This is a genomic window from Variovorax sp. OAS795, from assembly GCF_040546685.1.
In the GTDB taxonomy this organism is placed as follows: Bacteria; Pseudomonadota; Gammaproteobacteria; order Burkholderiales; family Burkholderiaceae_C; genus Variovorax.
In genome coordinates this window covers 5,198,886-5,253,889 of record NZ_JBEPOH010000001.1, presented here as the reverse complement: position 1 = coordinate 5,253,889, position 55,004 = coordinate 5,198,886, and the positions used below count along the sequence as shown (strand labels likewise).

The following is a 55,004-nucleotide window of genomic DNA, read 5'->3' as shown; positions in this document are numbered from 1 at the left end:
GGCCCTGCCGGTCTAGCTGGCCGCGGGTTGTGAAACCACGCGCCATCGGGCAATGATTCCGCCTATGAAGCCCGAAAGTACCCACACTGGCTTGTTGTTTAAGGGAAAACCCTTATATTTGAGCCATGCTTACCGCCAAGACCCTCCTGAAGGCGTCTCTCGGCCTCGGCTCTTTCCTGAAAGCGCCCATGGTTGAGGCGCAACCGCGAGCGAGCTCCGCGCCCTCGCCCTCTCCCGTCATGGTGCCGATCCGTTCGATCGGCCCGCGCGAGCGCGACCGCATCGCGCAACACCTGCTCGCACTGAGTCCGCACGACCGCTACCTGCGCTTCGGCTACGCCGCGGCCGACGAGCAGGTGCAGCGCTACGTGGACGGGCTCGACTTCGACCGCGACGAGCTGTTCGGCATCTACAACCGCCGGCTCGACCTGATTGCGATGGCCCACCTGGCCTTCGCCCCGGACGACCAGCACAGCGACTGCGCCGAGTTCGGCGTTTCGGTGGCTGCGCACGCGCGCGGCCGTGGCTATGGAGCCCGCCTTTTCGAGCGTGCCGTCGTCGTGGCGCGCAACGAAGGCGTGGGCATGCTGTTCATTCATGCGCTGAGCGAAAACGCCGCCATGCTGAAAATCGCCCGCAACGCCGGCGCCACCGTGGTGCGCAGCGGTTCCGAGTCCGAGGCGCACCTGCGGCTGCCGAGCGCCACCTTCGACAGCCGCATGAGCGAAATCGCGCTCGAGCACTACGCCGCGGTCGATTTCCAGCTCAAGACCCGCGCCAAGCAGTTCTGGGCTTTCCTGGCCAGCGTGCAGGAAGTGCGCAGCGGCATGCGCGACGCGCGCAGCAAATCCGCCCCTTGAGCGCCCCCGGGGCAAGGGCCATGAGGGCGTGCAGTGGAGCATGTCACGCGCATCCGGTATCCTTGCAGCTCTTCAACTACGCCTCCCGCAGTGGCCGAACCTCACTCTGATCGCGCTCCCGTCGAACGGGAGGACAAGCGCGGCTTTCTCCAGAAACTGGCCGAATTCATTCACCCCGGCCCCGACTCGCGCGACGAACTGATCGAAACCCTCGCCGATGCCGAGGACAACGAGGTGATCGGCGCCGAATCGCGCGTGATGCTCGAAGGCGTGCTGCGCATGGCCGACATGACGGCCGGCGATGTGATGGTTGCCGCTCCGCGCATGGACCTGGTAAACATCGACGCGCCGTACGACGCACTGCTGCACCTGGTCATCGACACCGCGCACTCGCGTTTCCCGGTGTACGAGGGCGAAAAAGAAAACATCATCGGCATCCTGCTCGCGAAGGACCTGCTCAAGCTGCAGCGCGCGCCGGGGCTCAACATCCGCGCGCTGCTCCGGCCCGCCACCTTCGTTCCCGAGAGCAAGGGCCTGAACGACCTGCTGCGCGAATTCCGCGGCAACCGCAACCACCTGGCCATCGTGATCGACGAGTTCGGCCGCGTGGCGGGCCTCATCACCATCGAGGACGTGCTCGAGCAGATCGTCGGCGAGATCGAAGACGAGTTCGACATCGCCGAGGACGAAGGCGACATCTTCGGCCTGGCCGACCACACCTATCGCGTCTCGGGCGACACGCCGATCGAACGCGTGGCCGAGGCCTTCGGCATCACCTTCGACGAAGAACAGCTGACCGAAGACTTCGACACCATCGGCGGCCTCATCGCACACGAAATGGGCCACGTGCCCAAGCGCGGCGAGCACCACGCAATCGGCGGCTTCGACTTCGTCGTGCTGCACACCAAGGGCGGCGCCGTGCGCTGGTTCAAGGTGTCCCCGGCCCGCGGCAGCGACGCGGCCGACTGATGCCGCTGCCCGCAGCGGCAACGCTCCGCACTTCCCGCATCTTTTCGGCCGTGGGGCTGCTGCGCCTCCTGGGCTTTGCGCTGGCCGGCCTCGCGCAGGCCGCCGCCATCGCTTGGCCCTCCAATGGACACCCGCTCTGGTGGCTGCAGCTCGCCTCGCTCGCGGTGCTGGTCGGCCTGCTCGACCGGCTGCGCGCCGAAGGGGCGGGATGGCGCCGCGCGGGCCTGCATGGCTGGCTCTTCTCGACTGCCTGGCTCACCGGCAGCTTCTGGTGGCTCTTCATCTCGATGCACACCTATGGCGGGCTGCCAGCGCCACTCGCGGCCCTCGCGGTGTTCTCGCTCGCGGCGGCGCTCGGGCTCTACTACGCCGCGGCCTGCGCCTGGTTTGTCGCACGGGGTCCCAAGGGGCCCGTGGCCAGCGCCTTGCTCTTCGCGGCCCTGTGGACGCTGGCCGAGCTCGTGCGCGGCAGCTGGTTCACCGGCTTCCCCTGGGGTGCCGGCGGCTATGCGCACGTGGAGGGCCCGTTGGCCGCGTGGGCGCCGTGGATCGGCGTGTACGGCATCGGCGCGGTCGCTGCGCTCGCGGCGGCCCTCGTCGCGCTGACGCGGCCCGCCCGCACCTTGGGGTTGGTCCAGGCCGTGGTCCTGGTCGCCGTGGTCTTCGCTGCGCCGCACCTGGCCGACCCGCTGCCCGCCGGTGCGCGCGGCGCCAAGGGATCGAGCGGCCACCTGCCCATGGCCTTGCTCCAGGGCAACATCCCGCAAGACGAAAAATTCATTCCCGGCGGCGGCATCGACCTGGCGCTGCGCTGGTACGGAGAACAGCTGCGCGATGCCGGGGCTTCGCTCGTGGTGACGCCGGAAACCGCGCTGCCGCTGCTGCCGCAGCAATTGCCGGCGGGCTACCTCGAGGCCATCCAGTCGCGCTACAGCCAAGGGACGCAGGCCGCCATCGTCGGCTTGCCGACGGGCGGTCAAGGCACCTACAGCAATGCGGTGCTCGGGTTCAAGCCCGGTGCGGCAGCGCCCTACAGCTACAGCAAGCACCACCTCGTTCCGTTCGGCGAATTCATTCCGCCGGGCTTTCGCTGGTTCATCCGGATGATGAACATTCCCCTGGGCGATTTCGCCCGCGGCGGGCTCGCGCAGGCGCCATTCGCGTGGCAGGGCCAGCGCATCGCGCCCAACATCTGCTACGAAGACCTGTTCGGCGACGAGATCGGCGCGAACTTCAAGGACGAGGCCACGGCACCGACCATCCTGCTCAACGTGAGCAACATCGCGTGGTTCGGCAACTCGGTGGCCATCGACCAGCACCTGGCGATCTCGCGCATGCGCTCGCTCGAATTCGCGCGGCCGATGGTGCGGGCCACCAACACGGGCGCGACCGTGGTCATCGATGCGGCCGGCCGCGTCACGCACCAGCTGCCGCGGCTCACGCGCGGCGTGCTCGAGGCCTCGGTCGAGGGCCGCACCGGCCTCACGCCCTTCGCGCGCTGGGTGGCGCCGTTCGGCCTCTGGCCGCTCTGGATCACGGTCCTTGCGATCGTGGCCATCGCTTTCCTGCTGCGCCGCCGCCAGGGCTGAGGCGCAGCAAATCCTCGTCAGGCCGTTGCCGGCGCGGATTTCACGGGCCAGTCGCGCAGCTTGCCCGGGTTCAGCAGCCCCATCGGATCGAAGCGCTTCTTCACCTCGATGACCTCTGGGGGCAATGCCCCGCCGGCCTTGCCGTCCTCCACGATGTTCACGTGCGGGTTGTTGATGTGCACGCCATGCGCACGATGGATGCCGATGATTTCCGCCAGCCGCTCCTCGGTGCTGAAGCGCACCAGCTGCAGGCCGCTGCAGGTCATGAGGCCCGCCACGTTGCGCAGGAACTCGACGTGCATCAGCACCTCGCCGCCCAGCAGCTTCTCCATCTCGATGACCTGCTCGACGTGGCGACCCGGCACGAAGCCGCTTTGCAGGTAGGTCAGCGTCGGATCGATCTTGAGCGCATGCAGCGTCGTGTGGTTCCAGGTGAATTCCATCAGCGTGCGGTTGCTCTTTTGCACTTCGGCCGCGGTCTTGCGGTAGCTCACGGTGCCGCCATATGCTTCGGCGAACTGCAGCATGGCGGGCTCGCACGATTCGGCGACCAGCGACAGCACGGTGTGGCAACCCTTGGGCAGATGCGCGGCAAGCTGCGCAAGGTGGTCCGATATCGGCGCACCGAAAAATGCGATCTCGCGCTTCACGACGCCCGGCGCATTCGCCAGCTTGTCGGCGAAATGCAGCGCATCTTCAAACTGTTCGAAGGTCACCAGCGTTTCGAGCCAGGGATGTGACGGTGCGAGCGCGACCTCGATCTCCAGCACGAGCCCGTTGGTGCCCCAGAGGTGATGCATGCGCATCGCTTCGGGCCCACGCAGCTCGACGACTTGCGGCTCCGGTTCGATGGTCATCGCGCGGATGCCCAGCACATTGCCCGGCGCACCGAGCGGCCCGTAGTTGATGGAGCCCACGCCGCCGAAGCCGCCGCCGAACAGGCCGCCCAGCGTGGCGCTGCGGTAAGTGGAGGGAAGGCAGCGCATTTCCTGGCCTGAAGGCAGTGTCTGCTTCTCGAGCTGGCCCAGGCGGATGCCGGCCTGCGCGCGCGCGACGCCCGGCTTCACCCACAGGAACGCGTTGTACCCCGTCATGTCGAGCACCACGCCGCCCGCGAGCGGCGTGGTCTGCCCGTAGTTGCCGGTGCCGCTGCCGCGCAGGGTGATCGGCACGCCGCGCCGCGCGCAGGCGCCGACCACGGCGCGAATCTCGTCCTCGGTGCGCGGACGCACGACCACGTCGGCGCGCTTGTCCTTCAGCTGGCGGTTCAGCACCGGGCTGAACCAGGAGAAGTCCTGCGACAACCGTGCCACGCGGCTTTCGTCGGTGATCCAGTCGAGTTCGGGCAGTTCGAGCAGCAGCTGTTCGATGGCGGAAATGGAAGCGTTCATGGTCAAGGTCTTCAATCCTGGGAAAGTTCGCTCGCATGCCACGAGCCCAGCGCCACCTTGGTGAGCCAGGCCATCAGCACGAACAGCGCGACACCGGTCAGCGAAATGAGCAGCAGGGCCGCGAACATGCGCGGGATGTTGAGCTGGAAGCCGGCCTGGAGGATCTGGTAGGCCAGCCCCGCGCCCGACCCACCGGTGCCGGCCACGAACTCGGCCACCACCGCGCCGATCAGCGCCAGCCCGCTCGAGATGCGCAGGCCGCCGAAGAAATACGGCAGCGCGCTTGGAATGCGCAGCCGCACCAGTTGCTGCCAGCGCGTGGCGCGGTTGAGCTTGAAATAGCTCTGCAGGTCCGGGTCGATGCTTCGCAGGCCGAGTGTGGTGTTGCTGATGATCGGGAAAAGCGCCACCAGCGCGGCGCATACCGTCATCGCCGCCACGGGGTTCTTCACCCAGATGATGATGAGCGGCGCCACCGCGACGATCGGCGTGACCTGCAGCAGCACTGCGTACGGGAACAGCGCCGTCTCGATGCGCTTGCTCTGCACGAACAGGAACGAGATCAGCACCCCCGCCACCGTTGCCAGCGCAAACGACAGCACCGTGATCTTGAGCGTCACCAGCAGCGCATTGCCGAGCGGCACCCAGTCGGTGACCAGCGTCTGCACCATGAGGAAGGGCGAGGGCACGAGGTAGGGCGGCAGCTCCATCGCGACCACCATCCACTGCCACAGCGCCACCAGCACCACGCCGATGAGCACCGGGTAGAGCACGCGCTGCACGCGCGGCTGGCCCAGGAGGGGCGGGCTCTTCTTCATCGCGCCATCTCCTCGTCGCCCTGGCTTGCGCGCAGCAGGCTGTCCTGCAGGCGCCGAGCATGGCGCGCGAATTCCGGCGTCACCATGAAATCGGGCGTGCGTGGATAGGGCTCGTCGATGTGGAACTGCTCCACCACGCGGCCCGGCCGCGCGGCCATCATCACCACGCGCGTCGAGAGGAACACCGCCTCATGGATCGAGTGCGTCACGAAGATCACCGTGAGTTTCTTCTTGCGCCACAGGTCGAGCAGGTCGGCGTCGAGCTTGTGGCGCGTGATCTCGTCGAGCGCACCGAAGGGCTCGTCCATCAGCAGCAGGTCGGGCTGCGTCACGAGCCCGCGCGCGATCGACACGCGCATCTGCATGCCGCCGGACAGCGCGCGCGGCAGCGCATCGGAAAATTTCTCCAGCCCCACCAGCGCAAGCGACTCCATCACGCGCGCATCGGCTTCCTTGCGCGGCACGCCGGCCAGGTCGAGCGGCAGCCGCACGTTGGTGCGCACGCTCGCCCAGGGCATCAGCGTGGCCGACTGGAACACGAACGACAGCTTGTGCGGGCAGCTGTGGATTTCGGCGACGGGCTTGCGCCACACCAGCAGGCGACCATCGGTCGGCTCGAGCATGCCCGCCACCATCTTGAGCAGCGTGCTCTTGCCGCAGCCCGAGGGGCCCAGCAGCGTGACGAACTCGCCTTCGGCGATCGACAGGTCCACCGGCAGCAGCGCCTGCGTGCCGTTGGGATAGGTCTTCTCGGCCGAGAGCACTTCCACCGCGGGAACGGCAGGCACCGCGGGCGGCGCGAGGGTGTGGGGTTCGATGCGGTTCATGGCAGAGGGCTCAAGGCAGGACCTTGGCGTCCTTCACGAACTCGGTGGTGTAGGTCTTCGCCAGTTCCACCTTGGCCGGGTCGAGCAGCTTGGCGCTCACCAGGAAGTCGTAGCTCGCCTTGGAGCGTGCATCGGTGATCACGCCGATGCCGAGCTTGGCCGCGTCGCCGCCGGTGACCATGCCCATTTCCTTCAGCTTGGCGACGCTGTAGGCCAGCTGGTCGTCGGTCATGTTGGGGTTGTCCTTCTTGATCAGCGCGTTGGCGGGCGCCGGGTCGGCGAGGTAGCTCTTCCAGCCCTCGGCCGAAGCTTTCACGAAGGCTTCGACCTGCTTGCTGCGGTCCTTCACGGTCTTTTCCATGCACGACACCGTGGTGGCATACGCCGGAAAGCCGTGGTCGCTGAACATGAGCACGGTGCTCTTCACGCCGGCCTTCTGGATGGCGTAGGGCTCCGAGGTCAGGTAGCCCTGCTGCGCGCTGTTCTTGTCGGCCACGAAGGGCTGGATGTTGAAGGTGTACGGACGCGTCTGCTCGTCGGTGAGGCCGAACCTGGCCTTGAGCCACGGCCAGTAGCCGCGGTTGGCCTGCGCGCCGATCAGCAGCGTCTTGCCTTTCAGGTCCTCGAACTTCTTGACGTCGTCGTGCGCGATCAGCACCTGCGGGTCCTTCTGGAAGAAGGCCGCCACATTGACCACCGGCACGCCGCCTTCGCGCACCTGCATCATCTGGATGTCGCTCGAACCCATGATGCAGTCGGCCTGGCCCGCGGCCATCATCTGGGTGATGTTGACCTGCGGGCCGCCCATCTTGATGGTCACGTCGAGCCCGTACTTCTTGTAGATGCCCTGCGCCACCGCCTGGTAGAAGCCGCCGTGCTCGGCCTGCGCATACCAGTTGGTCATGTAGGTGAACTTGTCCTGCGCCTGGGCCGGCGTTGCGGCGGCACACAGTGCGAGCGCGGCGGCGCCGGCCATGGAAAGAGCGGAAGAACGCATGGTGGGAACCTCTCGTGTCGGGTGGAAGAACAGCTTGAAAAAAATAGGGACCGATGCAAGGAGCGCGCCTCAGGCGGGCTGGTACGACTGCTGGATGAAGCCCTGCTGGTGGCCGCGCTCCCAGGTGGCTTCCTCGCGCACCACCCAGCGCAGCGCATGGAGTTCGGTGAGCGCCTGCACCCAGCTGTCGGACAGCGTGTCGAGGATCTCCTGGCCCTGCTCCCGCGTGGCGCTGGTCGGGTCGCCAATGACGCCACTGGGGCCGAAGTCGCGCGCGGTCCATGCGCAGGCCGGCCGGCCGTCGGCCGACAGCAGCTTGATCGGGAACGGCGGCGGAAAGTTGGCGGCCGCACGCTCCATGTGCACCGTGTCGGGCGCCAGCGCGAGCATCAGCGCGGTCTCGGAGTGGCCGGCGTGCATCGACAGGCGCTTTTCCTGCTCGCTGATCTGCTTGCTCGATGCATTCGGCAGCCGCGACACGCCATGCGGCACCACCACGAAGTCGCCATGCCGCAGCCGCAGTTCGCGCGCCGCCATTTCCAGCACCTGCGGCTGCCCGCCATGCCCGTTGGCAAAGAGCAGCTTGCGAAAGCCCGCGCGGTACACCGACTCGCCGATCTCCGTCACGGTCGACAACAGCGTGGTGCCGGTCAGCGTCATGGTGCCCGGAAAGTGCAGGTGCTCTTCGGACTTGCCGTAGGTGATGGTCGGCAGCGCGAAGGCGCGCACCTCGGCCGGCAGTTTTTCGAGCGCCTTGCCCATCACGCCCGAGGCGATCACGCTGTCGACCGAGCACGGCAGGTGCGGTCCGTGCTGCTCGATGGCACCGCAGGGCAGCACGATGACCGTGTTCTCGCGGTCGGGAAGCGCGGCGATCTCGGTCCAGCACAGGTAGGGCAGGAAGCGGTGGGGCGGAATGTAGCCGTGGAGCATGGGGTTCCTTGTTCGTTCGTCAGCGGGGATGAAAGGGCGCGGCGTCGCCGTGGGTCACGCGGCCGTCGCGCAGCACCACGCGGGCGGCGCTGCGCGAGGGCCAGCCGTGGCGGTCGGCCTCGGTGAACAGCACCAGGTCGGCCTTGGCGCCGACCAGCGTCGGCGGCGTGGTGGCGGGCGTGCGCTGCAGCCAGTCGCCGCGGCACAGTGCCTGCGACCAGTCGTCGAAAGGTTCGTCGAGCTGCGCCACCAGCGCGGCCGTGCCCAGCGCATCGACGGGGTCGAAGCTGCCGAGACGGCAGAACGGGTCTTGCACGTTGTCGCTCGCAAACAGCAGCGGAATGCCGCGTTCGCGCGCTTCCTTCACCAGCGTGATGCCGCGCAGGCGCGGTGTGCGGCCCGTCACGGCGTCCTGCAGCAGCAGGTTGGTGGCGGGCAGCGACACCACGGTGATCGGCGCTTGGGCCACCGCGTCGAGCGTGGCGAAGGCCTGGGCTTCGGATTGCGCGGCCAGCGCGCAGATGTGGCCGCAGACCACGCGGCCTTCGAAGCCGATCTCGCGCAGGATGCGGGCGGTGGCCTGCAGCCCGGTCGACGAGGGATTGAGTTCTTCATCGACGTGCAGGTCGACGTCGAGCTCGCAGGCCTGCGCCGACACCAGCAGGTTGCGCAGCGCGTTCTCGCTCCAATTGGTCGAGTGCACGAAGCCGCCCAGCAGCGCATGCGGTCCCGTGGCCTTCACCTGCCGGGCGAGCCGCAGGGCCTGCGCCGCATCCTCGAACAGCGGCAGCTTGATGAGGCTGACCTGCTCCAGCCGTACGCGGCCCGCCCATTCCTCTGCCAGCTCGGCCATCACCGGCCAGGCCAGGGGAATCGCATCCGGCTCCCACCAATCGACGTGCGTGCGCACGTGCGTGGTGCCGCATGCCCAGGCCCACTGCAGGCCGCGCGACGCGCGCTCGTGCACGTCGCGGGCGTTCCAGTGCACACGGTCGGCCAGCATCGCGTCGATCGCGCCCAGCAGTCCCGGCTGCACCGCTTTCATGCGCGGCAGCGTGAATGCCTTGTCCAAGTGCGTGTGGGCATCGACGAAACCGGGCAGCACCAGCGTGCCGGCAAGGTCCCAGCTGTCGGCCGGCAGCGCGGCGTCGTCCTGCGACGCGGGCCGCACCGACTGCACGCGGCCGGCATCCAGCGCGATGCGCGCCAGCACCGGCACACCGTCGTGGCGAGGCCAGCCGGCGGGCAGCAGCCAGCGCGGCAGGCGCGCGTTGCGAAGCAGGGCGGGCGCCTTCATGCGAAGCGCGCCATGGCGGTGCCCACGCGCGCCATGAAGCGCTTCCGCTGGGGCTCGGTCGCCACGTTCATGTGATAGTGGGCGTGGTAGTCCACGCGGGCACGACGGCCGGTGAGCCGCAGCAGGTAGCGCGTGACAATCCTGCGCGGCGGATCGCCCATGTACCAGGCCATCCAGCGCGGCCGGCCGTAGGTGACGACGGCACTGATGCGCTTGATGTGCGTGAGCATCGGCTTCACGTGGGCCGGGTCGCTGATGTCGAAGGCGACGCCCGGCATGAAGAGCCGGTCGAAGTAGCCCTTCAGCATTGCCGGCAGGCCGAAGCACCAGGTCGGAAAGCAGAACACGAGGCCCTCGGCCCACTGAAGCCGCTCCACATAGGGCTGGAGCGGCAGCTGGTTGGCCGGCACGTCGTGGTAGCCCAGCCGCTCCTGGCGCGAGAGCACCGGGTCGAAGCCCTCGGCGTACAAGTCGCAGTCGTCCACTTCATGCCCGGCCGCGCGCAGGTTCCTCAGCACTTCCTGGTGCAGGGCCGAATGGAAGCTGGTTTCGACCGGATGGCAGTAGACGACGAGCACGCGCATGTTTTTGACCGCTTAATCAGAGCAAGTGGTCAGCTTATGCAAGCGACGTGCCAGTCCGGACGCACCGGACTGGGGAATGGGGGGCGCTTTCTGCTTCGCTGCGGGCTGCGGCTAGTTCGCCTGGCGCGGCCAGAGCCGCACCGCCAGCGCCGCAGCGGCCGTGCCGGTCGCGAGACCCGTGACGCCGACCCAGCCCCATTGGGCGAGGGCCAATGCGCCCAGCGCCGAGCCGGCGGCCATGCCGATGAACATGGCGGTGAACAGCACGGCGTTGAGCCGGCTGCGGGCACCGGGCTCGATGCCGTAGACGATGGTCTGGTGCGCGATCAGCGCGGCCTGCATGCCAAGGTCGAAGCCGACGGCGGCCAGCGCCAGCAGCCAGAGCTGGGCGTGCGGCGGCATGAGCGGTGCGAGGCCCATGGCCGCGAAAGACACCACCACCAGCCCGGCGCCGAGGCGCGTCACCAGTTCCGGCCCGCGCCTGTCGGCCAGCCGCCCGGCCAGCGGCGCCGCGAGCGCGCCCGCCGCGCCGGCCAGGCCAAAGGCACCCGCGGCGGCGCTGCCCAGGTGGAAGGGTTCGCCGTGCAGCATCACGGCCAGCGTGGACCAGAAGGCGCTGAAGCCCACCGCCAGCAGGCCCTGCGCGAGGGCGGCGCGGCGCAGCGTGCCATGGCGCGACCACAGCGTGGCGAGCGAGCCGAGCAGCGCGCCATAGGCCAGGTGCGTGGTGGGCCGGAAGCGCGGCAGCCCGCGCCACGCGGCGGCGCCGACCAGCGCGATGCTGGCCGCGGCTGCGATGAACATCGAGCGCCAGCCGAAGTGCTCGGCCACGAAGCCGCTCACCACGCGCGACAGCAGGATGCCCAGCAAGAGCCCCGTCATCACGGTGCCGACCGTCTTGCCGCGCGAGGCTTCGGGCGCCAGGGTGGCGGCTGCCGGCACGATGTCCTGCGCCATCGTGGCCGCGAGGCCGATCGCCAGGCTGGCCGCGAGCAGCACGCCGATCGACGGCGCGGCGCCCGCCACCAGCAGCGCGACGCACAGCACGGCCGCCTTGGCCAGCACGATGCGGCGGCGGTCGAAGCGGTCGCCCAGCGGCGCCAGCAGCAGGATGCCGAGCGCATAGCCCAGCTGGGTGAGCGTGGGAATGAAGCCGACCGCCCGGCCGGACGCGCCGATGTCGGCGCCCAGCACCCCCAGCATCGGCTGGGCGTAGTACAGCGAAGCCACGGACAGGCCGGCGCCCGTCGCCAGCAGCAGCACCAGGGAGGCCGGCAGGTCGCGGGCCGCCGGGGCGGCGCCTTCGGCTGTCGCATGCGCTGGTTGAATGGAAGACATGGTGTTTACCCTTGAATATCTGGCAAGGGTTGAAATGTGCTCCCAAGAGAGAAGACTTGGTAGCCCTGCGGATTGCACAATGTCTATACGCAGAACGTATAAAGAGCTTCCCATGCCCAATCCTCCTTCTCCCGCCGCGGCCGACCGCATCGAGCTGATGCAGACCTTCGTCCACATCGTCGAGGCGGGCAGCCTGTCGGCCGCCGCCCAGCTGACGGGCGCGACGCAGCCCACCGTGAGCCGCCGCCTGCAGGCGCTGGAGCGCATGCTGGGCGTGCGCCTGCTGCGTCGCTCCACCCACGCCATGAAGCTCACCGAGGACGGCGAGCGCTGCTACGAGCGGGCGCGGGAACTCATTGCAGACTGGCACGCCTTCGAGGCCGACCTGCGCGGCGTCGGCGACGAGCCGGAGGGCATGCTGCGCGTGGTGGTGCCGCATGCGCTGGGCCAAACGCTGCTGGTCGGCCCGCTTGCCGATTACCTGCAGGCCTATCCACGGGTGTCCGTCGAATGGCTGCTGAACGACCGCCGGCCGGACTTCATTGCCGAGGGCGTCGACTGCGCGATCCAGGTGGGCGAGATCACCGACCCCATGGCCGTGGCGATCAAGCTCTCGGAAGTGCCGCGCGTGGTGGTCGCCGCACCCTCCGTGCTGGCCGGGAAGGAGCCGCCCGCGCACGCCGCCGAGCTGGCCGGGCTGCCATGGCTCGCGCTGCGCACCTTCTACCGCAACGAGTTGCTGCTCACCCACCGGCCGAGCGGCGAGACCGCACGCGTGGCCATCCGCCCGCGCATGAGCACCGACAGCCTCTATGCGCTCCAGAGCGCGGCGCGCATGGGCGTCGGCGCCTGCCTGGGCTCGGCCTGGCTCATGAAGGAAGACATCGCCACGGGCCGGCTGGTGCGGCTCGTGCCCCAGTGGCAGGTGGCGGCGCTGCCCGTGTACCTGGTGTACCCGCCCGCGCGCTTCCAGCCGGCGCGCCTGCGCCGCTTCGTCGAGACGATGCGGGCGGCCCTGGCAGACCCGGCGGGCCGTGCCTGGGAGGCGGGAAGCTAGGCCTCGATCCCGCAGCCGCCCAGTACGAAGGCCACCAGCTCGCGCGCGATCGGCTCGCGGTCGATGGGCGCGTCGCGCGGCAGGCCGAGCATCACGCGCGTCTGTATCGCGTAGTCGGCGTAGCTCTGGGTCATGGCCCAGATGTGCATCAGCAGCAGGCGCGCGTCCAGCGGTCGCATCTGCCCGCGCGCGATCCAGCCGTTGATCACGTCGACCTTCTTCTGCGTCCAGGCCTGCGCGTTGGGCCAGTAGCGGTCCAGGTTGCGGCCGCCGTCCAGCACCTCGCGCGTGAAGATGCGCGAGATCTCGGGGTTGTCGAACGCATGGTCGAGCTTCTTGCGGATGTAGTCGCCGAGCACCGTGGCCGGGTCGCTCGCGTCCTCGAACGAGAACACCACCTTCCAGGCGTGCAGCACCTGCATCAGCAGCTCTTCGTAGAGCTCCTCCTTGCCGGCGATGTAGTAGTGCAGCTGGGGCTTGGTGAGGCCGGCCCGCGCGGCAATGGCCTGGGTCGAGGTGCCCTTCAGCCCGTGCAGGCTGAACTCGGCCACGGCCGCCGAGCGGATGGCCGCCATGATGCGCTCCCGCCCGGGCCGGGCACGCGACAGCGGCCCTTCGGGTGCGGGCATTTCCTGGGCGGTCGTCGGAGGAAGGGTGGCGGGGTCGGCGTTCATGGGCATGGATTTGCGGCGGTGCGCACGGCGATGGTAATGCGCATCACCGCATGCCATGCAGGCATGAATGCGCAGCGCATGCGGGCATGGTTCCTGTATCTTCTCGCCCGCTTCCAGCCATTCATTTAACGACAAAGGAGCTTCTTCATGTACCTTTCCTCCCGATTCAGGGCCTTTGCGGCCGGTGCCGCACTGCTTGCGGCCAGCGCGCTCGCGCAAGCCCAGCAGGCACTGCCCAATGTGGTGATCCTGGCCACCGGCGGCACCATTGCGGGGGCTGGCGCCTCGGCCGTGAACAGTGCCACCTACGCGGCCGCCAAGGTCGGCGTCGACAAGCTGATCGCCGGCCTGCCCGAGCTTGCCAAGATCGCCAACGTGCGCGGCGAGCAGGTTTTCCAGGTCGCTTCCGAGAGCCTCACCAACGACAACCTGCTGACGCTCGCCAAGCGCGTGTCCGCGCTGTCCAAGCAAGCCGACGTGGACGGCATCGTCATCACCCACGGCACCGACACGCTGGAAGAAACCGCGTACTTCCTGACCCTCACCGTGCACACCAGCAAGCCGATCGTCGTGGTCGGCTCGATGCGCCCGGGCACGGCGCTTTCGGCCGACGGTGCGCTCAACCTGTACGACGCGGTGAGCGTGGCCGGCAGCAAGGATGCGGCGGGCAAGGGCGTGCTCGTGACGATGAACGACAACATCGACAGCGGCCGCGACGTGAGCAAGAACGTCAACGTCAAGACCAGCGCCTTCTCGAGCCAGTGGGGCCCGCTCGGCATGGTGGTCGAGGGCAAGAACTACTGGTTCCGCGCGCCGGTCAAGCGCCACACCATGAACTCCGAGTTCGACATCGACGCCATCAACGCTCTGCCGGCGGTCGAGATCGCCATGGGCTACGAGGGCGTGTCGTCCATCGCCATCGATGCGTTCGCCAAGAGCGGCGTGAAGGCGATCGTCCATGGCGGCACGGGCAATGGTTCCGTCGCCAACCGCATCGTGCCCAACCTGCAGAAGGCGCGCACCGACGGCGCGATCGTCATCCGCAGCTCGCGCGTGGCCGACGGCTTCGTGATCCGCAATGCCGAGCAGCCCGACGACAAGTACGACTGGGTGGTGGCGCACGACCTGCGTCCGCAGAAGGCCCGCATCCTCGCGATGGTGGCGCTCACCAAGACCAGCGACACCAAGGAACTGCAGCGCATCTTCTGGGAGTATTGATCCCGCTCAGCGCGCGGCCCGCCGCCTGCGGTGCCGCGCGTATTCGAGGCTGCCCACGCACACGAGCAGCCAGGCGAGCCCGGTCAGCAGGCCGGCCGCCACGTCGCTGGCGAAATGCACCTGCAGGAAGACGCGGCTGCTCGCAATGGTGACGATGGCCGCCGCGGCCGCCATGGCTGCGGGCACATGCCAGCGCGCCGGCAACAGGCGCAGCGCCAGATACATCAGCATGCCGTAGCTCACGATCGCGCCCGCGCTGTGGCCGCTCGGGAAGCTGAAGCTCGTTTCCAGCGCCAGGCCGTGGTCGTGCACCGGCCGCGCCCGCGCGAAGATGCGCTTGAGCGCCGGATTCAGCAGCACGATGCCTCCGAGCGCCATCATCCAGCCCAGCGCCAAGCCATGGTGCGCCTTGCGCCACAGCAGCACGGCCACGGCCAGGCACACCGGCGCCAGCAACTCGGCATCGCCCAGGTGCGTGAGCCAGCTGAAGGCGACGAGGGCCGCCCATGGCACATGGTCGCCGATGGCATCGGCCAGGGCCTGGTCGGCCAGGCCGAGCAGGCGCCCGTCGCCGAGCTTCGATGCGATGTACGCCACCAGGCTGGCCGCCCCGAGGATCGCCAGGAACCCCATGGCCAGCGCAGCCGCGAGCCGGGGTTCTTCCGGTTCTCCGGTCGGCGACGTCCGGGCGCGGCGTTGCTGCCAGGTCCGGCAGACCAGCCCGGCGCCCAGCACCGAAAGGCCCAGCGCGCATGCGAACCATGCAAGGGAATGTTCGCCGAGGCCGCGGGCGAGAAGAACGAGGGCAGGGGCTTGCGTCGACATGGGGGCGCACCCTAAGCGGGCGACGCGGCGCTGGCAAGCGGGAGCTGCAATACTTTGGCGCACACGAAGGACTCCTCGGCGGCCGAATGGTCCCAGCGTTCCGCCTGGCAGCTGCGGCCGCTTTCCGCTTCGCCGAGCCGCAGCACGTTGACCGAGTTGGGTTGTCCCGCGCGTATGCGCGACGACACCGCCGTGCCCGCCTGCACCGCCCAGGTGGTGCGCGGGCAGCCGGCATAGGCGTCGTGGAGCGAACGCACGAAAGGCAGGTGGATGTGCCCGCCCAGGATCAGGTCGGCGCCGGCCCCGCACCAGCGGGCCACGGCGTTCTCGCGCCCGTGCAGCCGGTTGGGCATGTCTTCCTGCCGCGTCACCATCACCGGCTGGTGCGTGACCACCACGCGCAACTGCTCGGGCGAGGCAACGGCGAGCCGGCTCGCCACCCGGTCGACCTGCGCGCGCGAAACCTCGCCGTCCGCATGCCGCCACCAGCGCGTGGTGTTGACCGCGATCACCAGCCACTCGGCCGATTCGAACACCGGCTCCAGGTCGGCGCCGAAAGCGTCCGCGTACCTTGCATACGGGGCGAACAGCCGCGCCCCCAGCTGGAAAAGCGGAATGTCGTGGTTGCCCGGCACGGCAATCACCGCCGGCGCGGCCAGCCTGTCGACGAAGGCCCGCGCCGCTGCGAACTGCGCGCGCGTGGCACGCTGCGTGATGTCGCCCGAGAGCACCACCACCTGCGGCTGCAAGGCATGCGCCAGCCGCGCGAGCGCGTCCATCACCTCGGGGCGTTCGGTGCCGAAGTGCGTGTCGGAGATCTGCAGCAGGCAGCTCATTCCTTGGCGGCCTCCAGTTCAGGCGCGGTGTCGGGCCGCACCAGCCAGAGCGGCTCGGGCGAGACGCGGAACAGCAGCGGCATCTCGGCCCATGCGATCTCGCCGTCGGTGGCCACCTTCACGCGGCGCGGGCCGTGCGAGCGGCTGGCTTTCACTGTCATCGATTCGAACGGAAAGCTCAATACCTCGTCGGCGCCGCCGAGCCGGCCCAGCGCGCCACGCACCAGCAGGCCGGGCATGGCGAGCACGCCCACCGGCTTCAGCGCCACCGCCGCCAGCTGCCCGTTTTCGGGCGCATCGGCGTGTTCGATGCCGACCTGAAGCAACTGCAACGGGTTGTTGCCGACGAACAGTGTCGGTGTGCGCAGGTCGCGCTCCTGGCCGCGCCAGGCCATGCGCAGGTTCCAGCTTCGGTGCCCCCGCATCACGGTGAGAAGGCCGGCGAAGAATGCGATCAGGCGGCTGCGACCATAGCGCGCCTTGTAGTCTTCGCGGTCTTGCAGCAGCTCGGCATACAGGCCCATGCTGGCGTTCACCAGGAAGATGCGGTCGTTGACCAGCCCGACCTGCGCGGGCCGGGGCTGCTCGGTCAACAGCACCTGCAGGGCCTCGGCCGTGTCGCCCGGGATGCCGTGGGTGCGGCTGAAATAGTTGAAAGTGCCCTGCGGCAGCACGCCGAAGGCCAGCCCGCTGCCGAGCGTGGCCTGCGCCACTGCATTGACGGTGCCGTCGCCGCCGGCGGCCACCACCACCCCGCCCACGGCGCGAGCACGCTCGACCGCCTCGCGCGCGAGCGCCTGCACCGTGGCGCGCTCGTCCACGAGAAAGATGCGCTGCCGGCGCCCCGCGGCTGCGCATCCCTCCTCGACGATCCGGCGTGTCTCGGCGGCATCCGCGTTGCCGGAGCCGGCATTGAGGACGATGAATAGCGGGGAATTCGGACCGATGCTGGGCGCTGGCATGTGTAGTGAAACGGGAAGGAGGCGTGCACCGCCGGCGCATGCGAGCCGGGGAACAAGAAGACCGGAAAGAGCACGGGAACAAGGCTCGGGGAAGCGGCTGCGGTGCGATGGCGGGCAACCCGCCTCGTCGTTATCTCATGCCCGATGGCGGCTTGCCGGCGGCGAGCATCCCGGCCGGCTGTGGGAGAGTTGCCCTCCGACCGTAAAATCGCCTGCTTCGCGGTGCTTGCCGCGCTACCGTCCAAACGCCCGGTCACGCCGGCCCGCTTCATGTTGACCTTCCAGCAAATCATTCTCAAACTGCAGTCGTACTGGGCCGACAAGGGCTGTGCGCTGCTGCAACCGTACGACATGGAAGTGGGAGCGGGCACCTCGCACACCGCCACTTTCCTGCGCGCGCTGGGCCCCGAGCCCTGGAAAGCCGCCTACGTGCAGCCCAGCCGCCGTCCCAAGGACGGCCGCTACGGCGAAAACCCCAACCGCCTGCAGCACTACTACCAGTACCAGGTGGTGCTCAAGCCCGCGCCCAGCAACATCCTGGAGCTTTACCTCGGCAGTCTCGAGGCGCTCGGCTTCGATCTCAAGAAGAACGACATCCGTTTCGTCGAGGACGACTGGGAGAATCCGACGCTCGGCGCCTGGGGCCTGGGCTGGGAGGTCTGGCTCAACGGCATGGAGGTGACGCAGTTCACCTATTTCCAGCAGGTGGGCGGGATCGACTGCAAGCCGATCACCGGCGAGATCACCTACGGCCTGGAGCGCCTGGCCATGTACCTGCAGGGCGTGGACAACGTCTACAACCTCACGTGGACCGATGGGCTCAGCTACGGCGACGTGTACAAGCAGAACGAGGTCGAGCAGTCGACCTACAACTTCGAGCACAGCGACGCCGAGTTCCTGTTCACCGCATTCAACGCGCACGAAAAGCAGGCCAGGCACCTCATGACCGAGCAGCTCGCGCTACCGGCCTACGAACAGGTGCTCAAGGCCGCGCACAGCTTCAACCTGCTCGACGCGCGCGGCGCCATCAGCGTGACCGAGCGCGCGGCCTACATCGGCCGCATCCGCAACCTCGCGCGCAGCGTCGCGCAGAGCTACTACGACAGCCGCGAGCGGCTCGGCTTCCCGATGGCGCCGCGCGAGTGGGTGGCGCAGATGCAGCCCAGGAAGGCGGCCTGAGCCGGCCTGCACCTTCTTCGCGACGCCCCGCCCAATGCCTACCGTCTTCACCCACGTTGCCGTCCCCGTCTGCGCAGCCATTGCGCTGGGCACGCGGCGCCTGCCCGCCTCGGCGGTGCTGGCGGGCATGCTCGCGTCCATCGTGCCGGACTTCGACGGCCTGGCATTCAAGCTCGGCATCGCCTATGGCGGCATGGCAGGACACCGCGGCTTCACGCACACGCTGGTGTTCGCGCTGCTGCTGGGCCTTGCCGGCGGGTGGCTGGCGCCCCGCTGGCGCATGCGCCCGGCGGCCGGATGGGCGTGGATCACGCTGTGCGCCGCGTCGCATCCGCTGCTGGACATGATGACCAACGGCGGCATCGGCATCGCCTTCTTCTGGCCCTTCGACAGCGTGCGCTACTTCAGCCCCTGGCGGCCCATCGAGGTGTCGCCGATCGCGCTCCAGCGCTTCTTCTCGCCGCGCGGCGCGCAGGTGCTGCTCAACGAGATGCTCACCGTGTGGGCGCCGCTGCTGGCAGCTGCCATCGTCGTGGCCCTCGGGCGCCGGAGCATGGAGCGGCGCCACGGCGCCGCCGCCGCATGAATCCGCTCGTTCTTTCTTCTTCTTTGCATTCCACGGCGCCGCTTCGTTGCGTGCCCGTGGCCGGTGCCGTTCGCGGCCCATTTCCTACTCCCTGAGCCATGCCGTCTGCCAACCTTCTCGTCGAACTGTTTGTCGAAGAACTGCCGCCCAAGGCCCTGAAAAAACTGGGCGAGGCCTTCGCCGGCGGCCTGCGCGACCAGCTCGTGGCGCAGGGGCTCGCCGCGCCCGGTGCCGTGCTGACCGCCTACGCCTCGCCGCGCCGGCTCGCCGCGCACCTCACGCACGTGGCCGACCGGGCCGCCGACAAGGCCGTGTCCCAGAAGCTGATGCCCGTGGCCGTGGGGCTCGATGCCTCGGGCCAGCCCACGCCCGCGCTGCTCAAGCGCCTGGCGGCGCTGGGCGCCGACGCCTCGGCCGTGCCGGGACTCAAGCGCGCGGTGGACGGCAAGGCCGAGGCCCTGTTCTATGAAAGCACCGCCAAGGGCGCGACCCTGGCCGAAGGCCTGCAGAAGGCGCTGGCCGAGGCGATCGCCAAGCTGCCGATTCCCAAGGTGATGAGCTACCAGCTCGAAACCGGCTGCGAGCTGCCCGGCTGGAGCAGCGTGAGCTTCGTGCGCCCCGCCCATGGCCTGGTGGCGCTGCATGGCAGCGAGGTGGTGCCGGTCGAGGCGCTCGGTCTCCATGCGGGCCGCGAGACCCACGGCCACCGCTTCGAAGCCGCCATCGATCCCGTGGTGCTGCGCGATGCCAACAGCTATGCGCTGCAGATGCAGGACGACGGTGCCGTGATCGCGAGCTTCGCGGCCCGCCGTACCGAGATCGCGCGCCAGCTCGCTGCCGCGGCCGTGCAGGTCGGCGGCGGCACCGTGCCCATCCACGACGACGCGCTGCTCGACGAAGTGACGGCGCTGGTCGAACGCCCCAACGTGCTGGTCTGCAGCTTCGAGCGCGAGTTTCTCGAAGTGCCGCAGGAGTGCCTCATCCTCACGATGAAGGCCAACCAGAAGTACTTTCCTCTGCTCGACGCATCGAACCGGCTGACCAACAAGTTCCTGGTCGTCAGCAACATCAGCCCCGACGACGCGAGCGCGGTGGTCGGCGGCAACGAGCGCGTGGTGCGCCCGCGCCTGGCCGACGCCAAGTTCTTCTTCGACCAGGACCGCAAGAAGTCGCTCGCGTCGCGCGTCGAATCGCTCGGCAAGGTGGTCTATCACAACAAGCTCGGCACCCAGGGCGAGCGCGTGGAGCGCGTGATGCGCATCGCGCGCGCCATCGCGGCCCACCTCGGAGACGCCACGCTCACCGCGCACGCCGTGCAGGCGGCCCAGCTGGCCAAGGCCGACCTCGTGACCGACATGGTCGGCGAGTTTCCCGAACTGCAGGGCACCATGGGCCGCTACTACGCGCTGCACGATGGCCTGGCCGCCGACGTGGCCGACGCGATCGAGGACCACTACAAGCCGCGCTTCGCCGGCGACGGCCTGCCGCGCCACAAGGTCGGCATCGTGGTCGCGCTGGCCGACAAGCTCGAAACGCTGGTCGGCATGTTCGGCATCGGCAACCTGCCCACCGGCGACCGCGACCCGTTCGCGCTGCGCCGCCACGCGCTCGGCGTGATCCGCATGCTGATCGAGAAAGACCTGCCGCTGAAGCTCGATGCGCTGCTGCAGGACACCGCCGCGCAGTTCAAGGACATCGACGGCTTCGACAGCGGCAAGGCCACGGCCGAGTTGCAGGACTTCATCCTGGACCGCCTGGCCGGCAGCCTGCGCGAGCAGGGCGCCAGCGCGCTGGAGGTCGATGCCGTGCTGGCGCCGCGTCCGCAGCGCCTGGGCGAAGTGCCCAAGCTGCTGGCGGCCGTGCGCGCCTTTGCCGCACTGCCCGCGGCCGCCGCGCTGGCCGCGGCCAACAAACGCATCGGCAACATCCTCAAGAAGGCGCCCGAAGCCGACGCGCACGTCAGCGAGCTGCTGCTGCACGAGCCGGCCGAGAAGGCGCTGCACGCCGCCATGGCCGAGGTGGTGCCCGCGGCCAATGCGCAGTTCGACGCCGGCGACTACACCGCGTCGCTGCAGACACTGGCCGCGCTGCGCGAGCCGGTCGATGCGTTCTTCGACGGCGTGATGGTCAATGCCGAACAGGCCGACCTGCGCCTGAACCGCCTGGGCCTCCTGATGTCGCTGCACGTGGCGATGAACCGCGTGGCGCAGCTCGAACGGCTGGCGGCCTGATTTTGAAACGGGGCTTTTCTGCCGACGCCATGAAACTCGTCATCCTCGACCGCAACGGCACGATCAACGTGCACCGCGAAGATTTCGTCAAGAGCGACATCGAGTGGACGCCGCTGCCCGGCGCGCTCGAGGCCGTGGCCAAGCTCAACCATGCCGGGTGGCACGTGGTGATCGCGTCCAACCAGTCGGGCCTGGGCCGCGGCCTGTTCGACATGGCGTCGCTCAACGCCATGCACGCCAAGATGCACAAGATGCTCGCGGCCGTGGGCGGGCGCGTCGATGCGGTCTTCTATTGCCCGCACAGCCCCGACGAAGGCTGCGAGTGCCGCAAGCCCGCGCCGGGCCTGTTCCGCCAGATCGGCGACCGCTACGGCATCGATCTGAAAGACGTGCCCACCGCGGGCGACAGCCTGCGCGACCTGCAGGCCGGCGCGTCAGCCGGCTGCGAGCCGCACCTGCTGCTCACCGGCATGGGTGCGGCCTGCCGCGGCGTCGATCCGCTGCCGCCCGAATATCCGGCGAACACCATGGTTCACGAGAGCCTGGCCGCCTTTGTCGACTTCTTGCTTGCGCGCGAAGCGCGGGCCGCATTGCAGGTGGCTGTCTGATGGCGTTCCTCCGTTCTGTTCTCCACGCCCTGTGGATGCTCGTCACCGTGGTGCCCTGGGGCATCATCATGTGCGTCAGTTCGCTCTGGAAGCGCGGCATCCCGCTCTACTGGATGGCGGAGCAATGGCTCAGCTGGGCCATCGGCGGCGCACGCGTGCTGCTGGGCATCCGCACCCGGGTGACCGGCATGGAAAACCTGCCGACCGACAAGCTCGCGGGCGCGGTGCTGCTGGTCAAGCACCAGTCCACGCTCGAGACCTTCCTGATGCCCACGCTGATGCCGCACCCGCTGGCATTCGTGTTCAAGAAGGAGCTCATCTACGTGCCTTTCTTCGGCTGGGCCATGGCCCGGCTCGACATGATCCACATCGACCGCAGCCAGCGCGCGCAAGCCTTCAACAAGGTCGTGAACCAGGGCCGCAAGCTCCTGGCGCAGGGCATCTGGATCATCATGTTCCCCGAAGGCACGCGCATTCCGCGCGGCCAGAAGGGCACCTACAAGAGCGGCGGCACGCGGCTCGCGTGCGAAACCGGCGTGCCGGTGATTCCGGTCGCGGTCACCTCGGCCAAGGTCTGGCCGCGCAAGGCGTTCATCAAGCGCCCCGGCGTGGTCGACGTGTCGATCGGCCCGGCCATTCCCAGCATCGGCCGCAAGCCCGACGAGCTGATGCGCGAGGTCGAGGCCTGGATCGAATCCGAGATGCGCCGGCTCGACCCCGAGGCCTACCGCGACGCCCCGCCGCTGCAGGTGCCGCAAGAAGTGCGCTGAAGAACAAGGAACCACCCGACATGCGGGGACTGCTCCAGTTCACGATGGACCTGTTCGAGGGGCTGGGCAACGAGTTTGCGCCGGCCAAGCCAGCCGCGCCGCGGCCCCGCAAGGTCGGCAAGAAGGCCGCGCCGCCCGGGCCTTCGCCTTCGGTCCCCGCGGAGTCGCAGCAAGACAAGTCTCGTGAGGCGGGCACCGCGCTGCCTGCAGTGCCGCTGCGCGACACGCTGGCGCTCGCGAGCTTCGTGCACCCGCAGGCCACGCGCGAGACGGTGCTTGGCTCGGCGCGCGTGGCCTACGAATTCAAGCGCGGCAAGCGCAAGACCATCGGTTTCCTGGTGGGTGCCGAAGGCCTCTCGGTGCGTGCGCCGCGCTGGGTCACGCTGCGCGACGTCGATGCCGCCATCAAGGAAAAGTCCGACTGGATCCTGCGCAAGCTGCTGGAAACACAGCAGCGCCACGCGCGCGTCGAGGCCACGCGCATCGCGTGGAAGGATGGCGCGCAGTTTCCGTTCATGGGCGAAACGGTGATGATCCGGCTTGATCCGAAGCACGGCTTTGCAAGCGTCGGCGGCACGCTCGATGCGAGCGACGACGGCCACGGCCCGCGCATCCTGCGGCTGGCCGTGGCGCAGAACGCCGAAGCCTCGCAGATCCGCGACGCCGCACAGGCTTGGCTCATGCGCCAGGCGAGGCGGCTCTTCATCGAGCGCCTCGACCATTTCGCACCCCGGCTCGGCGTGCGGTGGAAGAAACTCTCGCTGTCGAATGCCGCCACGCGGTGGGGCAGCGCAAGCGCGGATGGATCGATCCGGCTGAACTGGCGCCTGATCCACTTTCGCCTGCCCGTGATCGACTACGTGGTCGCGCACGAACTCGCGCACCTGCGCGTCATGGACCACTCGCACCGTTTCTGGGAGACGGTGGAGAGCGTGGTGCCGGACTACGACCGGCTGCGGCAGCAGCTCAAGGACGAGGCCGTGCCCCGGTGGTCTTGAGACTGCTGGTTCAGAAGCCGGGGCGAGGCCCGGGCCCCGGAAAAGACTAGGACACCGCCCGGATCGGGATGTACATCTCCCCGCCGGCCGCCGCGAACTCCTTCGACTTCTCGGCCATGCCGGCCGCCATGGCTTCCGCCTCGGCCACGCCCTTCTTCGCCGCGTACTCCCGCACCTCCTGCGTGATCTTCATGGAGCAGAACTTCGGCCCGCACATCGAGCAGAAGTGCGCCACCTTGCTCGAATCCTTCGGCAGCGTCTCGTCATGGAATTCACGCGCGGTGTCGGGGTCGAGACCCAGGTTGAACTGGTCCTGCCAACGGAACTCGAAGCGTGCCTTGCTCAGCGCATCGTCGCGCGAGCGCGCGCCCGGGTGGCCCTTGGCCACGTCCGCCGCGTGCGCGGCAATCTTGTAGGCGATGATTCCCTGCTTCACGTCGTCGCGGTCAGGCAGGCCCAGGTGCTCCTTGGGCGTCACGTAGCAGAGCATCGCGGTGCCGGCCCAGCCGATCATCGCGGCGCCGATGGCGCTGGAGATGTGGTCGTAGCCCGGTGCGATGTCGATGGTCAGCGGCCCGAGCGTGTAGAACGGCGCCTCGTGGCAGTGCTTGAGCTGCTCGTCCATGTTGGCCTGGATCATGTGCATCGGCACGTGGCCCGGGCCTTCGATCATGGTCTGCACATCGTGCTTCCACGCGATCTGCGTGAGCTCGCCCAGCGTGCGCAGCTCGGCGAACTGCGCCTCGTCGTTGGCATCGGCGCCGGAGCCCGGACGCAGCCCGTCGCCAAGCGAAAAGCTCACGTCGTAGGCCTTCATGATGTCGCAGATGTCCTCGAAGCGCTCGTACAGGAAGCTCTCCTTGTGGTGCGCGATGCACCACTTGGCCATGATCGAGCCGCCGCGCGAGACGATGCCGGTCATGCGGTCCGCGGTCAGGTGGATGAACGGCAGGCGCACACCCGCGTGGATGGTGAAGTAGTCGATGCCCTGCTCGGCCTGCTCGATCAGCGTGTCGCGGAAGATCTCCCAGGTGAGGTCCTCGGCCACGCCGCCCACCTTCTCCAGCGCCTGGTAGATCGGCACCGTGCCGATGGGCACCGGCGAGTTGCGCACGATCCAGTCGCGCGTGGTGTGGATGTTCTTGCCGGTGGACAGGTCCATCACGTTGTCGGCACCCCAGCGGATCGCCCAGACCAGCTTTTCGACCTCTTCCTCGATGCTCGAGGTGACGGCCGAATTGCCGATGTTGGCGTTGATCTTGACCTTGAAGTTGCGGCCGATGGCCATTGGCTCGACCTCGGGGTGGTTGATGTTGGCCGGGATGATGGCCCGGCCGCGCGCCACTTCGTCGCGCACGAACTCGGGCGTGATGATGCGCGGAATGCTCGCGCCCATCGGGTTGCCGGCCACGCGCTTCGCACGCTCCTCGTTGGCGAGGTATTCGGCCATCCATTCGCGCTTGCCGTTCTCGCGCAGGGCCACGTACTCCATCTCGGGCGTGACGATGCCGCGGCGGGCGTAGTGCATCTGCGTGACGTTGGCGCCCGACTTCGCACGGCGCGGGGTGCGCTGCAGGGCCGAGGCGCCGGCACGCAACTCGGCCAGGCGCTGGGCGTCGTGGTCGTGCGTGTGCTTCAGGCCTTCGTCGAGCGCCTGGTGCGAGCGGCCCTCGTAGCGTTCGGTGTCGTTGCGCTCGGCGATCCAGGCGTCGCGCACGCCGGGAAGGCCGCGGCGCACGTCGATGTCGACCTTGGCGTCGGTGTAGGGGCCCGAGGTGTCGTAGAGCGACACGGTCTCGCCGTTGGTCAGCAGCACGTCGCGCACCGGCACGTTCAGGTCGGGCCGGCTGCCCGGAATCAGGCACTTGTGTGATGCGGGAAACGGCTCGCGCGTGAGCGAAAGCAGGGCGGTGAACTTATCGGGGGCATTCATGCGGGGCACTCCTTGTTGAGGGAAAGGGTGCTCCGCAATCGCTCGGTGGACTTTGGGCCGCCACGAAGGGGTGGGTGGCGGGACCGGAGTCAGGGAGTGCAGCTCTTCTTACGCCGGTATGACCCGGATCAAGTTCGCGGGTCGGCACTTGCCATCTCAGCACGCCACATGCGTGCACCCCGGAGCGGGGCCGATTGTGCGAGCCCTGGCCCGCGGCGTCAACCCGGCGTCTGCAGGTCGCCTTCGAGGTAGAACCAGCGGTCGCCCTCGCGCACGAAGCGGCTGCGCTCGTGCAGGCGCGTGGCGGTGCCGGTGCTGCTGCGCTGGCGGGCGACGAATTCGACCTCGGCATGGTCGGCGTCCAGCACCGAACGCGAGCGGATGTCCAGGCCGAGCCATTTCACGCCGGGCTCGAACTCGATCGAGGCCGGGCGCTTCGACGGATGCCAGGTGGCGAGCAGGTACGCCTCGCGCGCCAGCACGAAGGCCGAATAGCGCGAACGCATCAGCGACTCGGCGTCGGGCGCGGGCGTGCCCTCGAAATCGTCGAGATAGCGGCCGCAGCACAGGGCGTAGCCGATGGGCTTGTCTCGGCGGTCCGTGCGGCCGCAGGGGCAAGGTCCGGTGGTGGGATCGGTGGCACTCATGAAGCCCCTATTGGAACACTTCGAGCGGCTTCCTCCGATGGGGCAAGCCCTGCGGCCCAATCCGTGGAACCACGCTTGGCGCAGCGCTTGCTAGACGCTAGCCTTCTGCGGCATACGAACAGAGCGAGGCGGCGATGTACCTGACGGGCTCCGAACAGCAGGCGCTGCGCGGCGTTTTCACGCTGCTGGCGCAGGACCGCGGCGAAAACGACGTCCGCGAGTGCCTGGGGCGGGCGCTGCTCGACCTGCTGCGCGCGGACCAGTTCGCGTCCTTCGTGTGGAACGCCGAAACCGGCCGTTTCGACGGCCGCGTGGCGCTGAACATGGACCCCGCCAACCTCGACCGCTACGGCGAATGGCACCAGCACCACGACCCGATCACCTTCGTGCTGCAGTCGCGCCGCCGTGCCACGCGGGTGACCGACGTGATGCCGCAGCGCGAACTGATGAAGACCGAGTTCTTCACCGACTTTCTCTCACGCGACGGGCTGCACTGGGGCATGAACCTGCATGCCTTCGAGGGCAGCCGCGCGCTGGGCGACCTGCGCATCTGGCGGCGCAAGGGCCGCGGCGATTTTGGCGACCACGAGAAGGCGCTGCTCGACCTGATCGAGCCGGCGTTCATCGGTGCGCTGCAACGCGCGCAGTGCAAGGCGGCCGCCATGCCGATGCCCGCCGGCACGCAGTGGCGCACATTGAGCACGCGCGAACAGGAGGTCGCGCGGGCCGTGTGCGAAGGCCTCACCGACAAGGAGATCGCGCGCCGCATGGCCGTGGGCGTTCCCACCGTGCGCACCTACCTGCGGCGCATCTTCGACAAGCTCGGCATCGAGCGCCGCTCGGCGCTGGCCGGGCTCGCACAGCGTTGATCGGCCAACCCGACCCTATTTCGCCTTGGGCGCAGGCAGCCGGCCCAGCACGCCTTCCACCGCGAGCCCCACGGCGAGCAGCTTGCGGTCGCTGCCGGCCGGCCCGTCGAGTTCCAGGCCGATCGGCAAGCCGCTGGCGGCCCCCAGGCCCGAGGGCAGCTGCACGCCCGGGATGCCGGCATTGCTGCCGGGGTCGGTGTTCTGGATCAGCGCGCTGAAGTTCTCCGGGCTGCTCGCCTCCGGCGCGGCCACCAGGGCCACGCGAGGCACCGTCGGGAACACGAGCGCATCGAGCCGGTTCTTCGCGAAGGCCTCGCGGTAGAGCTTCTGCAGGGCAGGCCGCGCAACCCGCATCGCATTGTCGTAGGCCGGCCGGGCGTCGACCACGCCATTGGGCGCCGGCAGCTTGCGCGGGATCACGAAGGTGTCGAAGGTGCCCTTGACGTCGGGGCTGGCCATGCCAGCCGCGAGCTGCGCGATGTCAATGCCGGTGCGGTACTTCGCGAGGTAGGCCGCCATGTCGTCGTGCGCCTCGTAGAGCGCCACTGGAAAGCCGATGGCCCCGTTGAGTTCCATGAGCTTCGGCATCTCCACATCCACCAGCGTGACGCCGGCCGCGCGAAGCCTGGCCAGCGCGGCGTCCGTCACGGCGCGCGTGTCCGTGTCGAGGTTGGCGTAGAAGGCAGGGACCACGCCGAGCCGCACCCGCTGGAGGTCGGCAGGCCGCAGCGGCGCGCCGCCCGCGATCACGCGGTCGAGCAGCGCGACGTCGGCCATCGATTGCGCCATCGGCCCTGCTGTGTCGCGCGTGTGCGAAATCGGCGCGATGCCTTGCTGCGAATAGCGCCCCATGGTCGGACGCAGCGATGCGCAGCCATTGAAGGCGCAGGGAATGCGCACCGAGCCGCCCGTGTCGGTGCCCAGCGCGGCCGGGGCCATGCGCGCGCCCAGCGCCGCGCCATTGCCCGACGACGATCCGCCCGCGATGCGGCTCGCGTCGTAGGCATTGCGCACGCCGACCTCGGGGCCGCTCTGGAACGCGGGGTTGTAGCCCGTGACGCCGAAGGCCAGCTCATGCATGTTCGTCTTGCCGAGGATGATGGCGCCAGCCGCCCGCAGCCTGGCCACGACCGGGGCGTCCGCGGCGGGTACGAAGCCCTTGAGCGCAGGCGATCCCGCGGTGGCGGTCAGGCCGCGCACCTGGATGTTGTCCTTGATGGCCACCGGCAGGCCGGCGAGCGGCTTGCAGGCGCCGCCGCGCTTGCGCCGTGCGTCGGCGGCCCGCGCCTCCTTCAGCGCGCCGGCTTCGTCCAGGGTGATGAAGGCATTGAGGTTCTTGCCCGCATGGGCCTGTGCGATGTAGGCCGACACCAGCTGTTCGCTGGTGAGAGTGCCTTCGCAGAGCTGCCTTGCCGCGTCGCTCGCGGTCAGCGTGGCGAGGTCGGGAGCGGTCGTCTGGGCTTGCACGGGCAAGCCTGCCGCGCCGAGGCACAGCAGGGCGAAGGTGAGGGAAGCGGGTTTGAAACTGGGCATGGCAAGGACTCCGGGATAGAGACCGCCATGCTGCGCCGCCCGCGCCTGGTTGTCTGTCATCGAAACCGATGACAGGGCGGCTATCTGACGCGTGCGCTCAGGCCAGCGCGCGCTGGATCAGCAGTTTCTGGATGTCCGACGTGCCTTCGTAGATCTGGCACACGCGCACGTCGCGGTAGATGCGTTCGAGCGGAAAGTCGTTCACGTAGCCGTAGCCGCCCAGCGTCTGGATCGCGGCGCTGCAGACGCGCTCGGCCATCTCGCTCGCGAATAGCTTGGCCATGGCGGCTTCCTTGAGGCAGGGCCGGCCCGCGTCCCGCAGGGTCGCGGCATGCCAGATCAGCTGGCGTGCGGCTTCGAGCTGCGTGGCGCATTCGGCCAGCCTGAACCCGACCGCCTGCTGCTCGAAGATCGAACCGCCGAAGGCCTGGCGCTCCTTGGCATAGGCCAGCGCCACGTCGAACGCGCTGCGCGCCATGCCCACGCTCTGCGCCGCGATGCCGATGCGCCCGCCCTCGAGCGCGCCCAGCGCAATCTTGTAGCCCTCGCCTTCGGCGCCGATGAGGTTTTCCGCCGGGATGCGGCAGCCGTCGAAGTTGATCTGCGCCGTGTCGCTGCTGTGCTGGCCCAGCTTGTCCTCGAGCCGAGCGACGCTGTAGCCGGGCGCATCGGTGGGCACGATGAACGCGCTCATGCCGCGCTTGCCCGCGCCCTTGTCGGTCACCGCGATGACGATTGCCACCTGCCCGTTCTTGCCGCTGGTGATGAACTGCTTCACGCCGTCGATCACATAGCCGTCGCCTGCCTTGCGCGCCGTGGTGCGCAGGCTCGATGCATCGCTGCCGGCCTGCGGCTCGGTGAGGCAGAAGGCGCCGAGCATCTGCCCCTGCGCCAGCGGCTCGAGCCATTGCTTCTTCTGCTGCGCGTTGCCGTAGCGCATGAGGATCGCGTTGACCGGGCAGTTGGTCACGCTGATGGCTGTGCTGGTGCCGCCGTCGCCGGCCGCGATTTCTTCCAGCACCAGCGCGAGCGTGAGGTAGTCGAGGCCCGCGCCGCCGTGTTCTTCCGGCACGCAGATGCCGTAGGCGCCGAGCGCCGCGAGGCCCTGGTGCGCTTCCTTGGGGAAGCTGTGCTCGCGGTCCCACTTCGGGGCGTTGGGCCAGAGTTCGGCTTGCGCAAAATCGCGCACCGCGTCGCGGATGGCTTCCTGGTCGGCACTCAGCAGCATGGCGTGTCTCCTGTCTTTTTCTAGTTCTTGCGCGTTACTTGCCCGCGCCCAGATCCATGATCAGGCGCGCGGCCATGTAGAGGCGCCGCGGAATGGCGCTGATGTCGACGTACTCGGCCTTGTCGCTGTGGTAGCCGAAGCCCGGCAGGCCCAGGCTCTCGATCACCGGCTTGCCCGAAAGCGCCGCGTAGGCCGCGTCGGTGCCGCCGCCGGTGCGCTCTTCCACACCCAGCGTGCCGCCGGCCTCCTTGTAGAAGGCCACGGCCTTGTCGACCAGTTTCTTGCCGCCTTCGCCGGCATTGAAGGCGGGCCGGCCGCGCGTGACCACGACCTTCACGTCGGATTCGGGAATCTTCTTCTGCTGCGCCTTTTCTTCGAGCGTCTTCATCGCCGCATCGAAGTCCTCGTTGCGGGCATAGCGCACGTCGGCGTTCAAGGTAGCGCTCGCGGGGATGATGTTGGAAACGCTGCCTGCCTTGGCGATGGTCCAGTTGAAGCGCAGGTGCTTGGCCTTGTCATCGATGCTCATGGTGCGCAGCACCAGGTCGGAAGCCTCGACCAGCGCGTTGACGCCCAGCTCGGGCGCAGCCCCCGCATGCGAGGCCTTGCCGGTGATGTTGACCTGCACATAGGCGATGCCCGACGTGCCGAGCGAGAGCTTCTCGTCGCCGGCCGAGGTGGGTTCGAAGGACAGCACGTAGTCGGCCTGCTTCGCTTCCTCCTGGATCAGGTCGCGCGAGCCGAAGGAGCCTTTTTCCTCGTCGGTGTTGAACAGCACGGTGATGGTGCCGTAGTCGCGCACGCCGTAGTCCTTGAGCAGCTTCAGCGTGTGCAGGATGACGGCGTTGCCGCCCTTGTCGTCCGCGATGCCCGGGCCGTAGGCCTTGTTGCCTTCGATGCGAAACGGTGCCTTTGCGAGCGTGCCCTTGAGGTACACGGTGTCCATGTGCGACATCAGCAGCAGGTTCTTGCCGCCGCGGCCCTTGAGCTTGCCGACGATGTTGTCGCCCACCACGAGTCCCGCGCTTTTGCTGCGCGTGACGGTGAAGCCCAGGTTCTTGAGCTCGCCTTCGAGGTAGTTGCCGGCGGCCGCGATGCCTTCGGCGTCGCCCGTGCCTGTTTCGATGTTGACCAACTGCTCCAACGTCTTGAGCACCGCGGGCTGTGCATCGGTGGCCGCCTGGAACAGCACGTTGTCGCGCTTTTGCGCCCAGCCGGGGGCGGGCGCCAGGAAAGCGACGGCAGCAAACGCGGCGATAGTGTTGCGGGGAATGGCCGAATACATGAACGAGCTCTCCAAGTGTGCACGAAGCAGGCATTCTAGGCACCGCGCTCGCCACCTACGTTGAACTCAGCCGCTACTCAAGTCGACGCATGCTTGCAAGGAAAACCGCGAGTTCTCGAGTTCATTTGCGACGGCCATCAATCGTTCGGAACTGATGCGCCGCGCGTCGGCACGCAGAAGTCTGAGCATGTGTTGCGGCCCGTCTGTACGGCGCGACTCGGCATCGATCGACAGCCAACAATACAATCTGGTTAGATCTCCGATTTCGGTTGACCATCGTTTTTGAAAATGGGACACCAGTCCGTCTACGTCGTGAGCGTAGCCAGCTCGACGGGCTGCGAGCTCCAGAGACAGACCTCGCTCGGCATCTTTAGTCATTCCACCTGTTCCAAGTAGCAGACGGCGCCCTAATTGCAACTGGCACTCTGCGTGACCGAGCTCAGCACCCCGAAGTAGCCATTTACCTGCCATAGCGGAATGCTTAGCCGCCAAACGCGACCTTTTGACTTGAGTGGCAAGCCCGCTCATCAGGCACATGGCACCAGCGTCGCCATGCTCCGCCAGCGTTAGCAATCGGTTCATAGGTTCGTCGAGGGGGTAGACAAAGCCGCCATCCGGTTGAAGCACCTGCAATGCAATGTGAGCGAGTTCCAGCCCTTGCTCCGCCAACTGTTTCCATCGCTTGTCACGCTGACGGCCGCTGGCCTTGGTTGGATAGCGATGGCTCGGCCGATTCCATTGGGATAGCTCGCTGAACAACTCGCGCTCATAAACGGCGCGCAGTTCGTCGCTTAATGCCGCGGCACGTTCGGAGTCGAACGCCGCTAGGTTGGCTCGAGGAAAGTATCCACGTACCGACTCGTACAACAGCATGGCGGATGCGGAGAAAAATACGGCCCCCGCGAGCAGCGCAGGCCATGGCAGTGATTGCGACATGCGCGTTGACATTCAATGAATCGCCACGGCGATTTCAATGTCCGCTGGGCACAACTGGCTCGGTTCACGCCACCCTATGACGGAATTCTCCTTGGAATCGCGCGTCAGTTCATACCCGTGATCGTAGAAGCCGGTCTCATCAGGCACGGGCATTTGAGTTTGGACACGGCGGCCAATCAAACGCTGCGTCCGGGCGGAATCGGTGTCACAGAAACGATGGCCGACTATCTGCAGCCGAAGCTTGCAGATGGTGCCTGTGCTCGTCGGATGCTTCCAATAGCTGCCGACAATCGATTGATTTGTCGCGTTCACTCCCATAGGGGAGTTGCCCGCATTTTTATTCAAGTATCTCTTGTCGATACGAACAGAGAGATATCTCTCAATGCGGTCTGGATCGCAGAGCACGGCCGAACCTTCTCGACCAAGCGTTGCCAGTCTTAAGAGAAGCTCATCGGCGTTGGCGTCGGCGAGTTCTTCAATGCGGAAGCTCGGCAATGCAATCAGCAGCGCGAGAGCTGCTGCGATAACCAATAGAAGAAGCGTCAAGGCGCCGGAAATTCGACCCCAGAATTTTCTCTTCAAATGTCCGCGGCGCAGCGCGGCCTTTGCCCATCTCTCTTTGTCCATCGTACTCCCTGAGCCCATCCGTCTTCGCTATGCTGCGGCGATCGGTGGTTCGGCGGATGGTATCAGGGAGTAGGTGTGAAAATATTAAGTCGGTTTTTTTCCAATTAACAACTGCTACCAGTTTATTAATTCAATGACAATAAAGACTAAAGCGCATAGTTCGATCTAGATTAGCTCGAGTGCCACGGCCGTGCCTTCGCCGCCGCCGATGCACAGCGTGGCCACGCCGCGCTTCTTGCCGCGCGCCTTCAGCGCATGGATGAGCGTGACCATGATGCGCGCGCCACTGGCGCCGATCGGGTGGCCCAGTGCGCAGGCGCCGCCGTTCACGTTGACGATGTCGTGCGACACGTCGAGTTCGTGCATCAGCGCCATCGGCACCACCGCGAAAGCCTCGTTCACTTCCCACAGGTCGACGTCCTTGACGGTCCAGCCGGTCTTCTTGAACAGCTTGGCGACCGCGCCCACCGGGGCGGTGGAGAACCACTCGGGCTGCTGTGCGTGCGTGGCATGGCCGACGATGCGCGCAATGGGCCTGGCCCCGATCTTCTTCGCGTGCGATTCGGTCATCATCACCAGCGCCGCGGCGCCGTCGTTGATCGACGAGCTCGATGCGGCGGTGATGGTGCCGTTCTCCTTCTTGAACGCGGGCTTGAGCGTGGCGATCTTGTCGAGCTTGACCTTGCCCGGGCCTTCGTCGATGGAGATGACGGTGTCGCCGCCGCGGCCCTTCACGGTGACGGGCGTGATCTCGTCCTTGAACGCGCCCGATTCGGTCGCGGCCTTGGCGCGCTCGACGCTGGCAATGGCGAACGCGTCCTGCTGCTCGCGCGTGAACTTGTACTTGGCCGCGCAGTCCTCGCCGAAGGTGCCCATCGAGCGGCCCGGCTGGTAGGCGTCTTCCAGGCCGTCGAGCATCATGTGGTCGAAGATGCGGTCATGGCCCATGCGGTAGCCGCCGCGGCCCTTGAGCATGAGGTAGGGCGCGTTGGTCATGCTTTCCATGCCGCCAGCCACCATCACGTCGTGCGTGCCGGCCAGGAGCAGGTCGTGCGAGAGCATGGCGGCCTTCATGGCCGAGCCGCACATCTTGCTGAGCGTGACCGCGCCCGCGCTGTCGGGCAGGCCGCCCTTGTAGGCCGCCTGGCGCGCCGGGGCCTGGCCCTGTCCGGCCATGAGGCAGTTGCCGAACAGCACTTCGCCCACGCTGTCGGGCGCGATGCCCGCGCGCTCCACGGCGGCCTTGATGGCAGCGCCGCCGAGGTCGTGCGCAGAGAGGGAAGAGAAGTCGCCCTGGAAGCTCCCCATGGGGGTGCGGGCGGCGCCGACGATGACGATGGATTCGGACATGGGGATCTCCTTCGGAAGTTGAAAGTGAAAGCGGCCGTTCGGACCGCGGCTCAATCAGAAATGGGTGGCATGGCCTTCATGCTGGAAGCGCTGCGCTTCCTCGTACGGGAACACGTCGAGCATCTGCCCGGCCTCGATGCGTTCCTTGTGGTGCTGCCAGAAGGCGGCGTCGAGCAGGTCGGCATGGTGCGCCATGAAGGCTTCGCGCACCGCGTCGTTGCCAAGCAGGAAGGGGCCGAAGGTCTCGGGAAACACGTCCTTCGGGCCGACCGAATACCAGACCTCGCCACTCATCTCGTCTTCCTCGTTGCGCGCCGCGGGCACCTTGCGGAAGCGGCAATCGGTGATGTATTCGATCTCGTCGTAGTCGTAGAACACCACCTTGCCGCCGCGCGTGACGCCGAAGTTCTTCCACAGCATGTCGCCCGGGAAGATGTTGGCCGCCACCATGTCCTTGATTGCGTTGCCGTACTCGACCACCGCGTGCTCCAGTTGCTCCCTGGCGCGCTTGGCATGGGCCGGGCTTTCAGGATGGGCCAGCGTGTCGAATGCTTCCTGCAGGTAGATGTTGAGCGGGATCATGCGGCGCTCGATGTAGACATGCTTGAGCACCAGTTCCATCTCCCCGTTGCCGTCTCGGTCGGCGATCTCCAGCTGGCTGGGGGCGAACTTGCGGATCTCCTCGATCAGCTCGGGCTCGAAGCGGTCGAGCGGGAAACCCACGTCGCTGTACTCCAGCGTGTCGGCCATGCGGCCCACCCGGTCGTGCTGCTTCACGAGCAGGTACTTGCCCTTGATCTGCTCGCGCGTGGTGTCCTTCTGCGGCGGATAGAAATCCTTGATGACCTTGAAGACGAAAGGAAACGACGGCAAGTCGAACACCAGCATCACCATGCCCTTGATGCCGGGCGCGATGCGGAAACGGTCGCTCGAATAATTGAGGTGCGAGAGAAAGTCGCGGTAGAACAGCGTCTTGCCCTGCTTGGCGAGGCCCAGCGCGTTGTAGATTTCAGCGCGCGGCTTGCGCGGCATGAGCGAGCGCAGGAACTGCACGCAGGCCGAAGGCACTTCCATGTCGACCATGAAATACGCGCGCGCAAAGCTGAACAGCATCTGCAGGTCGTCTTCGCCGAACAGCGCGGCGTCGACGTAGAACTTGCCATGGCTGTCGTGCAGGATCGGCAGCGAGAACGGGAGCTCGACGAAGCCGTTCATGATCTTGCCGACCACGTAGGCGCCCTTGTTGCGATAGAAGAGGCCCGAGAGCACCTGGATCTGGAAATTGGCCCGCAGCTTGACCTGGTGGAATCGCCCCATGATCGCGTGCGCCACGCGCTCGGCATCGCGCCGCTTGTGGGCGAAACCGCCTTGCAGCGCGAAGTCGTCGATCATCTGCTCGACGGTGTCGGCCAGCGTGTCGTGCGTGGGGTAGTAGGGCCGGTACGTCGGCGCGCCGCGGGGCTCGATGTATTCGGTGCTGATGGCCGGCCGCACGAAGATGAAATCGTTCTGGAAGTACGCCCGGTGCAGGATCTTCGTGGTCACCGAGTTGAAGAAGCTCTCGGCCAGCTCGGGCTGGTGGTGGTCCACCAGGAGGCCGATGAAGTGCAGCTTGACCTGGTGCCACACCTCCATCGGCTGGTCGCCGGCCTTGAACTCTTTCTCGAGCCGGGCCACGGCCTCGTTCACGCGCAGGTCGTAGAACTCGATGCGCTCGCGCTGCGCACGCTGCTGGCCATGCCAGTCGGCCGTCTCGAAGCGGTGCTTGGCGCGCGCCGATTCAGCGCGGAACAGGCTGTAGTGGCGATTGAATCCATCGATCATCGCCTTGGCGATGTCGTAGGCCAGCGGTGAATCGAGACGCTGCGGGAACATGGGTTCAGCCGGTCTTCGCTTCGGTGCTCTGGCCGACGGGGACGTCGGCCTCGCCGGCCGGGATGACTTCGATCACCTCGGTGCCATCGGAGCCGGCCTGGGCCGAAGGCGAGATGCCCAGGGGCTTGCTCCACTTGTAGCGGATGCGCTGCACCGCGGCCTTGTACACCGCGTCCAGCGGCTTGTTGCCGTCCACGTTCAGCCCCAGGTCCTGCAACAGGCCGTCGTGCACGCCAAAGGTCCAGCCGTGGATCTTGACCTTCTGGCCACGGCCCCAGGCATCCACCATGACGGTGCTGACGGCCACGTTCACCACCTGCTCGGCCACGTTGAGCTCGCACAGCGCATCCACGCGCACGTCCTCGGGCAGGCTCTCGAGCATCACGGCGTGGCGGTCGCGCACGTCCTGGATGTGGCGGATCCAGTTATCGGCCAGGCCGATGCGCTTGCCGCTGAGCGCCGCCTTGACGCCGGCGCAGCCGTAATGGCCGACCACCATGATGTGCTCGACCTTCAGGTGCTCGACCGCGAACTGGATCGCCGAGAGAGCGTTGAGGTCGGAGTGCACCACGATGTTGGCGACGTTGCGGTGCACGAAGACCTCGCCAGGCTCCAGGCCGGTGATCTGGTTGGCGGGCACGCGGCTGTCGGAGCAGCCGATCCACATGTAGCGCGGCGTTTGCTGCTTCACCAGGCTGGTGAAGAAGCCGGGCCGGTCGCGTTCCATCTGTGCGGACCAGGCACGGTTGTGGGCGAACAGGTCATCTAGAGTGTCGGACATGGGCGTGATTGTCGATGAGACATGGTGGGATGCGGTGAATCAGGCCGTGCGGGCGGCTTTCTGCGCCTTGGCAAGGGTTGCGCGGCCCTTTTTCTCGTGCTCGCGCACTTCCGCCAGGTTGGCCTGCAGCTCGGCCAGTTGGGCTTCGAGCTGGGCGCGGTGCGTGCCCAGCACGCCCAGAAACTTCTCGAGTTGCGGCACGGTGTCGCGCGGGCTGTCGTACATGTCGAGGATTTCCTTGGCCTCTGTCAGGCTCAGGCCCAGGCGCTTGGCGCGCAGCGTGAGCGTGAGCCGCGCCCGGTCGCGTGCGGTGTAGACGCGCTGCATGCCGGAGCGCTCCGGCGTCAGCAGCCCCATGTCTTCATAGAAGCGGATGGCGCGCGTCGTGAGGTCGAACTCCTTCGCGAGCTGGCTGATGGTGAAGGTCTGCGCGGACATGTGGGTGCGGGATGCCTGGAAGCCGTCGGTGGGGGGCGTTGCGGGCGCGACAGCAGGGTTGCCCTGCGTTCCCTACAATGTTGCCACCAACCCATGACGTTTACGTAAACGTCAATCTTACATGAACCTCCTCGAACGCGAACTCCACTACCCCCTGGGCGACACCCTGCCCGAGCCCGGCGAAGCACTGGAAGTCGCGCCGGGCGTGCGCTGGATCCGCATGCGGCTGCCGTTTGCGCTCGACCACATCAATCTCTGGCTGCTGCGCGACAGCATCGACGGCGTCGAGGGCTGGACGGTGGTCGACTGCTGCATTGCCCACGACGAAGCCCGCGCGCAATGGGAGCAGGTCTTCGAGACCCAGCTGCAGGGCCTGCCGATCCTGCGCGTGATCGTCACCCACATGCACCCCGACCACATCGGCCTGGCCGAGTGGCTGTGCACGCGCTGGAACGTGCCGCTGTGGATCAGCTCGACCGACTACCACGTGGCACGCGTGCTGAGCACCGCCGGCGACACGCTGGCGGGCGGCGATGCGGCCGCGAGCTTCTTCGCCTCGCACGGGCTGGCCGATCCGGAGGCGGTGGCCAAGATCCGTGCGCGCACCAACTACTACGCCAACATGGTGCCGTCGGTGCCCGACCGCTTCACCCGCATGATGGACGGCGACACCGTGGCCATCAACGGGCACGACTGGCGCTGCATCAGCGGCTATGGCCACGCGCCCGAGCACATCGCGCTGTACTGCGACGAACTGAAGCTGCTGCTGGGCGGCGACATGATGCTGCCGCGCATATCGACCAACGTGAGCGTGCATGCGGGCGAGCCCGAGGCCAATTCGCTGCGGCTCTTCCTGGACAGCATCGACAAGTTCAAGGCCCTGCCGGCCGACACGCTGGGCCTGCCTTCGCATGGCAAGCCTTTCACCGGCATCCACCGCCGCGTCGACCAGCTGCAGGAGCACCACCGCGACCGCCTGGCCGAACTGCTCGAAGCCTGCACGGCGCGCCCGCTGACCGCGGCCGAGGGCCTGCCCATCCTGTTCAAGCGCGAGCTCGACCTGCACCAGATGACCTTCGCGATGGGCGAGACGGTGGCGCACCTGCACCTGCTGTGGTTCGCGGGGCAGGTGAGACGCGAACGCGGCGCCGACGGCGTCTACCGCTTCGGCGCCGGAGCCGCCGCCGGGGCGCTTTAGACTCTCGGGGATGGACACGCTTGCTGAGCTGCGCGCGGGCCGGCTGGCAGGCGCAAAACGACTCGATCTCTCGTGCGGACTCACCGAGTTTCCGCGCGAAATCTTTGGCCTGGCCGATTCGCTCGAAACCCTGAACCTCTCGGGCAATGCGCTCGATTCACTGCCCGACGACATGGGCCGGCTGCACCGCCTGCGCGTGCTGTTCTGCTCCGACAACCGCTTCACCCGTCTGCCCGAATCGATCGGCGACTGCCAGGCCCTGGAAATGGTCGGCTTTAAGGCCAACCGCATCGGTACCGTGCCGGACGCGGCGCTGCGGCTGCCGGTGTTGCGCTGGCTGATCCTCACGGACAACAAGATCGAGACCTTGCCCGAGACGCTGGGCCACTGCACCGCAATGCAGAAGCTCATGCTGGCCGGCAACCGGCTGCGCGCGCTGCCGGCATCGCTGGCGGCCTGCGGCCAGCTCGAACTGCTGCGCATTTCCGCCAACCGCTTCGAGGCGCTGCCTCCTTGGCTGCTCTCGCTGCCGCGCCTCTCGTGGCTCGCGGGCGCGGGCAATCCTTTCGATGCACAGGCCGAGGATGCGGCGATGGCGGCGCAGTCGGTGCCGCGGGTCGACTGGCGCGAGCTGACGCTGGGTGTCCAGCTCGGCGAGGGGGCCTCGGGCGTGATTCATCAGGCAACGCTGGGCCCGGCCGGGCAGCCCGTGGCCGTCAAGCTCTTCAAGGGCGCGGTGACCAGCGACGGCTGGCCGCACAGCGAGATGGCCGCCAGCATCGCAGCCGGCGCGCACCCCACGCTGGTTGCCGCGCAAGGCAGGATCGAAGGCCACCCCGGCGGCACCGAAGGCCTGGTCATGGCGCTGGTCGATCCATCGTTCCGCGCGCTGGCCGGCCCGCCGAGCCTTGCATCGTGCACGCGCGATGTCTATGCGGCCGACGCGCAATGGACCTCCGGCGTCGCGCTGCGCATCGCGCGCGACATCGCTTCGGCCATGCGGCACCTGCATGCGCGCGGCATCCTGCACGGCGACCTGTATGCGCACAACATCCTCTGGAACGCGCAGGGCGGCGGATTGCTCGGCGACTTCGGCGCGGCCTGGATGACGGGCGCGCTCGATCCGGCGCAGGCCGGCGCATTGCAGCGGCTGGAGATGCGCGCCTTCGGCTGCCTGCTCGAGGAACTGCTCGCGCGTTGCAGCGATACCCCGCCACTGGCCATGGCCGCGCTGAAAGACCGCTGCATGCAGCCGGACGTGGCCGCGCGGCCGGTGTTCGACGACGCACTGTCGCTGCTGCAGGACGCGCTCGGGCAATGACCGGCCCGCGCCTGCCGCTGCCCACGCGCGACGGCGTCGGCCCGAGCTGCGTCGGGCTGCCTCAGGGCCCGTGGCCCACGATCGTCGAGTTCCTGGTGGCGCGCTTTCCCGGGATCACGCGCGACGCCTGGATGGCCCGCATCGAGGCCAACGACGTGGTCGACGAACACGGCGTGCCCGTGACCGCGCAGCGCCGCTACCAGGCGCCATTGCGCGTGTACTACTACCGCACGCTCGACGCGGAGGTGCGCATTCCCTTCGACGAGCAGGTGCTGTTCCGGGACGACCAGCTGGTGGTGGTCGACAAGCCGCCGTTCCTGCCCGTCACGCCAACCGGCAAGTACCTGCAGGAAAGCCTCCTGGTGCGCCTCAAGCGCAAGCTGGCGCTGGACGACCTGGTGCCGCTGCATCGCATCGACCGCAGCACGGCGGGGCTGGTGCTGTTCTCGGTGCGGCCCGAGACGCGGGGCGCCTACCAGGCCATGTTTCCGGAGCGCCGCATCGCCAAGCACTACGAAGCCGTGGTGCCGTGGCAGCCTGGCGTCTCGTCGGTGCCAGGCACCTATCGCAGCCGGCTGGTGGACGACGAACATTTCATGCGCGTGAAGGAAGAGGCCGGTGCGCCCAATTCCGAAACCCGCATCGTGGTGAAAGAGGCGGCGAACGGCCACGCCCTGCTCGATCTTTCGCCGGTCACCGGCCGCAAGCACCAGCTGCGGGTGCACTGCATGGCCTTGGGCATGCCGATCGTCAACGATCCGATCTACCCCACGCTGCTGCCGCCGGACAGCGACGACTTCGACAAGCCGCTGCAGCTGCTGGCCAAGTCGGTCGCGTTCCAGGACCCGGTGAGCGGCGAACTGCGCAGCTTCACGAGCCCGCGGAGCCTGTCGCTGCCGCCAAGGTGACGCCCCGCCGGCGCGCAGCGCACTAAGCTCGTTTCCTGGACCTTTCGTCATTCATTCAGGAGACACCTGCACCATGGACACCACCCAACTCTTCTCGCTGAAGGGCCGCAGCGCCTTGATCACCGGCGGCTCGCGCGGCATCGGCCGCATGATCGCGGAGGGCTTCCTGGCGCAGGGCGCGCGCGTCTACATCTCGGCGCGCAAGGCCGCAGCCTGCGACCAGACCGCCAAGGAGCTGTCGGCCTTCGGCCACTGCGTGTCGCTGCCGGCCGATGTGTCGACGCTGGAGGGCGCACAGGCGCTGGTCGACGCCTATTCCAAGCACGAAGGCTCCCTCGACATCCTGGTCAACAACGCCGGCGCGGCCTGGGGCGCGCCGTACGACGAGTTTCCCGAGAGCGGCTGGGACAAGGTGGTGGACCTGAACCTCAAGACGCCATTCTTCCTGACCCAGGCGCTGACGCCGATGCTCAAGAAGGCGGCGACCGACCATCTGTCGAAGGTGATCAACATTGCCTCCATCGACGGCATCTCGGTGAACCCGCAGGAGACATATTCGTACGCGGCAAGCAAGGCCGGGTTGATCCAGCTCACGCGGCGCATGGCGCTTCGCCTTGCGCAAGACCGCATCGTGGTGAGCGCGATTGCGCCGGGGGCATTTGCCTCGGACATGAACAAGCTGGCGCGCGACCATGGCGACGAGGTGAAGGAGCGGATTCCTGCGGGGCGCATCGGGACGCCTGAGGATATGGCGGGGGCGGCTATTTATTTGGCTTCGAGGGCGGGGGACTATGTGATGGGGTCTACGTTGGTGGTGGATGGGGGGGTTACGCACGCGCGTTGAATCGCTTTTTGTTGGCTTTGTTTGCTTCCCGAGGCCGGGATATCCGCCCGGCGGCGGACTCACTTTCTTTTGCTTCGCCAAAAGAAAGTAAGCAAAGAAAAGGCGACCCTACTGTCTGCGTCCCTTCGCTGCGCTGCGGGCAACCTGCGGTGCTCGACTCCGGCGGGGGTCCGCAGAACTCGCTTCGCTCAAACAGCTGCGGCCCTGATCCCGCCTCCATCTGCGCTCCTCGGCGAATACAGAAGGGGTGGGAGCCGACAGGCCATCGCTTCGCTCGGCCGAGTCCAAATCCAACAGCCAATACCAACCACCGCAGGCGCGCAGCGCCTGCGGTGGCCTGGTGGCCGAGCGAAGAGAAGGCCTGATCGGTCTCCAAGCCCCTCTGTATGCGCCGAGGAGCGCAGGGTTTCGCGGATCAGGGCTCGCAGCTGTTTGAGCGAAGCGAGTTCTGCGAGACCCCGCGAAACCCGAGCACCGCAGGTTGCCCGCAGCGAAGCGGAGGGACGCAGACAGTGGGGTCGCCTTTCTTTTGCCTACGTTTCTTTGGCGAAGCAAAGAAAAGTAGGTCGCCCGCCGGGGCGAGTCCCGGCCTCGGGAAACAAACAAGCCCAATTGCTACCATCGTCCCCAAATCCGAACAAAGCCGAACAAAGATGCCCTCATACCCCTTCGACGCCATCCTCTTCGACTGCGACGGCGTCCTCGTAGATTCCGAACCCATCACCAACCGCGTCCTCGCCGAAATGCTCGGCGAACTCGGCTGGCAGCTCACCACCGAAGAGTCGATGAACACCTTCACCGGCAAGGCCGTGAAGGACGAAACCGCGCTCATCGAATCGAAGACCGGCGTCCGGATCACCGAAGACTGGCTCAAGGCGTTCAGGGCCCGCCGCAACGAAGCACTCGAACGCGCTCTGGAGGCGATTCCGCATGCCCCGGCGGCCATCCGCGAAATTCACGCGGCGCTCCAGGGCCGCATCGCCTGCGCCTCGGGCGCCGACCGCCACAAGGTCGAGCTTCAACTGGCAAAGGTGGGCCTGCTCGATTGCTTCGAAGGCCGCATCTTCAGCGGGCACGAGATGCCGCGCTCCAAGCCGCATCCCGACGTGTACCTCGCCGCGGCCGCCGCGCTCGGCGTTGATCCGAAGCGCTGCGCGGTGGTCGAGGACACGGTTACCGGCGCGATGGCCGGCGTGGCCGCGGGTGCGACGGTGTTCGGCTACAGCACCGGCGAATCGGGCCACAGCGGCCCCGAGGCCCTGCGCAGCGTCGGTGCGCTGCAGGTCTTCAGTGACATGAGGCAACTGCCTGCGCTGCTGGCGGCGCATGGCCTGCAGCCGGCCTGAGAAACCAGCCGTCAAAACCAAGCCCCTGCCGCCAGCAAGCCCGCCGGGTTTCTGCTGCAATGGCGGCAGGGCAAGTCCACAAGGAGCCAGATTCGATGACTTCCGAATACAAGACCGAGCAGCCCGAGCGCGCCGAGATCGATGCGCTCGCGGGCCCCGCCGTGGTCGAGTTCGGCACCAACTGGTGCGGCATCTGCAAGGCCGCGCAGCCGAACATCGACGAGGCCTTTGCCAAGTACCCCCACATCAGGCGCATCAAGGTCGAGGACGGCAGCGGGCGTCCGCTGGGCCGCTCGTTCAACGTGCGGCTGTGGCCCACGCTGGTGTTCATGCGCGACGGCCAGCAGGTCGCCAAGCTGGTGCGGCCGGAAGACAGCCAGTCCATCGCCGACGCGCTGGCGCTCATCGACGCGCCCGCGGCCTGACCGCGGCTACTTTCCCTGCTGCCGGAAGTCGCGCGGTGCGAAACCGGTCCATTGCAGGAAGGCGCGCGAAAAGCTCTTCTCGTTCCTGAAGCCGACAGACAGGGCCACCTGCTTGATCGGCCGGGTGGTGCGGCGCAGTTGCTCCACCGCCATTTCATGGCGCACTTCGTTCTTCAGCATCTGCATCGACGTGCCTTCCTCGTGCAGCTGGCGGTGCAGCGTGCGGCTCGACACGTTCAGCAGCGTGGCCAGCGCCTCGGCGGTGGTGGCTTCGCTCGCGCGCGTGCGCAGCAGTTCGCGCACGCGCTGGCCCAGCAGCCGGTCGCGCCGGTACTGCAGCACGGTGAGCGGCAGCGCACGCTTGAGCATGGTGCGCAGCGCGCGCTCGTCGCGCTGAAGCGGCAGCGCAAGGTAGCGCTCGTCGAAGCTGATGCTGGCCGCGGGCGCATCGAAGCGCACGTCGGGCGTGAACATCAGCGGATAGGCGTCGCGGTGCGGCGGCGCCGCGAACGGAAAGGTGGCATCGCGCAGCGAGATGCGCGAGTCGATGGCCCAGCAGACATACCCGTGCAGGAAGCGCAGGCTGGTCACCAGGCAGAACTCGCGGAACGCATCGTCGAGCGCGCGGTTCTCGGTGATGCGCAGCGTGGCCACGCCGCCCGAGACGTCGAGCGCCAAGGTGATGTCGTCGGTCAAGAGGCGGTGATGGCGGCACCAGCGCCCGACGGCCACGCCCAGGTCGGGCGAACTCAGCGAGGCGCGGCACAGCATGCCGTAGCTGCCCCAGGGCAGCCGCCGCGAGAACCACCCCAGCGCCTCGTCGTCGAGCTCCTGCATCGCATGGCCGGACAGCGTCTCGAACTGTGCGGCCGTCACCCGGGCGTCGGCCCGGGCGAGTTCACGCGGCGTGATCTGTGCCGCTTGCAAGGCCGCGGATGGATCGGCGCCGTAGTGCGCGTAGCCTTGCACGATGGCTCGTACGAAGGCCATCGGCGTGACGGCGCGGGCGGGCCGGAGGAACGATGGAGAAGACATGGCGGGTCGGGGCAGGGCGTGGCGCAATTTGCAACCATTGTGGCGCCAATTGCGGCGCCGCGAAGCGTAAGCTGTGTTTCTGCCAAGCGCCACCCGCGTGGAAAGCCTGCGCGCCGACCCCCCTCAGAGGAGACAAGACACATGCACGATCCCGGCCTGAACTTCGACCTGGGCGACACCATCGATTCGCTGCGCAGCGCGATCCAGGACTTTGCCGCCCACGAGATCGCACCGCGCGCCGCGGAAATCGACCGCGACAACCTGTTCCCGCATGACCTCTGGCAGAAGCTCGGCGAGCTCGGCCTGCACGGCATGACGGTGAAGGAAGAGTTCGGCGGCACCGAGCTGGGCTACCTGGCGCACATCGTGGCCATGGAAGAAGTCTCGCGCGCCTCGGCGTCCGTGGGCCTGTCTTACGGCGCGCACTCCAACCTGTGCGTGAACCAGATCCACCGCAACGGCAGCGAGGCGCAAAAGGCAAAGTACCTGCCCAAGCTGGTGAGCGGCGAACACGTGGGCGCGCTCGCGATGAGCGAACCCAACGCCGGCTCCGACGTCGTGAGCATGAAGCTCAAGGCCGAGAAGAAGAACGGCTATTACGTGCTCAACGGCGGCAAGATGTGGATCACCAACGGCGGCGATGCCGACACGCTGGTGATCTATGCCAAGACCGAACCCGAGATGGGCGCGCGCGGCATGACGGCCTTCATCGTCGAGAAAAGCTTCAAGGGCTTCTCGGCCGGCACCAAGCTCGACAAGCTCGGCATGCGCGGCTCCAACACCTATCCGCTGTTCTTCGACAACTGCGAAGTGCCCGAAGAGAACGTGCTGGGCGGCGAGGGCATGGGCGCCAAGGTGCTGATGAGCGGGCTCGACTACGAGCGCGCGGTGCTCTCGGGCGGCCCGCTGGGCATCATGGCCGCCTGCATGGACGCGGTGCTGCCCTTCGTCCACGAGCGCAAGCAGTTCGGCCAGAGCATCGGCGAATTCCAGCTGATGCAGGGCAAGCTGGCTGACATGTATTCGACCTGGCAGGCCACCCGCGCCTATGTGTACGCCGTGGGCAAGGCCTGCGACCGCAACGACCATGCGCGCACCTTCCGCAAGGATGCGGCCGGCGCGATTCTGTACTCGGCCGAGAAGGCGACGTGGATGGCCGGCGAGGCGATCCAGGCATTGGGCGGCGTGGGCTACACGAAGGATTTTCCGGTCGAGCGGCTGTGGCGCGATGCCAAGCTGTACGAGATCGGCGCGGGGACGAGCGAGATCCGGCGGATGCTGATCGGGCGCGAATTGTTCAGCGAAACGACCTGAGGATGAAATGCGCTGCCTCCTCTTGCTCCCTCTCCCCTTGGGGAGAGGGCGGGGGTGAGGGCAGCGGCGATCGAGTCGAGTGCTGCGCTTCGGGAAGAGCCGGCGCCATCACCCCAACCCTCTCCTCAAGGGAGAGGGGGCAAGACAAGGAGACAAGACGATGCCACTGACGCAGAGCCTGGCCCAGGGCGCCACCAACGTCCCCCTCATCGAGCAAACCATCGGCGACTTCTTCGACGACATGGCCGCCGCGCACCCCGGCCGCGAGGCGCTCGTCAGCCGCCATGAAGGCAAGCGCTTCACCTACCGCGAGCTTCAGGCCGAGTCCAACAAACTCGCCAGCGCATTGCTGGCCCTGGGCCTCGCCCCGGGCGACCGCGTCGGCATCTGGTCGCACAACAACGCACCCTGGGTGCTGATGCAGATCGCGACCGCCAAGGCGGGCCTCGTCCTCGTCAACATCAACCCGGCCTACCGCACGTCAGAGCTCGAATACGCGCTCAACAAGGTCGGCTGCAAGGTGCTGGTGACCATGGCACAGTTCAAGACCAGCGACTACCTCGGCATGCTGCGCGAGCTCGGACCGAAGCGCCTGCCCCGGCTGCAGCACACCTTCTGGATCGACGGCAAGGCCGCGGCGGATGTCGAAGAACCCGGCATGCGGCGTTTCAGCCAGTTGCTCGCGAGCGGCGACGCGGCCGACCCGCGCGTGGCGCAGGTGCAGAAGACGCTCAAGGCCACCGACCCGATCAACATCCAGTTCACCAGCGGCACCACGGGCTTTCCCAAGGGCGCGACGCTCACGCACCGCAACATCCTGAACAACGGCTTCTTCATCGGCGAATGCATGAAGCTCACGCCGGCCGACCGGCTGTGCATTCCGGTGCCGCTGTACCACTGCTTCGGCATGGTGCTGGGCAACCTGGCCTGCCTCACGCACGGCTCGGCCATCGTCTACCCGAACGACGGGTTCGATCCGCTCACGGTGCTGGAAACCGTGCAGGCCGAGAAGTGCACCGGCCTGCATGGCGTGCCCACCATGTTCATCGCCGAGCTCGACCATCCGCGCTTCAGGGAGTTCGATCTTTCGACGCTGCGCACCGGCATCATGGCCGGCTCGCCGTGCCCCATCGAGGTGATGAAGCGCGTGGTGAACGAGATGCACCTGGGCGAGATCACCATCGCCTACGGCATGACCGAGACCAGCCCGGTGAGCTGCCAGAGCAGCACCGACACGCCGCTGGACAAGCGCGTGTCGACGGTGGGCACGGTGCAGCCGCACCTGGAGGTCAAGATCATCGACCCCGAGACCGGCGCCATCGTGCCGCGCGGCACCTCCGGCGAGTTCTGCACGCGCGGCTATTCGGTGATGCACGGCTACTGGGAAGACGAGGAGAAAACCCGCGAAGCCATCGACGCCGAGCACTGGATGCACACCGGCGACCTCGCCACCATGGACGCCGAAGGCTACGTCAACATCGTCGGCCGCATCAAGGACCTGGTGATCCGCGGCGGCGAGAACATCTACCCGCGCGAGATCGAAGAGTTCCTGTATCGGCACCCGAAGGTGCAGGACGTGCAGGTGGTCGGCTTGCCCGACAAGAAGTACGGCGAAGAGCTGTGCGCCTGGATCATCGTCAAGCCCGGCCAGGCCGCGACCGAAGACGAGATACGCGATTTTTGCAAGGGCCAGATCGCGCACTACAAGGTGCCCAGGTACATCCAGTTCGTCAGTGCGTTCCCGATGACGGTGACCGGCAAGATCCAGAAATTCAAGATCCGCGAAGCGATGGCGGAACAACTCGGCCTCGAACAAGAAAAGACAGCATGAGCAAACTCGAAACGAAATTGAATGCACGCTCGGCCGACTTCCAGGCCAATGCCGCCGCCATGCGCGCGCTGGTCGACGACCTGTACAAGCAGTTCGCCAAGGTAGAGCAGGGCGGCGGCGAGGCCGCGCGTGCCAAGCACACGGCGCGCGGCAAGCTGCTGCCGCGCGACCGCGTCGCCGAGCTGCTCGATCCCGGCACGCCGTTCCTCGAGATCGCGCCGCTGGCCGCGCATGCGATGTACCTCGATGCCAAGGGCGCCGAGTCGGCGCCCGGCGCGGGCCTGATCGCGGGCATCGGGCGCGTGAACGGCGTCGACTGCATGATCGTCTGCAACGACGCGACGGTGAAGGGCGGCACCTACTACCCGATGACCGTCAAGAAGCACCTGCGGGCGCAGGAGATCGCCGAGCAGAACCGCCTGCCCTGCATCTACCTGGTGGATTCGGGCGGCGCCAACCTGCCGAACCAGGACGAGGTGTTTCCCGACCGCGACCACTTCGGCCGCATCTTCTACAACCAGGCCAACATGAGCGCCCAGGGCATTCCGCAGATCGCGGTGGTCATGGGCTCGTGCACGGCAGGCGGCGCCTACGTGCCCGCGATGAGCGACGAGTCGATCATCGTGAAGAACCAGGGCACCATCTTCCTGGGCGGCCCGCCGCTCGTGAAGGCGGCCACCGGCGAGGTGGTCACGGCCGAAGACCTGGGCGGTGGCGACGTGCACACGCGGCTGTCGGGCGTGGTCGATCACCTCGCGCAGAACGACCTGCATGCGCTGGCGCTGGCGCGTTCGGCCGTGGCCAATCTCAATGCGCAGGCTGCGGCGCAAGTCGCCGGGAAGACCGAGGTGCGCGAGCCCGCATTCCCGCGCGAAGAGCTCTACGGCGTGATCCCGACCGACACGCGCAAGCCCTTCGACGTGCGCGAGATCATTGCGCGCATCGTCGATGGCAGCGAGTTCCACGAGTTCAAGCAGCGCTTCGGCGCCACGCTGGTCTGCGGCTTTGCCGAGATCGAGGGCATGCCGGTCGGCATCATTGCGAACAACGGCATCCTGTTCAGCGAATCGGCGCAGAAGGGCGCGCACTTCATCGAGCTGTGCTGCCACCGCAAGATTCCGCTGGTGTTCCTGCAGAACATCACCGGCTTCATGGTGGGCCGCAAGTACGAGAACGAAGGCATCGCGCGCCACGGCGCCAAGATGGTGACGGCGGTGGCCACGGCCAACGTGCCCAAGTTCACCATCATCATCGGCGGCAGCTTCGGTGCCGGCAACTACGGCATGTGCGGCCGGGCCTACAGCCCGCGCTTTCTCTGGATGTGGCCCAACGCGCGCATCAGCGTGATGGGCGGCGAGCAGGCTGCGAGCGTCCTGGCGACCGTGAAGCGCGACGGCATCGAACTCAAGGGCGGCAGCTGGAGCAAGGAAGAGGAAGAAGCCTTCAAGGCCCCGATCCGCCAGCAGTACGAAGACCAGGGCCATCCCTACTACGCCACGGCGCGGCTGTGGGACGACGGCATCATCGATCCCGCGGACACGCGGCGCGTGCTGGCGCTCGGTCTTGCGGCGGCACGCAATGCCCCCGTTCCCGAGCCGAAGTTCGGCATCTTCCGCATGTGACGAAGGGGCGCGGCATGAGCACTTTCACCAAGCTGAACCTCGCGATCGAGGGCGCGGTCGCACGCATCTGGCTCGACCAGCCCGATGCCCGCAATGCTTTCGACGACGTCGTGATCGCCGAGCTGGCGCAGGCCTTCACCGAAGCCGGCGCCTCGGCGCAAGTGAAGGCCATCGTGCTTGGCGCCAACGGCCCGGCCTTCTGCGCGGGCGCGAACCTCAACTGGATGCGCCGCATGGCCGACTACACGCGGGACGAGAACCTCGCCGATGCGGGCAAGCTGGCCGGGATGCTGCGCACCATTGCCGAGTGCCCCAAGCCCACCATCGCGCGCGTGCAGGGCGATGTGTATGCCGGCGGCATGGGGCTGGTCGCCGCCTGCGACATGGCGGTGAGCGTGGACACGGCGTTCTATTGCCTCAGCGAAGTGAAGATCGGCCTCGTGCCCGCGACCATCAGCCCGTATGTCCTGCGTGCGATGGGCACCCGCGCATCGCAGCGCTACTTCCTCACGGCCGAGCGCTTCACCGCCGCAGAGGCGCACCGCATCGGCTTCGTGCATGAAGTCGTCGCTGCCGACCTGCTCGACACCAAGGTCGACGAGCTGGTGAAGGCACTCACCGGCGCCAGCCCGGCCGCGGTACGCGCCTGCAAGCAGTTGATCGCCGACGTGAACGGGCGAGAGATCGACGACGCGCTGATCGCGAAGACCGTGGAAGGCATCGCGGACATCCGCGCCAGCGACGAGGGCCGCGAGGGCGTGCAGGCCTTCCTGCAGAAACGCAAGCCTTCGTGGCTGGGCCATTGAGCACAGGCGATGAACGCGCTCGACATGCCCCAACTGCTCGCACTGGCCGCCGCCATCGGCTGGGCCAGCGGCGTGCGGCTGTACCTGGTCGTGCTGCTGACGGGGCTCGCCGGCTACTTCGGCTGGGTGCCGCTGCCCAGTGGCCTGCAGCTGTTGGCGCATCCGGTCGTCATCGCGGCCAGCGGGTTCATGGTGTTCATCGAGTTTTTCGCCGACAAGATCCCGGGCCTCGACTCGCTGTGGGACGTGGTGCACACCGCCATCCGCATACCCGCCGGAGCCGCGCTCGCGGCCAGCGTGTTCGGTGCCGACCATGGCGTGATGGCCATCGTGGCGGCGCTGCTGGGCGGCGGTTTCGCGGCCACGGCGCATGCCGCCAAGGCCACCACGCGCGCGGCCATCAACACCTCGCCCGAGCCGTTTTCCAACGTGGGCGCATCGCTGGTCGAAGACAGCATGGTGCCCGCGGGCCTGTGGCTCGCGGTGGCGCATCCGCTGGTGTTCCTGCTGCTGTTCGTCCTCGTGCTGGTGCTCAGCGTGTGGCTCATCCGCAAGAGCTGGCGATTTCTCAGGGCGCTCTTCACACGCGTGGCCCGCATCTTCAGCGGCCGCCCCGATCCGGGCGTCGCGCCTGCGTTTCAACTGAAAAAGAATCCTCCGGGAGACACTCCGAATGTTTAAGAAGATCCTCATCGCCAACCGAGGCGAGATCGCCTGCCGGGTCGCCGCCACCGCACGCCGGATGGCCATCCGCACCGTGGCCGTCTACTCCGATGCCGACGCGCATGCCAACCATGTGCGCGCCTGCGACGAGTCGGTGCACCTGGGCGGCAGCGCACCCAAGGACAGCTACCTGCGCTGGGAAAAGATCCTCGAGGCCGCCAAGGCCACGGGCGCCGAAGCCGTGCACCCGGGCTACGGCTTCCTGAGCGAGAACGAGGAGTTCGCGCAGGCCTGCGCCGGCGCGGGGCTGGTTTTCATCGGCCCGCCGCCCTCCGCCATCAAGGCGATGGGCCTGAAGGCCGAGTCGAAGCAGCTGATGGAAAAAGCCGGCGTGCCGCTGGTGCCGGGCTACCACGGCCACGACCAGGACCCGTCGCTGCTGCAGCGCGAGGCAGACCGCATCGGCTACCCCGTGCTCATCAAGGCCAGCGCGGGTGGCGGCGGCAAGGGCATGCGCGCGGTGGACCGCGCCGAAGACTTCGCGGCCGCGCTCGCCTCGTGCCAGCGCGAAGCCATCAACAGCTTCGGCGACGACGCGGTGCTGATCGAGAAGTACGTGCAGCGCCCCCGGCACATCGAGATCCAGGTGTTCGGCGACACACAGGGCAACTACGTCTACCTGTTCGAGCGCGACTGCTCGGTGCAGCGCCGGCACCAGAAGGTGCTCGAGGAAGCGCCAGCGCCCGGCATGACCGAGGCCATGCGCAAGCAGATGGGCGAAGCCGCCGTGGCTGCCGCGCGCGCCGTGAATTACGTGGGTGCGGGGACTGTCGAGTTCATCGTCGAGCAGCGCGAAGGCGGTGAAATGAACTTCTTCTTCATGGAGATGAACACGCGGCTGCAGGTCGAGCACCCGGTGACCGAGGCGATCACCGGCCTCGACCTTGTCGAATGGCAATTGCGCGTGGCCTCGGGCGAGGCGCTTCCGGCGAAGCAGCAGGAGCTGCAGATCCACGGCCACGCCATCGAGGCGCGCATCTGCGCCGAGAACCCCGACAACAACTTCCTGCCGGCCACCGGCACCTTGCGCGTGTACCGCAAGCCGCAAGCCACGGCCTTCCAGCGCAGTCGCGTGCGCATCGACGACGGTGTGCGCGAAGGCGGCGAGATCTCGACCTTCTACGACTCGATGATCGCCAAGCTGATCGTGCACGGCAGCACGCGCGCCGAGGCGCTGGCGCGGCTCGATGCGGCGCTGGCGCAGGTTCAGATCGTGGGCGTGTCGACCAACGTGCAGTTCCTGCGCGGCATCCTCGCGACGGAGTCGTTCGCCAAGGCCAACCTCGATACGGCGCTGATCGAACGCGAGCGCGCCGTGCTGTTCGACCGCGAAGCGCTCGGCCTGCCGCTGGCTGCCGCGGCGGCCATCACGCGCACGCTGATCACCGAGCGGCCGGTCGGCGCGCCGGACCCGTTCGAGCGGCGCGACGGCTGGCGCTCGCATGGCGAATACCGGCGCCACTTCGACTTCGAGTTCCGCGGCGGCGAGCAGACCGCCCTGCTGACCTACAGGCGCGACGGCGGCCTGTGGCTCGAGGCGGGGGGCGTGCAAGGCCCGCTGGTCGTCGGCCAGTTTCCATCGGGCGAGTTCGAGGTCGAGTTCGCCGGCACGCGTCAGACGCTGAACGTGCACCTCGATGGCGCCACGGCCCATGTGTTCGCATCGAACGGCGCCACGAAGATCACGGCCATCGATCGCCTGGCCCACGCGGGCGACACCCATGCCGAAGGCGGCCGCCTTACGGCGCCGATGCCCGGCAAGGTGGTGTCCTTTGCGGTCAAGGCCGGCGACAAGGTCAGCCGCGGCCAGCCCCTGGCGGTGATGGAGGCCATGAAGATGGAGCACACCATCGCCGCGCCGGCCGACGGCACCGTCGAGGAGCTGATGTTCTCGCCCGGCGAGCAGGTGGCCGAAGGCGACGAGCTGTTGCGGATGGCCGCGGCGGCTTGAGCGGTGACGCGGCTCAGCCCACCACCACTTCGCTGATCTGCATCACGGGTGCGAGGTCGGTGTAGTTCTTGATGTCGCCGAGGATTTCCTTGGCATGCGGGCCGAACGCGCTTTGAAACGCCTCGACCGAGTCGCAGAACACGTGGCACATGCCGACGTAGGTCGGCGGGGTTCCGGGCGCGCCGCCGGCCAGCCCCTTGTCGATGGTGTAGGACTTGCAGGCGTCGCCCATGCGCGCCTTCAACAGCGGCATGTGCGTGTCGCGGTAGTAGTCGTGGTCGAACCGTGCGCCTTCGGTGTAGGGGTACATCACGCTGACTTTGATCATGCTTCGGTCTCCTGGTGTGTGTGTTCTTGGATGCTGGCGCACGAGCATAGAAGAAGGAACAGAGAGCGACAAGCCGTGGGCCGGGCCGCGGCCCTAATAAGATTCGATTCATGAAAATCATCGTCTCCCTCACCGACAACCGCCCCGAACCGTGGATCGAAGGCCTCAGGGCCGAACTGCCCGATGCGCAGGTCGAGGCCTGGCAGCCCGGGGCGGCCCAGGCCGACCATGCGGTCGTGTGGGTGCCGCCCCAGCAGCTGCTCGACGAGCAGCCCGGCCTGCGCGGCGTCTTCAACATCGGCGCCGGCGTCGATGCGCTGCTCAAGCTGAAGATGCCGGCGCACGCGCGCATCGTGCGGCTCGACGATGCCGGCATGTCGGTGCAGATGGCGGAATATGTGTGCCACGCATTGATCCGCCACTTTCGCGAATTCGACGCCTACGAGGCCGATGCGCGCGAGGGCCGCTGGAGCTATCGCAAGCCGAAGCTGCGGCGCGACTTTCCCGTCGGCATCATGGGGCTGGGCGTGCTCGGCGAACGCGTGGCCGGGGCGGTGGCGCAGTTCGAGTTTCCGGTGCTGGGCTGGAGCCGCTCGCCCAAGGCCATCGATGGCGTGAAGGTGTTCAGCGGCGAGGCGCAGTTCGACGAGTTTCTATCGTCCACGCGCGTGCTGGTCAACCTGCTGCCGCTGACCGAGGCCACGCGCGGCATCCTCAACCGCGATACGCTCGGCAAGCTCAAGCCAGGGGGCTACCTCATCAGCATCGCGCGCGGCGCCCACCTGGTCGAAGACGACCTGATCCCGATGCTCGATGCCGGACAGCTCGCGGGCGCCACGCTCGATGTCTTTCATGTAGAGCCGCTGCCTGCCGATCACCCGTTCTGGCGCCACCCCCGCATCGTTGTCACGCCGCATGCCTCGGCGCGCACGCTGCGGGAAGAATCGATTGCGCAGATCGCCGGCAAGATCCGCGCGATGGAACAGGGCCTGCCCGTGAGCGGTGTCGTCGATCCAGCCAGGGGCTACTGACGAACATCCGTCGCGCCGGTGAAAAACACCGGGTCCCCCGATGTCTTGGCCGGCGCGCGAAAATCGCGCACCGGTCTCATTCCCTCAGTCCCACTCCATAGAACGAGGCAAGTGCCATGAAGCTTCCCATCCAGGTCAAGATCGTCGACGTCGGCCCGCGCGACGGGCTGCAGAATGAAAAGCAGCCGGTGTCGGCCGAAGTCAAGATCGGCCTCGTGCACCGGCTGCAGGACGCCGGCCTCAAAGAGATCGAGGTCACCAGTTTCGTGTCGCCCAAGTGGGTGCCGCAGATGGCCGACAACGCCGAGGTGATGCACGGCATCCGCCGCGAGCCCGGCGTGCGCTACTCGGTGCTCACGCCCAACATGAAGGGCTTCGAGGCCGCCATTGCCGCGCCCCGCGAGGAATGGCCCGACGAGATCGTGGTGTTCGGCGCCGCGAGCGAGGCCTTCAGCCAGAAGAACATCAACTGCTCGATCGCCGAGAGCATCGAGCGCTTCGCGCCCGTGGTGGCGGCGGCGCGCGAGAAGGGCATCGCCGTGCGCGGCGCCATGTCGTGCACCGTGGGCTGTCCCTACGAAGGCGAGGTCGCCCCCGAACGCGTGGGCATGCTGGCGAAGCTGATGAAGGACATCGGCGTGCAGCGCGTCGACGTGGCCGACACCATCGGCGTGGGCACGCCGCGCAAGGTGCGGGCCGCCATCGAGGCCACGCTGGCGCACTTCGGCGTGGACCACATCTCTGGCCACTATCACGACACCTACGGCCAGGCGCTGGTCAACACCCTGGCCTCGCTGGAGCTCGGGGTCTGGAACTTCCAGTCGTCCTCCGCCGGCCTGGGCGGCTGCCCCTACGCCAAGGGCGCGACGGGCAACGTGGCGACCGAGGACGTGGTCTACATGCTGCACGGCATGGGCATCGAGACCGGCATCGATCTCGACAAGTTGATCGACGCGGGCGTGTACATCAGCGAGGCCTTGGGGCGCGAGCCGAACTCGCGGGCGTCGAAGGCGCTCCGCACCAAGCGGGCCGGCTGATGAGCGCCCGCCAAACACTGGGGGCCTTGTGATGTGCGGCGCTGAACTTCAAGCACTCCCCGAAGGCGTGCAGCGTGTTTCACGCATGCTGCAGGACGCCGGCCACCCCCATTCCCCGCGCATGCTCGACGACGCCTGCCGCACCGCGCAGCAGGCGGCCGACGCGCTCGGCATCTTGGTCGGGCAGATCGCCAAGAGCATCATCTTCCGGCGCAAGAGCGACGACGCGGCGGTG

53 protein-coding genes and 1 riboswitch (2 of these 54 cut by a window edge) are annotated in these 55,004 nt (G+C 67.5%); of the genes, 28 read left to right on the top strand and 25 right to left on the bottom strand.

The features are described 5' to 3' along the window. The 4 genes from ABID97_RS25355 to lnt all read left to right on the top strand — a co-directional run. Nucleotides 1-16 carry the final stretch of an Lrp/AsnC family transcriptional regulator gene (locus ABID97_RS25355; protein WP_354401619.1) on the top strand. 458 nt of this gene lie to the left of the window's left edge, so only the last 16 of its 474 coding nucleotides appear in the window; its start codon lies off the left edge, out of view; the stop codon is at nt 14-16. Nucleotides 17-125: 109 nt separating this feature from the next. Further along, the gene (locus ABID97_RS25350; RefSeq protein ID WP_354401618.1) at nt 126-860 is read left to right on the top strand and encodes a GNAT family N-acetyltransferase; all 735 of its coding nucleotides are present in this window, start codon (nt 126-128) and stop codon (nt 858-860) included. Nucleotides 861-950: 90 nt separating this feature from the next. Continuing rightward, nucleotides 951-1,829, top strand: a complete 879-nt coding sequence (locus ABID97_RS25345) for a CorC family transporter (RefSeq protein WP_354401616.1) — start codon at nt 951-953, stop codon at nt 1,827-1,829. Then, complete coding sequence (gene lnt, locus ABID97_RS25340) at nt 1,829-3,418, top strand: apolipoprotein N-acyltransferase (RefSeq protein WP_354401614.1); 1,590 nt, start codon at nt 1,829-1,831, stop codon at nt 3,416-3,418. The genes ABID97_RS25345 and lnt overlap by 1 nt, the downstream gene beginning before the upstream one ends. 17 nt (nt 3,419-3,435) lie before the next feature. Here the strand turns inward: lnt and ABID97_RS25335 are convergent, their stop codons facing one another. The 8 genes from ABID97_RS25335 to ABID97_RS25300 form a co-directional block, all read right to left on the bottom strand. Further along, on the bottom strand, nt 3,436-4,809 hold the full coding sequence (locus ABID97_RS25335) for an FAD-binding oxidoreductase (RefSeq protein WP_354401613.1): 1,374 nt from the start codon (nt 4,807-4,809) through the stop codon (nt 3,436-3,438). Nucleotides 4,810-4,820: 11 nt separating this feature from the next. Then, nucleotides 4,821-5,627, bottom strand: a complete 807-nt coding sequence (locus tag ABID97_RS25330) for an ABC transporter permease (protein WP_354401611.1) — start codon at nt 5,625-5,627, stop codon at nt 4,821-4,823. Then, nucleotides 5,624-6,454 carry an ABC transporter ATP-binding protein gene (locus ABID97_RS25325; protein WP_354401610.1) on the bottom strand — a complete coding sequence of 277 codons (831 nt, stop codon included), beginning with the start codon at nt 6,452-6,454 and terminating at the stop codon, nt 5,624-5,626. The genes ABID97_RS25330 and ABID97_RS25325 overlap by 4 nt, the downstream gene beginning before the upstream one ends. Before the next feature lie 10 nt (nt 6,455-6,464). Further along, a complete protein-coding gene (locus ABID97_RS25320) occupies nt 6,465-7,451 on the bottom strand; it encodes an ABC transporter substrate-binding protein (protein WP_354401609.1) in 987 nt (328 codons plus the stop codon). A gap of 69 nt (nt 7,452-7,520) precedes the next feature. Further along, nucleotides 7,521-8,384: a creatininase family protein gene (locus tag ABID97_RS25315; protein ID WP_354401608.1), complete on the bottom strand. Its 864-nt coding sequence runs from the start codon at nt 8,382-8,384 to the stop codon at nt 7,521-7,523. Nucleotides 8,385-8,403: 19 nt separating this feature from the next. Beyond that, complete coding sequence (locus ABID97_RS25310; RefSeq protein ID WP_354401607.1) at nt 8,404-9,681, bottom strand: amidohydrolase family protein; 1,278 nt, start codon at nt 9,679-9,681, stop codon at nt 8,404-8,406. Further along, a complete protein-coding gene (locus ABID97_RS25305) occupies nt 9,678-10,265 on the bottom strand; it encodes an NAD(P)H-dependent oxidoreductase (RefSeq protein ID WP_354401605.1) in 588 nt (195 codons plus the stop codon). Before ABID97_RS25305 ends, ABID97_RS25310 begins: the two co-directional genes overlap by 4 nt. Nucleotides 10,266-10,376: 111 nt before the next feature. Further along, complete coding sequence (locus ABID97_RS25300) at nt 10,377-11,603, bottom strand: MFS transporter (RefSeq protein ID WP_354401603.1); 1,227 nt, start codon at nt 11,601-11,603, stop codon at nt 10,377-10,379. A 112-nt stretch (nt 11,604-11,715) separates the two neighbouring features. Here ABID97_RS25300 and ABID97_RS25295 point away from each other — a divergent pair, with 112 nt between their 5' ends. Further along, nucleotides 11,716-12,660: a LysR family transcriptional regulator gene (locus tag ABID97_RS25295; protein WP_354401601.1), complete on the top strand. Its 945-nt coding sequence runs from the start codon at nt 11,716-11,718 to the stop codon at nt 12,658-12,660. Here the strand turns inward: ABID97_RS25295 and ABID97_RS25290 are convergent. Next, nucleotides 12,657-13,334: a TetR family transcriptional regulator C-terminal domain-containing protein gene (locus ABID97_RS25290; protein ID WP_354401600.1), complete on the bottom strand. Its 678-nt coding sequence runs from the start codon at nt 13,332-13,334 to the stop codon at nt 12,657-12,659. The genes ABID97_RS25295 and ABID97_RS25290 overlap by 4 nt on opposite strands. A gap of 147 nt (nt 13,335-13,481) precedes the next feature. Between ABID97_RS25290 and ABID97_RS25285 the strand changes: the two genes are divergently transcribed. Beyond that, complete coding sequence (locus tag ABID97_RS25285) at nt 13,482-14,552, top strand: asparaginase (protein WP_354401598.1); 1,071 nt, start codon at nt 13,482-13,484, stop codon at nt 14,550-14,552. A gap of 6 nt (nt 14,553-14,558) precedes the next feature. Here the strand turns inward: ABID97_RS25285 and ABID97_RS25280 are convergent, their stop codons facing one another. Genes ABID97_RS25280 through ABID97_RS25270 form a run of 3 tightly spaced genes read right to left on the bottom strand, consistent with a single transcriptional unit; the run spans nt 14,559 to nt 17,175 of the window. Continuing rightward, nucleotides 14,559-15,377, bottom strand: coding sequence for a phosphatase PAP2 family protein (locus tag ABID97_RS25280; RefSeq protein WP_354401597.1), 819 nt, complete (start codon nt 15,375-15,377; stop codon nt 14,559-14,561). Nucleotides 15,378-15,388: 11 nt separating this feature from the next. Then, entirely contained in the window at nt 15,389-16,213 is an 825-nt protein-coding gene (locus ABID97_RS25275) for a metallophosphoesterase family protein (protein ID WP_354401596.1), read from the bottom strand. Then, nucleotides 16,210-17,175 (bottom strand): diacylglycerol/lipid kinase family protein, encoded by a 966-nt coding sequence (locus ABID97_RS25270; protein WP_354401595.1) that lies wholly within the window; start codon nt 17,173-17,175, stop codon nt 16,210-16,212. Before ABID97_RS25270 ends, ABID97_RS25275 begins: the two co-directional genes overlap by 4 nt. A gap of 270 nt (nt 17,176-17,445) precedes the next feature. Here ABID97_RS25270 and glyQ point away from each other — a divergent pair, with 270 nt between their 5' ends. The 6 genes from glyQ to ABID97_RS25240 all read left to right on the top strand — a co-directional run bounded on the left by glyQ (nt 17,446) and on the right by ABID97_RS25240 (nt 23,547). Further along, entirely contained in the window at nt 17,446-18,354 is a 909-nt protein-coding gene (gene glyQ / locus ABID97_RS25265; protein WP_354401594.1) for a glycine--tRNA ligase subunit alpha, read from the top strand. Nucleotides 18,355-18,388: 34 nt separating this feature from the next. Next, nucleotides 18,389-18,940 carry a metal-dependent hydrolase gene (locus ABID97_RS25260; protein ID WP_354401593.1) on the top strand — a complete coding sequence of 184 codons (552 nt, stop codon included), beginning with the start codon at nt 18,389-18,391 and terminating at the stop codon, nt 18,938-18,940. Nucleotides 18,941-19,038: 98 nt separating this feature from the next. Further along, nucleotides 19,039-21,171 carry a glycine--tRNA ligase subunit beta gene (gene glyS, locus ABID97_RS25255; protein ID WP_354401592.1) on the top strand — a complete coding sequence of 711 codons (2,133 nt, stop codon included), beginning with the start codon at nt 19,039-19,041 and terminating at the stop codon, nt 21,169-21,171. A 29-nt stretch (nt 21,172-21,200) separates the two neighbouring features. Further along, the gene (gene gmhB, locus ABID97_RS25250; RefSeq protein ID WP_354401591.1) at nt 21,201-21,779 is read left to right on the top strand and encodes a D-glycero-beta-D-manno-heptose 1,7-bisphosphate 7-phosphatase; all 579 of its coding nucleotides are present in this window, start codon (nt 21,201-21,203) and stop codon (nt 21,777-21,779) included. Continuing rightward, nucleotides 21,779-22,549 carry a lysophospholipid acyltransferase family protein gene (locus tag ABID97_RS25245; protein ID WP_354401590.1) on the top strand — a complete coding sequence of 257 codons (771 nt, stop codon included), beginning with the start codon at nt 21,779-21,781 and terminating at the stop codon, nt 22,547-22,549. The genes gmhB and ABID97_RS25245 overlap by 1 nt, the downstream gene beginning before the upstream one ends. A gap of 20 nt (nt 22,550-22,569) precedes the next feature. After that, on the top strand, nt 22,570-23,547 hold the full coding sequence (locus ABID97_RS25240) for a M48 family metallopeptidase (protein ID WP_503012797.1): 978 nt from the start codon (nt 22,570-22,572) through the stop codon (nt 23,545-23,547). 46 nt (nt 23,548-23,593) lie between these two features. Here ABID97_RS25240 and thiC read toward each other — a convergent pair whose 3' ends face one another. After that, nucleotides 23,594-25,480: a phosphomethylpyrimidine synthase ThiC gene (gene thiC / locus ABID97_RS25235; RefSeq protein WP_354401589.1), complete on the bottom strand. Its 1,887-nt coding sequence runs from the start codon at nt 25,478-25,480 to the stop codon at nt 23,594-23,596. An 88-nt stretch (nt 25,481-25,568) separates the two neighbouring features. Next, nucleotides 25,569-25,672, bottom strand: a riboswitch (TPP riboswitch). Between the two features lie 26 nt (nt 25,673-25,698). Next, nucleotides 25,699-26,127 (bottom strand): YchJ family protein, encoded by a 429-nt coding sequence (locus ABID97_RS25230; protein ID WP_354401588.1) that lies wholly within the window; start codon nt 26,125-26,127, stop codon nt 25,699-25,701. Nucleotides 26,128-26,261: 134 nt separating this feature from the next. Here ABID97_RS25230 and ABID97_RS25225 point away from each other — a divergent pair, with 134 nt between their 5' ends. Continuing rightward, complete coding sequence (locus ABID97_RS25225) at nt 26,262-26,996, top strand: helix-turn-helix transcriptional regulator (RefSeq protein WP_354401587.1); 735 nt, start codon at nt 26,262-26,264, stop codon at nt 26,994-26,996. Nucleotides 26,997-27,011: 15 nt separating this feature from the next. On the opposite strand, the gene iaaH is transcribed toward ABID97_RS25225, so the two are convergent. The 9 genes from iaaH to ABID97_RS25180 all read right to left on the bottom strand — a co-directional run bounded on the left by iaaH (nt 27,012) and on the right by ABID97_RS25180 (nt 37,049). Further along, complete coding sequence (gene iaaH, locus ABID97_RS25220; protein ID WP_354401586.1) at nt 27,012-28,529, bottom strand: indoleacetamide hydrolase; 1,518 nt, start codon at nt 28,527-28,529, stop codon at nt 27,012-27,014. A 97-nt stretch (nt 28,530-28,626) separates the two neighbouring features. Continuing rightward, entirely contained in the window at nt 28,627-29,757 is a 1,131-nt protein-coding gene (locus tag ABID97_RS25215) for an acyl-CoA dehydrogenase family protein (RefSeq protein ID WP_354401585.1), read from the bottom strand. A gap of 34 nt (nt 29,758-29,791) precedes the next feature. Continuing rightward, a complete protein-coding gene (locus ABID97_RS25210) occupies nt 29,792-31,042 on the bottom strand; it encodes a glutamate carboxypeptidase (protein ID WP_354401584.1) in 1,251 nt (416 codons plus the stop codon). A gap of 66 nt (nt 31,043-31,108) precedes the next feature. Then, nucleotides 31,109-31,978 carry a hypothetical protein gene (locus ABID97_RS25205; RefSeq protein WP_354401583.1) on the bottom strand — a complete coding sequence of 290 codons (870 nt, stop codon included), beginning with the start codon at nt 31,976-31,978 and terminating at the stop codon, nt 31,109-31,111. Nucleotides 31,979-31,990: 12 nt separating this feature from the next. Next, on the bottom strand, nt 31,991-32,605 hold the full coding sequence (locus ABID97_RS25200) for a hypothetical protein (RefSeq protein WP_354401582.1): 615 nt from the start codon (nt 32,603-32,605) through the stop codon (nt 31,991-31,993). Nucleotides 32,606-32,770: 165 nt separating this feature from the next. Continuing rightward, nucleotides 32,771-33,955 carry an acetyl-CoA C-acyltransferase gene (locus tag ABID97_RS25195; protein ID WP_354401581.1) on the bottom strand — a complete coding sequence of 395 codons (1,185 nt, stop codon included), beginning with the start codon at nt 33,953-33,955 and terminating at the stop codon, nt 32,771-32,773. Between the two features lie 54 nt (nt 33,956-34,009). Beyond that, nucleotides 34,010-35,830: a bifunctional isocitrate dehydrogenase kinase/phosphatase gene (gene aceK / locus ABID97_RS25190; RefSeq protein WP_354401579.1), complete on the bottom strand. Its 1,821-nt coding sequence runs from the start codon at nt 35,828-35,830 to the stop codon at nt 34,010-34,012. Nucleotides 35,831-35,834: 4 nt separating this feature from the next. Continuing rightward, entirely contained in the window at nt 35,835-36,611 is a 777-nt protein-coding gene (can, locus tag ABID97_RS25185) for a carbonate dehydratase (protein WP_354401578.1), read from the bottom strand. A gap of 39 nt (nt 36,612-36,650) precedes the next feature. Then, nucleotides 36,651-37,049 (bottom strand): MerR family transcriptional regulator, encoded by a 399-nt coding sequence (locus ABID97_RS25180; protein WP_354401577.1) that lies wholly within the window; start codon nt 37,047-37,049, stop codon nt 36,651-36,653. Between the two features lie 121 nt (nt 37,050-37,170). Between ABID97_RS25180 and ABID97_RS25175 the strand changes: the two genes are divergently transcribed. From ABID97_RS25175 to ABID97_RS25150, 6 genes are all read left to right on the top strand, one after another. Continuing rightward, nucleotides 37,171-38,247, top strand: coding sequence for an MBL fold metallo-hydrolase (locus ABID97_RS25175; protein WP_354401576.1), 1,077 nt, complete (start codon nt 37,171-37,173; stop codon nt 38,245-38,247). Between the two features lie 10 nt (nt 38,248-38,257). Further along, entirely contained in the window at nt 38,258-39,568 is a 1,311-nt protein-coding gene (locus tag ABID97_RS25170; RefSeq protein WP_354401574.1) for a leucine-rich repeat-containing protein kinase family protein, read from the top strand. Beyond that, complete coding sequence (locus ABID97_RS25165) at nt 39,565-40,476, top strand: pseudouridine synthase (protein ID WP_354401572.1); 912 nt, start codon at nt 39,565-39,567, stop codon at nt 40,474-40,476. The genes ABID97_RS25170 and ABID97_RS25165 overlap by 4 nt, the downstream gene beginning before the upstream one ends. Nucleotides 40,477-40,549: 73 nt before the next feature. Further along, nucleotides 40,550-41,320: an SDR family oxidoreductase gene (locus ABID97_RS25160; protein WP_354401571.1), complete on the top strand. Its 771-nt coding sequence runs from the start codon at nt 40,550-40,552 to the stop codon at nt 41,318-41,320. 653 nt (nt 41,321-41,973) lie between these two features. Then, nucleotides 41,974-42,666, top strand: a complete 693-nt coding sequence (locus ABID97_RS25155; RefSeq protein WP_354401570.1) for an HAD family hydrolase — start codon at nt 41,974-41,976, stop codon at nt 42,664-42,666. Between the two features lie 95 nt (nt 42,667-42,761). Further along, entirely contained in the window at nt 42,762-43,091 is a 330-nt protein-coding gene (locus ABID97_RS25150; protein WP_354401569.1) for a thioredoxin family protein, read from the top strand. A gap of 6 nt (nt 43,092-43,097) precedes the next feature. Here the strand turns inward: ABID97_RS25150 and ABID97_RS25145 are convergent, their stop codons facing one another. Then, nucleotides 43,098-44,126: an AraC family transcriptional regulator gene (locus ABID97_RS25145; RefSeq protein WP_354401568.1), complete on the bottom strand. Its 1,029-nt coding sequence runs from the start codon at nt 44,124-44,126 to the stop codon at nt 43,098-43,100. A 141-nt stretch (nt 44,127-44,267) separates the two neighbouring features. Here ABID97_RS25145 and ABID97_RS25140 point away from each other — a divergent pair, with 141 nt between their 5' ends. The 6 genes from ABID97_RS25140 to ABID97_RS25115 all read left to right on the top strand — a co-directional run bounded on the left by ABID97_RS25140 (nt 44,268) and on the right by ABID97_RS25115 (nt 52,373). Beyond that, nucleotides 44,268-45,440, top strand: coding sequence for an isovaleryl-CoA dehydrogenase (locus ABID97_RS25140; protein ID WP_354401567.1), 1,173 nt, complete (start codon nt 44,268-44,270; stop codon nt 45,438-45,440). 160 nt (nt 45,441-45,600) lie between these two features. After that, entirely contained in the window at nt 45,601-47,271 is a 1,671-nt protein-coding gene (locus tag ABID97_RS25135) for an AMP-binding protein (RefSeq protein ID WP_354401565.1), read from the top strand. After that, complete coding sequence (locus ABID97_RS25130; RefSeq protein WP_354401563.1) at nt 47,268-48,893, top strand: carboxyl transferase domain-containing protein; 1,626 nt, start codon at nt 47,268-47,270, stop codon at nt 48,891-48,893. The genes ABID97_RS25135 and ABID97_RS25130 overlap by 4 nt, the downstream gene beginning before the upstream one ends. A gap of 14 nt (nt 48,894-48,907) precedes the next feature. Then, a complete protein-coding gene (locus ABID97_RS25125; RefSeq protein WP_354401561.1) occupies nt 48,908-49,699 on the top strand; it encodes an enoyl-CoA hydratase/isomerase family protein in 792 nt (263 codons plus the stop codon). A gap of 9 nt (nt 49,700-49,708) precedes the next feature. Continuing rightward, a complete protein-coding gene (locus ABID97_RS25120) occupies nt 49,709-50,380 on the top strand; it encodes a DUF4126 domain-containing protein (RefSeq protein WP_354401559.1) in 672 nt (223 codons plus the stop codon). After that, on the top strand, nt 50,373-52,373 hold the full coding sequence (locus ABID97_RS25115; protein ID WP_354401557.1) for an acetyl-CoA carboxylase biotin carboxylase subunit: 2,001 nt from the start codon (nt 50,373-50,375) through the stop codon (nt 52,371-52,373). Before ABID97_RS25120 ends, ABID97_RS25115 begins: the two co-directional genes overlap by 8 nt. 13 nt (nt 52,374-52,386) lie before the next feature. Here the strand turns inward: ABID97_RS25115 and ABID97_RS25110 are convergent, their stop codons facing one another. Next, nucleotides 52,387-52,701 carry an EthD family reductase gene (locus tag ABID97_RS25110; protein ID WP_354401555.1) on the bottom strand — a complete coding sequence of 105 codons (315 nt, stop codon included), beginning with the start codon at nt 52,699-52,701 and terminating at the stop codon, nt 52,387-52,389. A gap of 110 nt (nt 52,702-52,811) precedes the next feature. On the opposite strand from ABID97_RS25110, the gene ABID97_RS25105 reads away from it, so the two are divergent. The 3 genes from ABID97_RS25105 to ABID97_RS25095 all read left to right on the top strand — a co-directional run. Continuing rightward, the gene (locus ABID97_RS25105) at nt 52,812-53,732 is read left to right on the top strand and encodes a 2-hydroxyacid dehydrogenase (protein WP_354401553.1); all 921 of its coding nucleotides are present in this window, start codon (nt 52,812-52,814) and stop codon (nt 53,730-53,732) included. Nucleotides 53,733-53,848: 116 nt separating this feature from the next. Continuing rightward, on the top strand, nt 53,849-54,769 hold the full coding sequence (locus ABID97_RS25100; protein WP_354401551.1) for a hydroxymethylglutaryl-CoA lyase: 921 nt from the start codon (nt 53,849-53,851) through the stop codon (nt 54,767-54,769). A gap of 31 nt (nt 54,770-54,800) precedes the next feature. Further along, on the top strand, nt 54,801-55,004 hold the start of the coding sequence (locus ABID97_RS25095) for a YbaK/EbsC family protein (protein ID WP_354401549.1). It continues 285 nt past the right edge of the window; the window shows 204 of its 489 coding nt (coding positions 1-204); the start codon lies at nt 54,801-54,803; the stop codon falls past the right edge of the window.

Excerpts from the sequence above, each read along its gene's own strand:
- ABID97_RS25170 (WP_354401574.1), top strand. The coding sequence starts at position 38,258 with ATGGACACGCTTGCTGAGCTGCGCGCGGGCCGGCTGGCAGGCGCAAAA.
- ABID97_RS25285 (WP_354401598.1), top strand. The coding sequence starts at position 13,482 with ATGTACCTTTCCTCCCGATTCAGGGCCTTTGCGGCCGGTGCCGCACTG.
- glyQ (WP_354401594.1), top strand. The coding sequence starts at position 17,446 with ATGTTGACCTTCCAGCAAATCATTCTCAAACTGCAGTCGTACTGGGCC.
- ABID97_RS25115 (WP_354401557.1), top strand. The coding sequence starts at position 50,373 with ATGTTTAAGAAGATCCTCATCGCCAACCGAGGCGAGATCGCCTGCCGG.
- ABID97_RS25150 (WP_354401569.1), top strand. The coding sequence starts at position 42,762 with ATGACTTCCGAATACAAGACCGAGCAGCCCGAGCGCGCCGAGATCGAT.
- ABID97_RS25200 (WP_354401582.1), bottom strand. The coding sequence starts at position 32,605 with ATGGACAAAGAGAGATGGGCAAAGGCCGCGCTGCGCCGCGGACATTTG.
- ABID97_RS25140 (WP_354401567.1), top strand. The coding sequence starts at position 44,268 with ATGCACGATCCCGGCCTGAACTTCGACCTGGGCGACACCATCGATTCG.
- ABID97_RS25245 (WP_354401590.1), top strand. The coding sequence starts at position 21,779 with ATGGCGTTCCTCCGTTCTGTTCTCCACGCCCTGTGGATGCTCGTCACC.
- ABID97_RS25315 (WP_354401608.1), bottom strand. The coding sequence starts at position 8,384 with ATGCTCCACGGCTACATTCCGCCCCACCGCTTCCTGCCCTACCTGTGC.
- ABID97_RS25275 (WP_354401596.1), bottom strand. The coding sequence starts at position 16,213 with ATGAGCTGCCTGCTGCAGATCTCCGACACGCACTTCGGCACCGAACGC.
- ABID97_RS25330 (WP_354401611.1), bottom strand. The coding sequence starts at position 5,627 with ATGAAGAAGAGCCCGCCCCTCCTGGGCCAGCCGCGCGTGCAGCGCGTG.
- ABID97_RS25240 (WP_503012797.1), top strand. The coding sequence starts at position 22,570 with ATGCGGGGACTGCTCCAGTTCACGATGGACCTGTTCGAGGGGCTGGGC.
- ABID97_RS25300 (WP_354401603.1), bottom strand. The coding sequence starts at position 11,603 with ATGTCTTCCATTCAACCAGCGCATGCGACAGCCGAAGGCGCCGCCCCG.
- ABID97_RS25325 (WP_354401610.1), bottom strand. The coding sequence starts at position 6,454 with ATGAACCGCATCGAACCCCACACCCTCGCGCCGCCCGCGGTGCCTGCC.
- gmhB (WP_354401591.1), top strand. The coding sequence starts at position 21,201 with ATGAAACTCGTCATCCTCGACCGCAACGGCACGATCAACGTGCACCGC.
- ABID97_RS25175 (WP_354401576.1), top strand. The coding sequence starts at position 37,171 with ATGAACCTCCTCGAACGCGAACTCCACTACCCCCTGGGCGACACCCTG.
- ABID97_RS25270 (WP_354401595.1), bottom strand. The coding sequence starts at position 17,175 with ATGCCAGCGCCCAGCATCGGTCCGAATTCCCCGCTATTCATCGTCCTC.
- ABID97_RS25305 (WP_354401605.1), bottom strand. The coding sequence starts at position 10,265 with ATGCGCGTGCTCGTCGTCTACTGCCATCCGGTCGAAACCAGCTTCCAT.
- ABID97_RS25205 (WP_354401583.1), bottom strand. The coding sequence starts at position 31,978 with ATGTCGCAATCACTGCCATGGCCTGCGCTGCTCGCGGGGGCCGTATTT.
- glyS (WP_354401592.1), top strand. The coding sequence starts at position 19,039 with ATGCCGTCTGCCAACCTTCTCGTCGAACTGTTTGTCGAAGAACTGCCG.
- ABID97_RS25160 (WP_354401571.1), top strand. The coding sequence starts at position 40,550 with ATGGACACCACCCAACTCTTCTCGCTGAAGGGCCGCAGCGCCTTGATC.
- ABID97_RS25215 (WP_354401585.1), bottom strand. The coding sequence starts at position 29,757 with ATGCTGCTGAGTGCCGACCAGGAAGCCATCCGCGACGCGGTGCGCGAT.
- ABID97_RS25280 (WP_354401597.1), bottom strand. The coding sequence starts at position 15,377 with ATGTCGACGCAAGCCCCTGCCCTCGTTCTTCTCGCCCGCGGCCTCGGC.
- ABID97_RS25230 (WP_354401588.1), bottom strand. The coding sequence starts at position 26,127 with ATGAGTGCCACCGATCCCACCACCGGACCTTGCCCCTGCGGCCGCACG.
- ABID97_RS25120 (WP_354401559.1), top strand. The coding sequence starts at position 49,709 with ATGAACGCGCTCGACATGCCCCAACTGCTCGCACTGGCCGCCGCCATC.
- ABID97_RS25195 (WP_354401581.1), bottom strand. The coding sequence starts at position 33,955 with ATGTCCGAATCCATCGTCATCGTCGGCGCCGCCCGCACCCCCATGGGG.
- can (WP_354401578.1), bottom strand. The coding sequence starts at position 36,611 with ATGTCCGACACTCTAGATGACCTGTTCGCCCACAACCGTGCCTGGTCC.
- ABID97_RS25210 (WP_354401584.1), bottom strand. The coding sequence starts at position 31,042 with ATGTATTCGGCCATTCCCCGCAACACTATCGCCGCGTTTGCTGCCGTC.
- ABID97_RS25290 (WP_354401600.1), bottom strand. The coding sequence starts at position 13,334 with ATGAACGCCGACCCCGCCACCCTTCCTCCGACGACCGCCCAGGAAATG.
- ABID97_RS25335 (WP_354401613.1), bottom strand. The coding sequence starts at position 4,809 with ATGAACGCTTCCATTTCCGCCATCGAACAGCTGCTGCTCGAACTGCCC.
- lnt (WP_354401614.1), top strand. The coding sequence starts at position 1,829 with ATGCCGCTGCCCGCAGCGGCAACGCTCCGCACTTCCCGCATCTTTTCG.
- ABID97_RS25225 (WP_354401587.1), top strand. The coding sequence starts at position 26,262 with ATGTACCTGACGGGCTCCGAACAGCAGGCGCTGCGCGGCGTTTTCACG.
- thiC (WP_354401589.1), bottom strand. The coding sequence starts at position 25,480 with ATGAATGCCCCCGATAAGTTCACCGCCCTGCTTTCGCTCACGCGCGAG.
- ABID97_RS25105 (WP_354401553.1), top strand. The coding sequence starts at position 52,812 with ATGAAAATCATCGTCTCCCTCACCGACAACCGCCCCGAACCGTGGATC.
- ABID97_RS25165 (WP_354401572.1), top strand. The coding sequence starts at position 39,565 with ATGACCGGCCCGCGCCTGCCGCTGCCCACGCGCGACGGCGTCGGCCCG.
- ABID97_RS25110 (WP_354401555.1), bottom strand. The coding sequence starts at position 52,701 with ATGATCAAAGTCAGCGTGATGTACCCCTACACCGAAGGCGCACGGTTC.
- ABID97_RS25135 (WP_354401565.1), top strand. The coding sequence starts at position 45,601 with ATGCCACTGACGCAGAGCCTGGCCCAGGGCGCCACCAACGTCCCCCTC.
- iaaH (WP_354401586.1), bottom strand. The coding sequence starts at position 28,529 with ATGCCCAGTTTCAAACCCGCTTCCCTCACCTTCGCCCTGCTGTGCCTC.
- ABID97_RS25130 (WP_354401563.1), top strand. The coding sequence starts at position 47,268 with ATGAGCAAACTCGAAACGAAATTGAATGCACGCTCGGCCGACTTCCAG.
- ABID97_RS25260 (WP_354401593.1), top strand. The coding sequence starts at position 18,389 with ATGCCTACCGTCTTCACCCACGTTGCCGTCCCCGTCTGCGCAGCCATT.
- ABID97_RS25180 (WP_354401577.1), bottom strand. The coding sequence starts at position 37,049 with ATGTCCGCGCAGACCTTCACCATCAGCCAGCTCGCGAAGGAGTTCGAC.
- ABID97_RS25145 (WP_354401568.1), bottom strand. The coding sequence starts at position 44,126 with ATGTCTTCTCCATCGTTCCTCCGGCCCGCCCGCGCCGTCACGCCGATG.
- ABID97_RS25295 (WP_354401601.1), top strand. The coding sequence starts at position 11,716 with ATGCCCAATCCTCCTTCTCCCGCCGCGGCCGACCGCATCGAGCTGATG.
- ABID97_RS25350 (WP_354401618.1), top strand. The coding sequence starts at position 126 with ATGCTTACCGCCAAGACCCTCCTGAAGGCGTCTCTCGGCCTCGGCTCT.
- ABID97_RS25320 (WP_354401609.1), bottom strand. The coding sequence starts at position 7,451 with ATGCGTTCTTCCGCTCTTTCCATGGCCGGCGCCGCCGCGCTCGCACTG.
- ABID97_RS25100 (WP_354401551.1), top strand. The coding sequence starts at position 53,849 with ATGAAGCTTCCCATCCAGGTCAAGATCGTCGACGTCGGCCCGCGCGAC.
- ABID97_RS25155 (WP_354401570.1), top strand. The coding sequence starts at position 41,974 with ATGCCCTCATACCCCTTCGACGCCATCCTCTTCGACTGCGACGGCGTC.
- ABID97_RS25310 (WP_354401607.1), bottom strand. The coding sequence starts at position 9,681 with ATGAAGGCGCCCGCCCTGCTTCGCAACGCGCGCCTGCCGCGCTGGCTG.
- ABID97_RS25125 (WP_354401561.1), top strand. The coding sequence starts at position 48,908 with ATGAGCACTTTCACCAAGCTGAACCTCGCGATCGAGGGCGCGGTCGCA.
- aceK (WP_354401579.1), bottom strand. The coding sequence starts at position 35,830 with ATGTTCCCGCAGCGTCTCGATTCACCGCTGGCCTACGACATCGCCAAG.